At 70.1% G+C, this 55308-nt stretch carries 57 protein-coding genes (2 of these 57 running past the window's edge); 29 read left to right on the top strand and 28 right to left on the bottom strand.

Going from position 1 to position 55308, the window contains the following annotated elements:
* The 4 genes in view from BXU09_RS07530 to BXU09_RS07515 are tightly spaced (at most 32 nt apart) and all read left to right on the top strand, a layout consistent with a single transcriptional unit that may run on beyond the window.
* Positions 1-255 carry the final stretch of a hypothetical protein gene (locus BXU09_RS07530; RefSeq protein ID WP_078301609.1) on the top strand. 321 nt of this gene lie to the left of the window's left edge, so only the last 255 of its 576 coding nucleotides appear in the window; its start codon lies off the left edge, out of view; it ends in the stop codon at positions 253-255.
* Complete coding sequence (locus BXU09_RS07525) at positions 252-935, top strand: hypothetical protein (RefSeq protein ID WP_078301606.1); 684 nt, start codon at positions 252-254, stop codon at positions 933-935. Before BXU09_RS07530 ends, BXU09_RS07525 begins: the two co-directional genes overlap by 4 nt.
* The gene (locus tag BXU09_RS07520; protein WP_078301600.1) at positions 917-1513 is read left to right on the top strand and encodes a hypothetical protein; all 597 of its coding nucleotides are present in this window, start codon (positions 917-919) and stop codon (positions 1511-1513) included. The genes BXU09_RS07525 and BXU09_RS07520 overlap by 19 nt, the downstream gene beginning before the upstream one ends.
* Positions 1514-1545: 32 nt before the next feature.
* Entirely contained in the window at positions 1546-2151 is a 606-nt protein-coding gene (locus BXU09_RS07515) for a nitroreductase (RefSeq protein ID WP_078301595.1), read from the top strand.
* A 15-nt stretch (positions 2152-2166) separates the two neighbouring features.
* On the opposite strand, the gene BXU09_RS07510 is transcribed toward BXU09_RS07515, so the two are convergent.
* The 3 genes from BXU09_RS07510 to BXU09_RS07500 all read right to left on the bottom strand — a co-directional run bounded on the left by BXU09_RS07510 (position 2167) and on the right by BXU09_RS07500 (position 4868).
* Entirely contained in the window at positions 2167-3213 is a 1047-nt protein-coding gene (locus BXU09_RS07510) for an alpha/beta fold hydrolase (RefSeq protein WP_078301593.1), read from the bottom strand.
* Between the two features lie 4 nt (positions 3214-3217).
* Entirely contained in the window at positions 3218-4225 is a 1008-nt protein-coding gene (locus tag BXU09_RS07505) for an alpha/beta fold hydrolase (protein WP_078301591.1), read from the bottom strand.
* A gap of 97 nt (positions 4226-4322) precedes the next feature.
* Positions 4323-4868 carry a hypothetical protein gene (locus tag BXU09_RS07500; protein ID WP_078301589.1) on the bottom strand — a complete coding sequence of 182 codons (546 nt, stop codon included), beginning with the start codon at positions 4866-4868 and terminating at the stop codon, positions 4323-4325.
* A gap of 256 nt (positions 4869-5124) precedes the next feature.
* Between BXU09_RS07500 and BXU09_RS07495 the strand changes: the two genes are divergently transcribed.
* Both BXU09_RS07495 and BXU09_RS21880 read left to right on the top strand, forming a co-directional pair.
* Complete coding sequence (locus BXU09_RS07495) at positions 5125-5868, top strand: Ig-like domain-containing protein (protein WP_078301587.1); 744 nt, start codon at positions 5125-5127, stop codon at positions 5866-5868.
* Between the two features lie 16 nt (positions 5869-5884).
* Positions 5885-8503, top strand: a complete 2619-nt coding sequence (locus tag BXU09_RS21880; RefSeq protein ID WP_078301585.1) for a S8 family serine peptidase — start codon at positions 5885-5887, stop codon at positions 8501-8503.
* A 65-nt stretch (positions 8504-8568) separates the two neighbouring features.
* Here the strand turns inward: BXU09_RS21880 and cmk are convergent, their stop codons facing one another.
* Positions 8569-9186, bottom strand: a complete 618-nt coding sequence (gene cmk / locus BXU09_RS07485; protein ID WP_078304845.1) for a (d)CMP kinase — start codon at positions 9184-9186, stop codon at positions 8569-8571.
* Between the two features lie 96 nt (positions 9187-9282).
* Between cmk and BXU09_RS07480 the strand changes: the two genes are divergently transcribed.
* Positions 9283-10065, top strand: a complete 783-nt coding sequence (locus BXU09_RS07480) for a peptidylprolyl isomerase (protein ID WP_078301583.1) — start codon at positions 9283-9285, stop codon at positions 10063-10065.
* Between the two features lie 71 nt (positions 10066-10136).
* Here BXU09_RS07480 and BXU09_RS07475 read toward each other — a convergent pair whose 3' ends face one another.
* The 4 genes from BXU09_RS07475 to BXU09_RS07460 all read right to left on the bottom strand — a co-directional run bounded on the left by BXU09_RS07475 (position 10137) and on the right by BXU09_RS07460 (position 13301).
* A complete protein-coding gene (locus tag BXU09_RS07475; RefSeq protein ID WP_144012017.1) occupies positions 10137-10532 on the bottom strand; it encodes a hypothetical protein in 396 nt (131 codons plus the stop codon).
* Positions 10533-10644: 112 nt separating this feature from the next.
* Complete coding sequence (locus BXU09_RS07470) at positions 10645-11529, bottom strand: methyltransferase domain-containing protein (RefSeq protein WP_078301579.1); 885 nt, start codon at positions 11527-11529, stop codon at positions 10645-10647.
* Positions 11530-11562: 33 nt separating this feature from the next.
* Positions 11563-12558 carry a tRNA (guanine-N7)-methyltransferase gene (locus BXU09_RS07465; protein ID WP_078301577.1) on the bottom strand — a complete coding sequence of 332 codons (996 nt, stop codon included), beginning with the start codon at positions 12556-12558 and terminating at the stop codon, positions 11563-11565.
* Entirely contained in the window at positions 12555-13301 is a 747-nt protein-coding gene (locus tag BXU09_RS07460; protein ID WP_078301575.1) for an FAD-dependent oxidoreductase, read from the bottom strand. Before BXU09_RS07460 ends, BXU09_RS07465 begins: the two co-directional genes overlap by 4 nt.
* 90 nt (positions 13302-13391) lie before the next feature.
* Here BXU09_RS07460 and BXU09_RS07455 point away from each other — a divergent pair, with 90 nt between their 5' ends.
* Positions 13392-14288 (top strand): RluA family pseudouridine synthase, encoded by an 897-nt coding sequence (locus BXU09_RS07455; protein ID WP_078301573.1) that lies wholly within the window; start codon positions 13392-13394, stop codon positions 14286-14288.
* Positions 14289-14297: 9 nt separating this feature from the next.
* On the opposite strand, the gene BXU09_RS21875 is transcribed toward BXU09_RS07455, so the two are convergent.
* From BXU09_RS21875 to BXU09_RS07440, 3 genes are all read right to left on the bottom strand, one after another.
* Positions 14298-15461: an MBL fold metallo-hydrolase gene (locus BXU09_RS21875; RefSeq protein WP_144012016.1), complete on the bottom strand. Its 1164-nt coding sequence runs from the start codon at positions 15459-15461 to the stop codon at positions 14298-14300.
* A complete protein-coding gene (locus BXU09_RS07445) occupies positions 15458-15841 on the bottom strand; it encodes a DUF3006 domain-containing protein (RefSeq protein WP_240501095.1) in 384 nt (127 codons plus the stop codon). The genes BXU09_RS21875 and BXU09_RS07445 overlap by 4 nt, the downstream gene beginning before the upstream one ends.
* 108 nt (positions 15842-15949) lie before the next feature.
* Positions 15950-16963: a sensor domain-containing diguanylate cyclase gene (locus BXU09_RS07440; protein ID WP_168174569.1), complete on the bottom strand. Its 1014-nt coding sequence runs from the start codon at positions 16961-16963 to the stop codon at positions 15950-15952.
* A gap of 134 nt (positions 16964-17097) precedes the next feature.
* On the opposite strand from BXU09_RS07440, the gene mqnE reads away from it, so the two are divergent.
* The 3 genes from mqnE (at position 17098) to BXU09_RS07425 (ending at position 19556) form a co-directional block, all read left to right on the top strand.
* On the top strand, positions 17098-18246 hold the full coding sequence (gene mqnE, locus BXU09_RS07435; protein ID WP_078301567.1) for an aminofutalosine synthase MqnE: 1149 nt from the start codon (positions 17098-17100) through the stop codon (positions 18244-18246).
* A gap of 21 nt (positions 18247-18267) precedes the next feature.
* Entirely contained in the window at positions 18268-18615 is a 348-nt protein-coding gene (locus BXU09_RS07430; protein WP_230274977.1) for a nuclear transport factor 2 family protein, read from the top strand.
* A 65-nt stretch (positions 18616-18680) separates the two neighbouring features.
* Entirely contained in the window at positions 18681-19556 is an 876-nt protein-coding gene (locus BXU09_RS07425; RefSeq protein WP_078304840.1) for a menaquinone biosynthesis protein, read from the top strand.
* A gap of 179 nt (positions 19557-19735) precedes the next feature.
* On the opposite strand, the gene BXU09_RS07420 is transcribed toward BXU09_RS07425, so the two are convergent.
* Entirely contained in the window at positions 19736-20962 is a 1227-nt protein-coding gene (locus BXU09_RS07420; protein ID WP_078301564.1) for a pitrilysin family protein, read from the bottom strand.
* A 21-nt stretch (positions 20963-20983) separates the two neighbouring features.
* Positions 20984-22363, bottom strand: coding sequence for a pitrilysin family protein (locus tag BXU09_RS07415; RefSeq protein WP_078301562.1), 1380 nt, complete (start codon positions 22361-22363; stop codon positions 20984-20986).
* 172 nt (positions 22364-22535) lie between these two features.
* Between BXU09_RS07415 and BXU09_RS07410 the strand changes: the two genes are divergently transcribed.
* A complete protein-coding gene (locus tag BXU09_RS07410) occupies positions 22536-23051 on the top strand; it encodes a M23 family metallopeptidase (protein WP_078301560.1) in 516 nt (171 codons plus the stop codon).
* A gap of 6 nt (positions 23052-23057) precedes the next feature.
* Here the strand turns inward: BXU09_RS07410 and BXU09_RS07405 are convergent, their stop codons facing one another.
* The 5 genes from BXU09_RS07405 to BXU09_RS07390 are packed head-to-tail and all read right to left on the bottom strand — an operon-like array spanning position 23058 to position 26429.
* The gene (locus BXU09_RS07405; RefSeq protein ID WP_078301558.1) at positions 23058-23609 is read right to left on the bottom strand and encodes a GNAT family protein; all 552 of its coding nucleotides are present in this window, start codon (positions 23607-23609) and stop codon (positions 23058-23060) included.
* Positions 23610-23630: 21 nt separating this feature from the next.
* Positions 23631-24239, bottom strand: a complete 609-nt coding sequence (locus tag BXU09_RS07400; protein ID WP_240501092.1) for a histidine phosphatase family protein — start codon at positions 24237-24239, stop codon at positions 23631-23633.
* Positions 24236-25192, bottom strand: a complete 957-nt coding sequence (locus BXU09_RS21385) for a class I SAM-dependent methyltransferase (RefSeq protein WP_240501090.1) — start codon at positions 25190-25192, stop codon at positions 24236-24238. The genes BXU09_RS07400 and BXU09_RS21385 overlap by 4 nt, the downstream gene beginning before the upstream one ends.
* Positions 25189-25806: a nucleoside deaminase gene (locus tag BXU09_RS21380; protein WP_240501083.1), complete on the bottom strand. Its 618-nt coding sequence runs from the start codon at positions 25804-25806 to the stop codon at positions 25189-25191. Before BXU09_RS21380 ends, BXU09_RS21385 begins: the two co-directional genes overlap by 4 nt.
* 14 nt (positions 25807-25820) lie before the next feature.
* The gene (locus tag BXU09_RS07390; RefSeq protein WP_078301557.1) at positions 25821-26429 is read right to left on the bottom strand and encodes a GGDEF domain-containing protein; all 609 of its coding nucleotides are present in this window, start codon (positions 26427-26429) and stop codon (positions 25821-25823) included.
* A 276-nt stretch (positions 26430-26705) separates the two neighbouring features.
* Here BXU09_RS07390 and groES point away from each other — a divergent pair, with 276 nt between their 5' ends.
* The 5 genes from groES (at position 26706) to BXU09_RS07365 (ending at position 31271) form a co-directional block, all read left to right on the top strand.
* A complete protein-coding gene (gene groES, locus BXU09_RS07385) occupies positions 26706-26993 on the top strand; it encodes a co-chaperone GroES (protein ID WP_055362141.1) in 288 nt (95 codons plus the stop codon).
* Between the two features lie 148 nt (positions 26994-27141).
* Entirely contained in the window at positions 27142-28776 is a 1635-nt protein-coding gene (groL, locus tag BXU09_RS07380; protein WP_078301555.1) for a chaperonin GroEL, read from the top strand.
* Positions 28777-28923: 147 nt separating this feature from the next.
* Complete coding sequence (locus BXU09_RS07375; RefSeq protein ID WP_078301553.1) at positions 28924-29595, top strand: hypothetical protein; 672 nt, start codon at positions 28924-28926, stop codon at positions 29593-29595.
* 67 nt (positions 29596-29662) lie between these two features.
* Entirely contained in the window at positions 29663-30679 is a 1017-nt protein-coding gene (locus BXU09_RS07370) for an LLM class flavin-dependent oxidoreductase (RefSeq protein WP_078301552.1), read from the top strand.
* A 52-nt stretch (positions 30680-30731) separates the two neighbouring features.
* Positions 30732-31271, top strand: coding sequence for an AAA family ATPase (locus BXU09_RS07365; RefSeq protein ID WP_078301550.1), 540 nt, complete (start codon positions 30732-30734; stop codon positions 31269-31271).
* Between the two features lie 222 nt (positions 31272-31493).
* Here BXU09_RS07365 and BXU09_RS07360 read toward each other — a convergent pair whose 3' ends face one another.
* Positions 31494-32705 carry a benzoate/H(+) symporter BenE family transporter gene (locus tag BXU09_RS07360; RefSeq protein ID WP_078301549.1) on the bottom strand — a complete coding sequence of 404 codons (1212 nt, stop codon included), beginning with the start codon at positions 32703-32705 and terminating at the stop codon, positions 31494-31496.
* A 97-nt stretch (positions 32706-32802) separates the two neighbouring features.
* On the opposite strand from BXU09_RS07360, the gene BXU09_RS07355 reads away from it, so the two are divergent.
* Positions 32803-34230: a PLP-dependent aminotransferase family protein gene (locus tag BXU09_RS07355; RefSeq protein ID WP_078301548.1), complete on the top strand. Its 1428-nt coding sequence runs from the start codon at positions 32803-32805 to the stop codon at positions 34228-34230.
* 310 nt (positions 34231-34540) lie between these two features.
* On the opposite strand, the gene BXU09_RS21870 is transcribed toward BXU09_RS07355, so the two are convergent.
* The 6 genes from BXU09_RS21870 to BXU09_RS07330 all read right to left on the bottom strand — a co-directional run bounded on the left by BXU09_RS21870 (position 34541) and on the right by BXU09_RS07330 (position 40005).
* A complete protein-coding gene (locus BXU09_RS21870) occupies positions 34541-34669 on the bottom strand; it encodes a hypothetical protein (RefSeq protein WP_255674620.1) in 129 nt (42 codons plus the stop codon).
* A 189-nt stretch (positions 34670-34858) separates the two neighbouring features.
* A complete protein-coding gene (locus BXU09_RS07350; RefSeq protein ID WP_078301546.1) occupies positions 34859-36091 on the bottom strand; it encodes a 2,3-bisphosphoglycerate-independent phosphoglycerate mutase in 1233 nt (410 codons plus the stop codon).
* An 89-nt stretch (positions 36092-36180) separates the two neighbouring features.
* Positions 36181-36846: a tRNA (guanosine(18)-2'-O)-methyltransferase TrmH gene (trmH, locus tag BXU09_RS07345; RefSeq protein WP_078301545.1), complete on the bottom strand. Its 666-nt coding sequence runs from the start codon at positions 36844-36846 to the stop codon at positions 36181-36183.
* A gap of 31 nt (positions 36847-36877) precedes the next feature.
* Complete coding sequence (locus BXU09_RS07340) at positions 36878-37894, bottom strand: MBL fold metallo-hydrolase (RefSeq protein ID WP_078301543.1); 1017 nt, start codon at positions 37892-37894, stop codon at positions 36878-36880.
* Between the two features lie 37 nt (positions 37895-37931).
* A complete protein-coding gene (locus BXU09_RS07335; RefSeq protein ID WP_168174568.1) occupies positions 37932-39269 on the bottom strand; it encodes a deoxyribodipyrimidine photo-lyase in 1338 nt (445 codons plus the stop codon).
* Between the two features lie 85 nt (positions 39270-39354).
* The gene (locus BXU09_RS07330; protein ID WP_078301540.1) at positions 39355-40005 is read right to left on the bottom strand and encodes a trimeric intracellular cation channel family protein; all 651 of its coding nucleotides are present in this window, start codon (positions 40003-40005) and stop codon (positions 39355-39357) included.
* A 279-nt stretch (positions 40006-40284) separates the two neighbouring features.
* Between BXU09_RS07330 and rpmF the strand changes: the two genes are divergently transcribed.
* Together rpmF and BXU09_RS07320 are read left to right on the top strand one after the other, a co-directional pair.
* Complete coding sequence (rpmF, locus tag BXU09_RS07325) at positions 40285-40467, top strand: 50S ribosomal protein L32 (protein ID WP_055363851.1); 183 nt, start codon at positions 40285-40287, stop codon at positions 40465-40467.
* A gap of 312 nt (positions 40468-40779) precedes the next feature.
* Positions 40780-41700, top strand: a complete 921-nt coding sequence (locus tag BXU09_RS07320) for an AEC family transporter (RefSeq protein ID WP_240501081.1) — start codon at positions 40780-40782, stop codon at positions 41698-41700.
* 521 nt (positions 41701-42221) lie between these two features.
* Here BXU09_RS07320 and BXU09_RS07315 read toward each other — a convergent pair.
* A complete protein-coding gene (locus BXU09_RS07315; protein WP_078301537.1) occupies positions 42222-44633 on the bottom strand; it encodes a DUF87 domain-containing protein in 2412 nt (803 codons plus the stop codon).
* 353 nt (positions 44634-44986) lie between these two features.
* Here BXU09_RS07315 and BXU09_RS07310 point away from each other — a divergent pair, with 353 nt between their 5' ends.
* On the top strand, positions 44987-45475 hold the full coding sequence (locus BXU09_RS07310) for a hypothetical protein (protein ID WP_078304837.1): 489 nt from the start codon (positions 44987-44989) through the stop codon (positions 45473-45475).
* Positions 45476-45492: 17 nt separating this feature from the next.
* Here the strand turns inward: BXU09_RS07310 and BXU09_RS07305 are convergent, their stop codons facing one another.
* Positions 45493-46005 carry a PaaI family thioesterase gene (locus tag BXU09_RS07305; protein ID WP_078301536.1) on the bottom strand — a complete coding sequence of 171 codons (513 nt, stop codon included), beginning with the start codon at positions 46003-46005 and terminating at the stop codon, positions 45493-45495.
* A 29-nt stretch (positions 46006-46034) separates the two neighbouring features.
* Here BXU09_RS07305 and hemW point away from each other — a divergent pair, with 29 nt between their 5' ends.
* The 8 genes from hemW (at position 46035) to BXU09_RS07265 (ending at position 53861) form a co-directional block, all read left to right on the top strand.
* Positions 46035-47216, top strand: coding sequence for a radical SAM family heme chaperone HemW (gene hemW / locus BXU09_RS07300; RefSeq protein ID WP_240501079.1), 1182 nt, complete (start codon positions 46035-46037; stop codon positions 47214-47216).
* A gap of 123 nt (positions 47217-47339) precedes the next feature.
* A complete protein-coding gene (gene lpdA, locus BXU09_RS07295) occupies positions 47340-48743 on the top strand; it encodes a dihydrolipoyl dehydrogenase (protein WP_078301534.1) in 1404 nt (467 codons plus the stop codon).
* A gap of 184 nt (positions 48744-48927) precedes the next feature.
* Positions 48928-49638, top strand: coding sequence for a hypothetical protein (locus BXU09_RS07290; RefSeq protein ID WP_144012015.1), 711 nt, complete (start codon positions 48928-48930; stop codon positions 49636-49638).
* Positions 49635-50255: a hypothetical protein gene (locus BXU09_RS07285; RefSeq protein ID WP_078301530.1), complete on the top strand. Its 621-nt coding sequence runs from the start codon at positions 49635-49637 to the stop codon at positions 50253-50255. The genes BXU09_RS07290 and BXU09_RS07285 overlap by 4 nt, the downstream gene beginning before the upstream one ends.
* Positions 50256-50369: 114 nt before the next feature.
* The gene (locus tag BXU09_RS07280; protein WP_078301528.1) at positions 50370-51398 is read left to right on the top strand and encodes an Atu2307/SP_0267 family LLM class monooxygenase; all 1029 of its coding nucleotides are present in this window, start codon (positions 50370-50372) and stop codon (positions 51396-51398) included.
* Between the two features lie 63 nt (positions 51399-51461).
* Complete coding sequence (locus BXU09_RS07275) at positions 51462-52649, top strand: BioF/Kbl family PLP-dependent acyltransferase (protein WP_078301526.1); 1188 nt, start codon at positions 51462-51464, stop codon at positions 52647-52649.
* A gap of 70 nt (positions 52650-52719) precedes the next feature.
* Positions 52720-53442, top strand: a complete 723-nt coding sequence (gene ubiE / locus BXU09_RS07270; RefSeq protein ID WP_078301524.1) for a bifunctional demethylmenaquinone methyltransferase/2-methoxy-6-polyprenyl-1,4-benzoquinol methylase UbiE — start codon at positions 52720-52722, stop codon at positions 53440-53442.
* A 47-nt stretch (positions 53443-53489) separates the two neighbouring features.
* Positions 53490-53861, top strand: coding sequence for a hypothetical protein (locus BXU09_RS07265; protein WP_144012014.1), 372 nt, complete (start codon positions 53490-53492; stop codon positions 53859-53861).
* Positions 53862-53869: 8 nt separating this feature from the next.
* On the opposite strand, the gene BXU09_RS07260 is transcribed toward BXU09_RS07265, so the two are convergent.
* Positions 53870-55308: the 3' portion of an ABC transporter ATP-binding protein gene (locus BXU09_RS07260; RefSeq protein WP_078301520.1), read on the bottom strand. It continues 376 nt past the right edge of the window; only the last 1439 of its 1815 coding nucleotides appear in the window; its start codon lies off the right edge, out of view — the gene reads right to left on this strand; the stop codon is at positions 53870-53872.

The raw sequence follows: 55308 nt of genomic DNA, 5'->3' as shown, positions 1-55308 counted from the left end.
CTGGCCTGCCTGGCGTGGGTCATCGTACGAAGCGAACCACGGCCAGTCAGGAACCTCCTGCTGGCCACGGCCGGACCGTGGGTCTTCAACTTCACCTTGTGGCTGGGCTGGAGCGTGCAGGCGTGGCTGGGTGATCCGCCCTCCTTAGGGGCCATCCTGTGGCTCCTGCCAGTCCTATGGGTGGTATGGCTGGTCGGCACCATGCAACAGGCCCGCCGGATGCGCCGCACCCTGACCCTCGGGGGCCGGGCGTGACTCCAGCTGATCTGAACGCGGAGCTCGCCGCCTACCTGGATGAGGTGACGGCGCCGTTCCCGGAGGATTCGGCGGCGCGTATCCGGGCGGACCTGACCGGGCATGTGCTGGAGGCCGTGGGGGCGCGTGATGGCCTGGAGCTTCGGGAGGCGCTGGCGGCGCTGGGTCCGGCGGCCGAGGTGCGGGCGGCGCTGAAGGCGCAGTTCTTCACGCGGGCGGACGTGGCGTGGCTGGAGCGGGACGGGCAGTTGCGTCGCCTGCTGGCCGGGGGAGCCACGGTACCCGCGCCGCTCTGGCAGAGTGCGCTGGGCTGCGTGGTGGTGGTGGGCCTGCTGACGTGGCTGGTCTGCGGCTGGCCGGGCCTGCCCGCGCTGATCGGTTCGCGGGAATTCACGTGGGCCGTGCCGATCCTGCTGACGCTGGAACTGGCGCTGCTGGAGTTCGCGCAGCGGGTGATCCTGCGTCGGCCCGTGCGGTCGGCGGCAGTACTGCGCCGCGTGTACGGCACGCTGATCGCGCCGCTGGGATTCGCGCTGAGTCTGCCGGTGTTCGCGCCGAGTGTGGTGACGGAACCGGGCCTGCTGGCGGCAGCACTGGGCAGTGCGCTCGTGGCGGCCTACCTGACGCGCCCGCGTGAGGCGCTGACTCTGGCCGGGAAGGCGTGGCGCGGCGCATGGTGACGTCGGTGCAGGCATGGCTGACCGTGGCTTTGTCGGGGCTGGCACCGGAGGTTGCGGCGCGGCTGCGGGCCGAGTACCTGGGGCACGCGCAGGACATGCTGGAGGCGGGTGAGCCGGTGGGGGCGGTGCTGGGGGCGCTGGGTGATCCGGCGCGCCTGAACGCGGAGTTGCGGGAGCGGTACCTGACGGAGTTCGAGGCAAAGGTGCTGGCGGCGCGTTCGCGGGCGTGGTCGGCGCGGGCCGTGTGGGTTCCGCTGCTGATGGGCGTGCTGGGGGCGCTGGCGGTGTCGGTGCTGAATCCGGCGGTGGGGGCGTGGGCGCTGTTGCTGCCGCTGCTGGGCCTGGGTGGTAGCGGGTGGTTGTGGTGGTTGGCGCGGCGGTTGCCGCCGGAGAGGCTGGCGCTCAGGGGATCGTCGGCGCTGGTGTTTGTGAATGCCGTGATGCTGGCGGCAGTTCAGGGTGTGAACTCGTCGCGGCCGGAGCTGGTCCTGCCGCTGTTCGTGGGCACGGCAGCCCTGGTGTTCGCGTGGTGGGAGTACGGTCTGAACGGTCGGCTGCACGCCAAACTGGGACGGTAGGCGTGCGGTGCGGGGTGCGGCATCATGCGGGCATGAACGCCGTGACTGCTGACCCTGCCCCCTTCCCTGCTGCTGCCCTGACCGTGCTGGATGTGATCCGTGCGCGCCGGACGGTGGATATTGGTCTGCTGAGGCCCGACGCGGTGCCGCGTGAGGTGACCGAGGCCATTCTGGAGGCGGGCATCTGGGCGCCGAATCATGGGCGCACCGAGCCGTGGCGGTTCACGGTGTTCACGGGTGAGGGCCGCGCGAGGCTGGCGGAGGTGTTCGCGCAGGCGTACGCGGCGGGCAGCGCGCCGGACCGGGAGGAGGGGGCGGCGCTGGAGGCGCAGCGGGCGCGGGCTTGGCGGGCGCCACTGTGGATCAGCCTGGAACTGCACATGCCCGAGAAACCGAAGATGCCCGAGTGGGAGGAGCAGGCGGCCCTGGCGTGCGCGGCGCAGAACATGTGGCTGGCAGCGACGGCGTTCGGGCTGGTCGGGAAGTGGGTGAGCGGTCCGGTGATGGTCAGTCCGGTGGCGGCGCAGGCGCTGGGCGCCCCGAAGCTGATGGGCCTGCTGGTGCTGGGCTACCCGGCCGCCGAGTTGCCGACTGCGACCCGTGCCCCGCTGGCGGACAAGGTGACCTGGGTGGAGTGACGGGCGGCGTCCGGATTACAGGTTCTCCTTGAAGAACTGCACGCTGCGGTTCAGCGCGGTGCGGAGGTTGCGGGACAGGTTGTGGTCGTCGCCCTCGTAGCGGTACGCCTCGACGCCCTGCCCGGCGTTTCTCAGGTCGTCCGCGAGGTTCTTCTGGAACGAGTACGGCACGTCGGCGTCGTTCGTGCCGTGGTGCAGCTGGATGGGCCGGCCGTTCAGTTCCCGCAGGTACGCGTTGGGGCTCAGGAGGCGCAGGTAGCGGCGGTTCAGGGCGTCCAGGGTGCGCGGCTCGCCGGGGGGCGGGTTCCAGTCGGTGGACAGCACGTCGTAACTGGCGATCACGCCCGCCCACAGGGACGCGGCTTTCAGGCTGGGATCGACGATCATGGCTTTCAGGCTCAGCTGCCCGCCCATGGAGTGGCCCCACAGGCCCAGTCGGTCGGGGTTCACGCGCGGGTCGCGTTTCAGGCTGGCGGCGGCGTTCAGGACGTCCACGGTGTAGCCGGGGTCGTTGTAGCCGCCGCGCGCCTCTCCCTCGCTGCTGCCGTGCCCCCGGTAGTCGCTTTTCAGGGTGACGAAGCCCGCGCGGGCAAACGCGTCCTGGTACGCGACGTAGCGTTCGGTGGTGCGGTACTCGGCGGGCGGGATGTACCCGTGGTTGAACACGATGACCGGCCAGCCGCCCTGCGGGGGCGTGCCGCGTGGGACGGTCAGCAGCGCATTGATCCGCAGTCCCTCGGACTGGTAACTGACGACCTGCCGGGTGTAGTTGCTGCCTGCCGCCAGGGTCTGCCGCACGGTCAGGGCGCTGCCGGGGTACTCGCGGGCCTTGAGGGCCTGGATGCTGATGGGGTTGCGGGCCACGGCAGTTTTCAGGGCCGTGTCGCTCAGGTCCTGCAGGGGGCGGTCACTGTCTGGGGCCGCCTCGCCGGGCGCGGCGGGCGTGACCGTGACCGGCGGGTTCCAGGGCAGGCGGAACGGCAGAGATTCCGGCTGCGTGACCGCCACGAACGCCGCCCCCAGGATCAGCGCGAACAGCACGAGGTTGATCAGGCGGCGCATGGCGTTACAGCCGCTCCCGGAAGAACTGCACGCTGCGGTTCAGCGCCGTGCGCAGGTTGAGGGACAGGTTGTGGTTGTCACCGGGGTACACGTAGTTGCCGCCCAGTTTCCCCAGCGGGCGCAGTTGCCCGGCCAGGGTCGTGTGGAACGCGACGGGCACGTCCTCGTCGTTCGTGCCGATGTGCAGCTGCACCGGGCCGCCCAGGTCGCGCAGGTACGTGTTCGCGCTGAGTTTGTTCCAGAAGGTGGGGTTCTCGCGGGGCGCGCCGTACTTCTCGACGGCCCGCTTGCGCAGGTTCAGCACGGCGCTGGGAATGCTGGCCGGGACGGGCGCGCGGCGCGTCCAGCTGTTCATGAGCTGATCGTAGTCGCCCACCACCCCGGCCCAGATCACGCCCGCTTTCACGCTGGGGTCGATGGCCATGGCCCGCAGGCTCAGGAACCCGCCCATGGAGTGGCCCCACATACCGATCCGGGCGGCGTTCACGCGCGGGTCACGCTTGAGGCTGCCCAGGGCGTTCATCACGTCCGTGGTGTAGCCCGGTGCGTAGTACCCGCCGAGCGCCTCGCCCTGCGAGCTGCCGTGCCCCCGGTAATCGCTTTTCAGGGTGACGAACCCGGCTCGTGCGAAGGCGTCCTGGTAAGCCACGTACCGTTCAGTCGTGCGGTACACCTTCGGGGGCACGTACCCGTGGTTGAACACGATGGCGGGCCAGCCACCCTTCGGAGGCGTGCCGCGCGGGACGGTCAGCAACGCGTTGATGCGCAGTCCCTCGGACTGGTAACTCACGACCTGCCGGGTGTAGTTACTGCCCGCCGCCAGGGTCTGCCGCACGGTCAGCGCGCTGCCCGGATACCCGCCCTTCTGGAAAGTCTGCCGGGCCGCCGGGATGCTCATCTGCGCGGCGTCCACGCGGGCCAGCGCCGCAGCGGACTGCGCGGAGGCCAGGGTCAGGGCGGGCAGCAGCAACGCGGGCAGCAGGGTCAGCGGGAAGCGGCGCGGCAGGTTCATACCCCTGAACGTAGAACCATCGGACAGCGCAGACTGCGGCTGAGCCGACCTTGTCCCCTTCAGGTTTTCCCCAGTCGCCCCTCATGGGCGCCCGGCTTCAGCGGCTCAGATCGTAGGAACTCAGGGTGGTGAACGGCGCGGGGTTCGCGTTCCCCAGCGGCCGTGACTGGTCGTACACGTTCCAGCCGCTACGGACCCTCATGGCGGGCAGGACCTCGCCTCCACCCAGCAGCTCGGGGAGGGTCACTTCCGGAATGTTAGCATCGGCCGGACTGACCACCAGCCACTTGCGGTTGCGGGCGACCGTCTCACCCAGGTCGTACCGGGCGTTGTTGTTCGCGTCGTCGAACGCCACAACCTGATACACGCCCGCCACGTTGAACACGCCGGGGGCCGGCAGGTCGAAGCCGAACTCCCAGCTGTTCAGGCCACTGCTCACGAGGTTCTGCCCGATCGCACTGTCGTTCTTGACCGCACCCGGAATGCCCGTCCCGACCAGCGCCAGCCGCAGGCGCGGGCTGTCGCCCCAGCGGCCAGACACGGCCCCGGCCAGCGGGTAGGCGTCCGGCGCGCGGACCTCCTGCGGGCGGCAGGCGACCAGGACGACACTCAGAAGCAGCAGGGCAGGCAGGACGGAACGCATGACCTTCAGGGTACCCGAAAGCCCGGCACGCCGGGTGCGACCATGCCGCAACAGACAGCCGCAACTGACCTTAGTTTCAACTGAGAAACGTCTGAAATGGCCTTGTGATACCGGTCCATGAGCGTTATATTTGTTTTCCATAGCAACACAAACCCTGATTTCAAATCAGGTGCCTCTGCGGTCATGTTCGCCGGACCCGCTCCGCTGTTCGCCTTCTTTCAGGCGCGCGTGCCCACACAGGTATCAAGGAGTTCACATGAAGCGAATCGGTGCCTTTTCACTCCTCGCTCTGACCGGCACGCTGATGTCCTGCGGCGTCGGCCCCATCGACATGACCGCCCCCACCGCCACCCTGACCGTGACACCCACGACGCTGGTCGCGGCCGGCACCGTGAACATGACTGCCACTGCCAGCGACGCCAACGGCATCAGCAAGGTCGAGTTCTACGACAACGGCGCCCTGGTCTCCACCGATACCACCTCGCCCTACACCGCCAGCAAGACCTACACCTTCGCGGACAACGGCGCCCACACCCTCAGCGTCAAGGCCTACGACTACAGCGCCAACGTGGGGCAGGCCAGCGCCGCCGTGACCGTCGCCATCGCCGACCGCAACGAACCCAACGACAGCATGGCGGCCGCCACGGCCCTCACGGTCGGTACGCCCGTCAAGGGCGCGGTCGCGGCGCAGGGTCGGGATTACGACTACTTCAAGTTCACGGCCAAGACTGGCGACCCGCTGAAACTGACGGTCAAGACCGGCAGCGTGGATGCCAACAGCACCCTGGACCCCTACGTGATGATCCTGATGCCCGACGGCAAGACGGTGCTGGAGAAGGATGACGACGGCGGCAGCGCCATGGAGTCCGAGATCCGCTTCAACGTGCCGGCCGACGGCACCTACACGGTCGTGCTGACCAGCTTCAAGATCCACAACGATTCCGCTGCCACCGACGATCTGGCCACCAACACCTACGAGCTGCTGCTCAGCCGCCGCTGAACCCGAGGAGAACACTGTGAAGAACACTGTCAAATCCCTGTCCCTACTCAGCCTGGCCCTGGTGCTGGGTGCGTGCGGCAACAGCAGCACCGTCTCTACCCCTGCCACCTCTGGCGTGAAAGCGCCGCAGTTCACGGCCATGCCCGGCAAGTGGTTCGTGGAACTCGAGGGCGACCCCACGGCCCTGAGCGTTCAGAGCGTCGGAGCGCAGCAGGCCGTGTTCCGCGCCCAGGCGGCCGCCAGCGGTATCCGCTACCAGGAAGTCATGAGCTTCGACACGCTGTTCAACGGCTTCTCGGTGCAGGCCGACGAGGCGGAAGTGAACCGCCTGTCGCTGCTGCCCGGCGTGCGCGCCGTCTACCCGGTCGAGCAGGTGGAGCGTCCGGTCGTGCAGCGCGACCTGCTCTCCAGCCTGAACCCCGACATGATGACCGCGATCAGCATGACCGGCGCCGACATCGCCCAGAACGAACTGGGCCTGACCGGCAAGGGCGTGAAGGTCGCCGTGATGGACACCGGCATCGACCTCGAGCACCCCGCCTTCAAGAACCGCGTGGTGGCCGGGTACGACTTCGTGGGTGACGAATTCGGCACGGGCGGCAACTTCACGCCCAAACCCGACCCCATCGCGGACGACTGCGGCGGTCACGGCACGCACGTCGCCGGGATCGTGGGTGGCGCCGACGCGGCCGCGAAGTTCAAGGGCGTGGCCCCCGACGTGACCTTCGGGGCGTACAAGGTGTTCGGCTGCGACGGCTCGACCAGCAGCGACATCATGATCGCCGCCATGGAACGCGCCTACAAGGACGGCATGCACATCCTGAACATGAGCATCGGCGCCTCATACCAGTGGCCCGAGTACCCCAGCGCCAAGGTCGCCAGCCGACTCGTGAAGCAGGGCATGGTCGTGACCGTCTCGGCCGGTAACAGCGGCACCAACGGCCAGTGGGCCACCGGCGCGCCCAGCCTGGGTGAGAACGTGATCGCCACCGCCTCGGTGGACAACACCCGCATCGACCTGAGCAGCTTCACGCTCAGCGACGGCTCGAAGGTCGGTTTCTACGCCGCCACCGGCTCGCCCGCGCCCACCAAGGGCACGACCTTCCAGGTCGCCAAGAAGCCCGGCAGCACGACCACCACGACCAACGACGGCTGCACGGCCAGTGGCGGCTTCGCGGCCGGCAGCCTGACCGGCAAGGCCGCCCTGATCCGCCGCGGCAGCTGCACCTTCTACGAGAAGGCCAAGAACGCCCAGGATGCCGGGGCCACCGCCGTGATCCTGTACAACAACGCGGCCGGGTACATCAGCCCCACGGTGACCGGCTCGCCCGCCATCACCATTCCGGTCGTGTCCATCAGTGCCGCCGACGGCGCGAAGATCGACGGGCTGATCGCCACGGGCGCCAGCTTCACCTTCGACGGTGGCACCCTGAGCATCGAGAACCCGACCTCCAGCACCCTGAGCAGCTTCACCAGCTACGGCATGTCGCCCGACCTGGAGCTGAAACCCGACCTCGCCGCACCCGGCGGCGCGATCAAGAGCGCCTACCCGCTCACGGTGGAAGCCGGCGGATACGCGGTCCTGAGCGGCACCTCCATGGCCGCCCCGCACGCGGCGGGCGTCGCCGCGCTGATGCTGCAGGCCTACCCCAACCTGAAAGCCAAGGACATGCGCGCCCGCCTGATGAACACCGCCAGCCTGCGCAAGTTCCGCGGCGCCAGCGGCGTGACGAGCTTCAACGATTACGTGCAGCGCCAGGGCGCCGGCATGATCGACGTGATCGCCGCGCACAACGCCACGGTCAGCGCCACCCCCAGCAAACTCAGCCTGGGTGAGAGCGACACCTTCGCCACCCGCAGCAAGGTGGTCGTCCTGAAGAACAGCGGCGCGACCCGCGAAGTCTTTGCCGTGAAGCACGCGCCGGCCCTGACCGTGGCCGGCACCACGCTGGCCCCGTCCGCCAGCACCGCCGCCGCCAAGATGACCGTGAACGGCACCGACGTGGACGCCGGTACCCTGATGATCGAGGTCGCTCCCTTCAGCGAAGTCGAGCTGAACGTGACCATCACCCCGCCCGCCACCGCCCCCGACAAGGCGCAGTACGGCGGCTACCTGAGCCTGCAGAGCAAGACGGCCAGCAGTCTGGTCGTGCCCTACAGCGGCTTCAAGGGCGACTACCAGAGCATCGAGGTACTCGGGCGCGCCAGCATCGGCGGCACGAGCTACGACTTCCCCGTGCTGTACGACGCCAAGGAAGACGTGTTCTTCGAGGAGAACGAGGCCGTGACCACCCTGCCCGACTTCACCATGGCCGCAGACGACCAGCCCAGCGTGCTGGCCCAGCTCTCGCACCAGGCCCAGCGCATCACGCTGGAACTGCTCGACGGCAACGGCAACGTGATCGAGCAGCTCGGCAACTACCCCTACGTGGGCCGCAACGCCACCAACGTGTACGTGGACAGCACCAGCGACGCCTGGGACACCTTCGGGTGGGACGGCAAGCTCAAGAACGGCGCGGCCCCCAACGGCACGTACCAGCTGCGCCTGAAGGTCCTCAAGGCCCTGGGCGACGAGAGCAACCCCAAGCACACCGAGACGTACACCAGCCAGAAATTCACCGTCAAGCGCCCCTGAGCGCCTGACCACCTGAGCGCAGCGAAACGCCGCCCCAATCTGCGGGGCGGCGTTTTCCATTCGGGTCAGCGCAGGCGGGTCAGGATGGTGTCGATCACGCCCTGCAGGTCCAGCGGGCCGGTATCGATCACCAGCGCGTCGGGGGCGGGGGCGCTCTGCACGGTGTCGAGTTCGTCGCGGCGTTGCAGGGCCGCCTCGATGGCCGGCACGTCCTCCGGGCGTTCGCGGGCGCGGCGCTCGGCGCGGATGCGGGCGCTGGCCGTCAGGTAGAACTTGTGGCTGGCGTGCGGGAACACGTTGGTGCCCATGTCGCGGCCCTCGGCCACGAAGGGTTCGGGCAGGGCGCGCAGCTGGGCGTCCACCCACTCGCGCACCTCCGGCAGGGCCGCCACGACACTGACCCCCCGGTCCACACGGGTCGAGTGCAGGTCGTCGGTGAGTTCACGGTCGCCCTGCCACACGCGGTTCCCGCCGGCCAGGGGTTCCAGGCGGACCGGGTGCGCGCCCAGCAGGGTCAGCAGCCGGGGGGCGGCGTGCAGATCCAGGCCCGCCTCCAGGCCCAGCAGGGTCGCGGCGCGGTACAGCAGGCCGCTGCTCACGTAGGGCACCCCGAGCGCCTGCGCGACCCCCGAGGACACGCTGGATTTTCCGCTGGCCGCCACGCCGTCAATGGTCACGATCATCAAGAGGGCAGTGTAGCGCGGCCGCGCCATCCGCGACCCGACCTCATCCTTCTGCGTGACGCGCGGCGCGTCCGGGCCGCTACACTGGAGGGAACGATGAAACACGCTGCCCTGATCCTGACCGCGCTTCTCGCACTGACCGCCTGCCAGCAGAAGGACGACGCGACCACGACCGACACGAAGACGGACACGGCCGCGACGGACACCCCCACCGACACCCCGGCGACCGAGACGCCGGCCACGGACACGAAGGCGGACGCCGCCCCGGCCGTCACCGAGCCCGGCCGGGTTCCCGCCGGGTTCACGGTCGTCCCGGCCCTGGCGAAGGAACCCGTGCGGACATTCGACGCCGAGCCGGACATGGCCCTCACCGAGGGTAAGGACTACTACGCGCTGCTCGACACCAGCAAGGGCCAGATCCTGGTGGACCTGTACGAGCAGGAGACGCCGGTCACCGTGAACAACTTCGTGTTCCTGGCCCGCAACCTGTACTTCGACGGTATCCGCTTCCACCGCGTGATCGACGGGTTCATGGCGCAGACCGGCGACCCCAAGAGCGTGGACGACAGCAAGAAGGCCGAGTGGGGCACCGGCGACCCCGGTTACAAGTTCGCGGACGAGTTCCGGCAGAAACTCACCTTCGACAGCGGCGGCATTCTCGCCATGGCGAACAGCGGCCCCGCCACGAACGGCAGCCAGTTCTTCATCACCTTCGAACCGACCGAGTTCCTGAACGGCAAACACACCATCTTCGGGAAGGTCGTGACCGGCGACGACACCCTGCCGAAACTGACGCGCACCATGGACCAGAGCAACGCCGAGATCGAGGGCGCCACTGCCGACGAGATCCTCAGCGTGCGGATTCTGACCAAGGGCTGAGCAGCCAAGACAGCCAAGAAACGAAGGCGGCGGCTCCCATCGGTACGGAGCCGCCGCTTTGATCTTGCCGCTTACTGACGCGTGACGGTGCAGTCACCGCCGGTCAGGCGGGTGCCACTGCCGCTCAGCTTGGCAAAGACGGCGTTGATGTCGGCCATGGAACCGGCCAGGCTGATCCCGGGGAAGGTGTTCTGCTGCGAGGCGTAGCGGTAGGGGGCGCGCACGATGCAGATGACCAGGCGGGAGGGGTCGCGGGTGTCCCAGACCTGGAATTCGTTGGTGCCTTCCGTGAAGTAGATGCGGGCGGCAGCAGTGCGGTAGTACCATTCCCGGTCGGTCGCATCGTAGCTCGGGTTGGCGGGCACCACGACGTTGCCCTCCAGTCTGTTGTTGTTCTGATCCAGCCCGGTGATCGTCCACCGTTCTCCCTCGACCATAGGGCCTTTCGGTGGTTCAGTCGAGATCATGCCAGGAGCGCAGGAAGCGAGAAGGGCCGTCAGTGTCAGCAGGGGCAGAAGACGCATACGGGTCCCACTTTACTGCAGTCCTGAATATCCCGTGAGAAACATTGACCTTTCTTTACAGTTCCAGGCCGGTGGGCGTGGCGGCGCGGGCGGGAATGGCGGTCAGCAGCACCTCGTACTTGCCGGTCACGAACACCTTGAAGTCGTGTTTCTGGAGGCCGCGCCGGGCGTTGGTCAAGTCGGCGGTCAGCAGGCTGAGGTCCGGGCGGGCGTAGTTGCGCATGCGGGCGCCGTACGAGAGCGTGCCGTCGCGGTAGCGGGCGTTCGGGTAGCCGAGGATCAGGCCGCCGCCGGGCGTCAGGTGGTGGCGGCGCAGGGTGGCCAGCAGCACGTCCTGCGTGACGCCGGGGCTCTGCAGCAGGCTCAGGGCCAGGATCAGGTCGAAGCGGCCCAGTTCGGGCGGCAGGGCGTTCACGTCCGCCGCGTGGATGGTCGCCTGGGGCCAGCGCTCGCGGGCGGCCTGCGCGGCGGCCGGGTCGATTTCCACGCCCACCACCGTCAGCGCGCGGTCCGGGAAGGCCAGCGGCAGGCCGGCCAGTTCGTGCCCGGCGTTCAGGCCCAGCGCCAGCACCCGCCCGCCGGGTGGGGGGTTCACGCGGCGCAGCGCCTCGATGAACGTCGAGAGGAACACCGGGTCTTCCAGCTTGTTCACGCGCGCCCAGTCGCCGTCCGGGCCGTACCCGGCGTGGTCGGGGTCGCGGGCCGGGGCGTGGGCGCGCAGGGTCAGGCGCACGCGGCCCTCCCCTGCCCGGTCCGGGGTCAGCAGGTGCGCGCCGAGCAGGTCCGCGAGGTCCGTCCAGGTGTGCCAGGGGCGGTGCGTGCCGTGCGCGGTGGCCTCGCCCGCGTATCGGCCCAGGCCCGCGTCGGGGTCGGGAATCTCGAAGGTCACCTCACCCGCTGCGCGCAGCCGGTCACGCACGGCGGGCAGGATGACGCTCATGGGTTCGGTCGTGAAGTGGTGCGCCGTCAGGGGTCAGTACCCGTGGTGCTTGACGACCGCGCCCTGGCCTTCGAGCCAGCGGGTGACGACGCCCACGGCCGCCTTCACGCCGGTCGTGATGATGGGGCCGCCGAACTTGGCAAGGCGCACGAGGTGCGTGCCGTCCTCGCGGGCGGTGATGCCGATCAGGACTTCCTGGGTCAGTTCGCCCTCGACGACGTGGGCCAGGACGACCCAGCCGTCGCGGCGCAGTCCGGCGTACAGGTCGAGCAGCACGACGGTCCACGCGCCGCCCTCCTCGGCGTTGCGGCTGCCGGGGTTGCGTTCCGTGAGTTTCTCGAAGGTCTGGGGGTTAAAGGTGTCGGGCAGGGTCAGGACGGCGTGGGGCACAGCGGTGGGTTCCTCCGGGTAGGGCGCGGTCTGCCCGTGCGGGACGGGCGCGTGCGCGGTGGGAATGAAACGGGCGTGGTGGGCGCCGAGGCCCAGGTCGCGCCACTTGAGGGCGTACTTGGTTTCCAGCGCGGCGGCGGGCGGGTCGGTGATCTCGACCTGCATGACGCCGCTGGCCCGGGCCTGTTCGCACGCGAACTCGAAGTACTCGTCGTGGTCGGTGGTGAGCAGGATCATCCCGCCGGGTTTCAGGCGACTGGCCGCCAGCCGGAAGAACGGCGCGCGCAGCAGGCGGTGGTCGGTGTGCCCGGCCTTGGGCCAGGGGTCGGGGAAGTTCACGACGATCAGGTCCAGGCCCGCGTGCGGGATGACTTCACGGATCAGCACGTCGGCGGGCAGTTTGGTCAGGGCGGCGTTCTCCAGGCCCGCGTCCCGCAGGCGGCGGTGCGCCTTGAGCAGGGACACGCCGGACAGTTCGACGCCCAGGTAGTTGGGCGCCTCCGGGAAGGTGGCGGCGAAGTGCGGCCAGAAGCGCCCGTCCCCGAAGCCCACCTCCAGCACCCAGGGGCGTTCGGGGGTGTGCGGGTACAGGCGCGCGGCGCTGTCGGGGAACTGGAAGTCACCGAGGCGGGCGATCACGCGTCCACCTCCGTCAGAAGGTGCTGCGCGAGGCGGGCCGCGTCGCGCAGCACGCTGTCGTAGGTGTGCTCGCCGGGCGTGCACTGGCCCAGCATCCGCACGCGCTCCAGGCGGTTCACGCGGAAGCCGTCGAGTTCGGTGGGGGCGGGCGTCAGGAAGCGCACCTCGTACGGGGGTTCCACGCCCTCACCCTCGGCGCGGCGTTCGTTGCCGATCAGCCAGATGCCGCTGGCGGTCAGGTCGTCTGCCAGGAAGTCGTACGCGACCTCGCTGAGCCGCCCGGCCTCGTCCATGGTGTCCCCCACCAGCAGGCGGCCCTTCAGGAACGCACCGACGGCCAGCACGCACAGCCGGGCGTGCAGTTTCGGCCCTTCCCAGGTCGAGAGCACGATCTGCGTCTCTTCCTCGTCCAGGGTGGTCACGGTGCTCTGGAGCAGGTGAATTCCGGCGGTTTCCTCCACACGGGCCTTCAGGTGCCGGTGGAAGGTCCAGCCGTCCGTGTCGGGGTGCAGCGCGGCGCGCACCTCCTCGAACAGGCTGCCCGGTGGGAAGATCACGCCCTGCGTGGTCGGCTGGTACAGGTTGCCCAGGTGATCGAGTGCCTGCGAGACCAGCAGCACGTCCCGGCCCGCGCGGGCCAGCCGCCACGCCAGTTCCGTTCCGGCCAGCCCGGCGCCGACCACGGCCACGTCGTACAGGTGCCCCGGTTGCGGGCGACTTCTGGGGGAAACAGGACCAAACATCACCGGCCAGTGTAGAGGTTGGGCGCAGGCAGCGGGAGGCGGGGGCGCGGGAAGGACCACCGGACCCGCGTTCCGCGTACCCTGTCCCCCATGTCCGACGACGCTCCGTCCAATGCCGGTTTCGCGTTCCGCTCGCAGGTCCGCGCGGGTGGGGAGAGCGTGCTGGCGTTCCTGACGCGTGAGTACCGGCACTCCGGCGCGGAGGCCTGGGCGGCGCGGCTCGCGGCGGGCGAGGTGGAGGTGCGTGGCGTGCGGGCGCGCGGGGACGAGGTACTGCGCGGCGGGGACGTGGTCGTGTGGCACCGCCCGCCGTGGCGCGAGGAGGCGGCCCCGCTGGACTACGCGGTGCTGCTGGAGGACGACGCGCTGGTCGCGGTCAGTAAACCGCCGGGCCTGCCCACCCTGCCGGGCGCGGGGTTCCTGACGCACACGCTGCTGACGCAGGTGCGCCTGCGCTATCCGGGGGCCAGTCCGCTGCACCGGCTGGGGCGCGGCACGAGCGGCGCGGTGCTGTTCGCCCGGACCGGCGAGGCGGGCGCGGCCCTGTCCCGCGCGTGGCGGGAACACGAGGTGAGCAAGGTGTACCGCGCGCTGGGGGCCGGCGTGCCGCAGTGGGACACGCTGGACATTCAGGCGCCCATCGGGCCGGTGCCGCACCCGCGCCTGGGCAGCGTGTTCGCGGCCAGCGCGGAGGGCAAGGCGTCGCGCAGCGTGGCGAGCGTCCGCGAACGTCGGGAGGACTGCACGCTGTTCGACGTGGAGATCCACACCGGGCGGCCCCACCAGATCCGTATCCACCTGGCCGCCGCCGGGCACCCGCTGGTCGGCGACCCGCTGTACGGCGTGGGTGGCCTTCCCTTGCCGGACCTGCCGGGCCTGCCGGGCGACCTGGGGTACCTCCTGCACGCCTGGACGCTGCACTTCCGGCACCCGGTGACGGGCCGCGAGGTCCGCGTGGAGGCCCCGCCGCCCCCCGACCTGCACTGAGGGCGGCGTTCAGCGTTCGGTGTCGGCGGTGTACGTGCCGTCCGCGCGGCCCTCGAAGGTGACGGTGCCGTGACGGTCCGTGCGGTACACGCGCGCGCCGGTCTGCCGGTACAGCCGCAGTGTCTGCGCGGTCGGGTGGCCGTAACTGTTCTGCCCGACGCTGATCACCACGTTCTCGGGCCGGACGTTCGCCAGCCACGCGGCGTTGTCGCCGTTACTGGCTCCGTGGTGAATGCTCTTGTACACCTGGAAGGGGCCGCGCAGGTCCGCGCGTTCCTGCGCGAGCCAGCCCTCGGTTTCCTCGGTTTCGCTGTCGCCGGTCAGCAGGGCGCGGAACTCCCCGAACTGCACGGCCAGTCCGACGCTGTTCAGGTTCTGGTCGTCCGGCATGCCGGGGGGCGGCGCGATGACGCGCAGTTTCACGCTGCCCAGGTTCACGGTCTGGTTGCTGGCCTTCGTGAAGGTGGCGTCCACGCCCTGCAGCGCCCGGACGAGCCGCTCCCAGGTCTGGGTGGTGCCGCCCAGGCCGTTGTTGATGAACACGCGGGGCTTCAGCGCGGCGGCCGGCACGAGGCCCGCGATGTGGTCGGCGTCCGCGTGCGAGGCGATCATCAGGTCCAGGCGGGTCACGCCGTACTTCTCCAGCTGGTCGCTCAGGCGCTCGGCGCTGCGGCCCCCGTCGATCAGGGCGGTCTTGCCCTCGGGGCTGCGGATCAGGATGGCGTCCCCCTGCCCCACGTCCAGGAAGCGGATGGTGACGGTCCCGCCGGCCGTCCCCGGCGCCGCGCCTGTGCCGGGGCCGCTGCCGGCGGGGGCGGCGTCCTGCTGGCGGATCCAGCCGCACGCGGCGAGGCTGCCGGTCACGACCAGGATCAGCAGGCCCAGCAGGTCCGAGGCGCCCGGTCCGCTGCGGGCCTTCGCACGGCCCCGGCGGCCAGTGGGGGTCCGGCCGGGGGTAGCGCGACCCGTTGCCGTGCGGCTGGCACCCGTGCGGGACGCGCCGGCCTCCCCGGCGGTTTTCGCGCTTCCGGGGGTGGCCCGGCCGGTGGCCTGACCGGTGGCGGCGTTCCGGCTGGCAGCGGGGGTCTTGCGGGCCGGGCTGGCCTTGCCCGTGGCGGCCTTGCCGGTCGCGGCTGGTTTGCGGGAGGTGGGGTCGGGTTTCTTGGGGCTCACAGGGTGATGTCTCCGTCGTCGTTCAGGGGCAGGGTGGCGCGGCCCGCCGCGTTCAGGGTGTCCAGGGTCGCCTGGGCGGCGCGGCGGCGCGCGGCGGTCTCTTCCGGCAGAAGCCGCAGGGTCACGCCGTCCGGGCCGTCCGTGACGGCCAGCAGGTCGCCGCCGCGCACGCCGGGCGGCAGGTCGCTCACGGGCCGGACGATGGTGCGGCCGTCCGGGAGTTCCAGGCGGGCGACCGGGCCGCGCGGGGTGTCTTCCAGGCCGTCGACCGTCCAGTGTTCGGTCGGTGCGCCCGGCGTGGCGGCGCTTGCGGCGGGCGGGGTGGCCCCTGACCCCTCCTCCACCGATTCTGTTTCGGAACGAACAGGTTCAGGCTTCACGCCCACAGCGTAGCGCACCCGGCACGCCGTGTACCGCCCGGAACTTCACGCCCGCTGGGCGCGCGGCGGGGTGCCGGCTCAGCCAGTCTCGATTCAGCTGGTCTCGATTCAGCCAGTCTCGATCAGGTGCAGCCGGCGGCGTTTGGCCTCGTACATCTGCGAGTCCGCCTCGCGCATCCAGTCGCTCATGGAGTAACTGGGGTGCGCCTGCGCCAGCCCGATGTTCAGGTGCGGCGGCGCGGCGGTCGTCCAGGGGTGGGCGCGCACGTCCTCCAGCCAGCCTTCCAGCGTGAGGCGCGCCCCGCCGCGGTCGCCCGGCAGCAGCACCGCGAACTCGTCGCCGCCCAGCCGGAACACGTGCGCCCCGCGAGTGGTCAGGCGGCGCAGCAGCGTGCCCACCCCGGTCAGGACCTCGTCCCCGACCGCGTGCCCGAACCGGTCGTTGATCGCCTTGAAGTCCTGCAGGTCCATGATCGCCAGCGTGAAGCGCTCGCCGCCACTCTGCGCGGCATTCAGGGCTGCCTCGCCCCGCTGCGTGAACCGGCGGCGGTTCCACAGGCCCGTCAACGGGTCCGTGTGCGCCTCCTGATCCACCCGTTCGTGCAGCGCGGCGTTCTCCAGGGCGATGCTCAGGTGCACCGCCAGCAACTCCAGGAATTCCAGGTCCTCGGGCGTGAAGGCGTGCAGGGCGTAACTCTGCACCGACAGCACGCCCCTGACCTCCCCGGCGTGCAGCGGCACGCCCATCCACGACAGGGTGTGCGGCAGGTCCGACCGGTAGTGCAGGCGAATGACGCCCAGCCGCTCGCGTTCCAGGTAGGCCGGCAGGTCGTTCTCCAGCCGGAGCGTGCCGAGCAGCACCCGCTCCAGCAGCCCGTCCGGGCGGGGCGGGATGTGCTGCTCGGAAACGTTGTCGCCCTCCAGGGTCAGACAGTGCCAGCCTCCGCCGGGCGTGCAGCGGGCCAGCAGGGTGATCGGCGTGTCGAACATCAGGCGCACCTGCTCATGCATGGCGCGCAGCAGGTCGTCGGTCCGCACCAGCCGCGCCAGGGCCGCCGTCACCTGCACCAGGGACCGGTACCGGGCGATCTGCCGCTGCGCGTCGGAGGCATGGAAGGTCAACGTACCTGCCATTGTTTCACGTCAAGCTGTCGAAAATCTGACACCCACCCCCGGTGGGTACCGGAAGCCCCCCGCCGGGCGGGATTCCGTTCATGGGGACATTCACGGTCCCCGCGCGGGCGTATCCTGCGTGCATGAAGTGGCTCTCCGACCCGGCACTCGCGCCCATCGTGGAAAAGGTCGAGGCGGGCGAGCGCCTGACCTTCGCCGAGGGTATGCAGCTGTACGACACCCGCGACCTGAACACCCTGATGAGACTGGCGAACCTGCGCAAGCAGCAGCTGCACGGCGACCGGGTGTACTTCGTGCACTCCATGCGGCTGGAGTTCACGAACATCTGCTACGTGGGCTGCACCTTCTGCGCGTTCGCCGCCCACAAGAACGAGGAACGCGCCTGGGACTACAGCCCCGAACAGGTGGCCGAACAGGTCCGCCGCCGCTACCTGCCCGGCATCACCGAACTGCACATGAGCAGCGGCCACCACCCCAACCACAGGTGGGAGTACTACCCCGAGATGGTGCGCGGCCTGCGCGAGGCCTTCCCGGACCTGCAGGTCAAGGCGTTCACCGCCGCCGAGATCGAGCACCTGAGCCGCATCAGCAAGAAACCCACCCTGGACGTGCTGCGTGAACTGCAGGCCGCCGGGCTGGCCGCCATGCCCGGCGGCGGCGCCGAGATCTTCGCCGACCGCGTGCGCCGGCAGGTCGCCAAGAACAAGGTCAAGGCCGAGAAATGGCTGCAGATTCACAGCGAGGCGCACTCCCTGGGCATGCGCACCAACGCCACCATGCTGTACGGCCACATCGAAACCCTGGAGGAACGCCTGGACCACATGGACCGCCTGCGAACGTTGCAGGACGACTCCGTGGCCCGCTTCGGCGGCGGGTTCCACGCGTTCATTCCGCTGGCGTTCCAGCCGCTCGGGAACACCCTGGCGCAGAACCTCGGCAAGACCGACTTCACCACCGGCCTGGACGACCTGCGTAACCTCGCCGTGGCCCGCATCTACCTCGATAACTTCCCGCACATCAAGGGTTACTGGGTCATGATCGGCAGCGAACTCACGCAGGTCAGCCTCGACTGGGGCGTGTCCGACATCGACGGCACCATCCAGGAAGAACACATCGCGCACGCCGCCGGAGCGACCAGCCCCATGAAACTCAGCGAGCAGGGCATGATCCGCATGATCCAGCACGCCGGCCGCACCCCCGTCCTGCGCGACGCGTACTACAACGAACTCCAGACCTTCCCCCGCACCCCGGCCACCGAAGCCGCCGACTGACCGCCGGTGTCCAGTCAGCCTGTGCCCGGGCCGCCCGGCGACCTCGACCTGATCCTCGCCCTGGACGACCGCTGGAACGCCGCCTACCACCACCGCGACCCGGGGCGGCTGGACACCGTCCTGGCCGACGACTGGCTGGGCTTCTACCACGACGGCACCCCCGTCACGAAACAGGAACTCCTGACCGGCATGCAGACCAACCCCACCACCCCACTGATCTTCGAACGGCACGCCGCCCGAGTGCACGGCGACACCGCCATCACGCGCGGCACCCTCTACGCCACAGGCACCCGCGTGCAGAGCTTCCTGCGCGTCTACGCCCGCCGGGACGGACACTGGCAGGCCGTCAGCGTGCAGGTAATCCCGTGAGCGGGCCCGTGGCGGATGGCCCATGGCAGATGGCGCAGCGCGAGGCTGATTCCTCTCCATCACCCATCACCCATCACCCGTCACCGCGCCCCCCCGGCGCGCCGTACCGCGCGGGTTGGATTCATTTCACGAATGTGGCGCCGATTCTGGATTCGCTGGTGCTGCCGGAGGGTGTCTCGGCGATCACGGGCGTGCCGACGCAGATGAATGCGGCGCTGCTGTCGGGTGAGGTGGACATCGCGAATATCAGCGCCGTTGAGTTCATCCGGAATGCGGATGTGTTGGAGGCCCTGCCGGATTTCAGTGTGGCGGTGCTGGGGCCGGTGTACTCGGTGAATCTGTTTCACACGCGGCCGCTGGAGGACCTGCGGCGGGTGGCGTTGACGGCGCAGTCGGCGATGAGTGTGGCGTTGCTGGAGGTGCTGCTGCGCGAGCGGGGCCTGAGCCCGGTGCTGGAGCGCGCCGAGGGTGAGGCGGAATCGCTGCTGGCGCAGGGCTTCGATGGGGTGCTGCGGATCGGGGACAGCGCGCTGCGGGAGTGGTACGGGGTGGTGGGGCCGCTGACGCCGGAGACGACCATGACCAGCCTGCCGCACGCGGCGCGGGGGATCGGCGTGACGGACCTGGCGGAGGAGTGGTTCCGTCTGACGGGGCATCCGTTCACGTTCGCGGTGTGGGCGTACCGAAAGGACAACCCGCCGCCGGCCGCGCTGGTGCAGGCCATGCGGGAGGCGCGTCGGGCGGGGATCGGGCATCTGGCGGACGTGTCGGCGCGGCACGCGCGGAAGCTGGGGTTGCCGGAGCGGGTGGTGCAGCATTACCTGTGGAACTTCCGGTACCACCTGGAAGCGCCGGACCGGCTGGGGCTGCACGAGTTCGCGGCGAAGGCCGTGCCGGGGCACGCGCCCCTGACGTTCGGCCCCCGCCCCGGCCCGCACTGATATGGACTCCGATTGAATGAGCTGCAAAGACCATTCAATCCGAGCGGACTCGGAGAGCTGCGAAGCAGAGCGATTAGGAGCAAAGCGGGTTCCGGACGTGGAGCCGGCAATCCGGTGAAGTTCCGGATTGTTGGCGAAACAAACGGAATCCGTATGAGCTGCCGGGCCGGGCGGCCGGATCAGAGTCGGTCGATGGGGCCGAGAGCAACGACGGTCAGGCGGTCGAGCGGGCACAGCCGCAGCACCTCGCGCACGTCGTCGGCGGTGACCTGCTCGTAACGGCGGACGCTCGCGGCGGTGTCGGGGGTGCGGCCGGTCGCCAGGAATTCCATGCCCAGCGTGAACAGGCGGCCCTGGGGCGTCTCGGCGCGCAGCAGGGTGCCCACCGCGAGTTTGCGGGCGGCGCGGCGCACGGCGACCGGGGTGATCCGGTCACCCGCGCCGGCCAGTACGCGGCGGTACGTGGCGAGCGCGGCGGCGGCGCGGTCCGGGTCGCAGGAGAACCCACCCTCGAAGGTGCCGGCATCCTGGTATTCCAGGTGGCCGAGGTCGGCGCTGTCGCAGGTGCCGTCGTCGATCAGGTGCCAGTACAGCGCGCCGTTCTCGCCGCCGATCAGGTCGGCCAGCACGTGCGCCGCCTCGCGCAGCGGGTGGGTGGCGTCCAGGCCGGGCGTGGCAGCCGTGACCTGCACGCGGCTCAGGGTGGGGTCGTTGAGGACGCGGACGGTGCCGGGGTGGCGGGGCGCGGCATGGTCCGGTCGCCGTGCGGGCAGGCGGGCGGGAGCGGGGCGGGTCGCGGCGGGCCAGTCCTGCAGGTGGGTGCGCGCCCAGTCCAGCACGGCGGGCGGGTCGAACTGGCCGGTGACGGTCAGGGTGACGCGGTCGGCGCCGTAGCGGTCGAGGTGGTTGCGGCGCAGTGCGTCCGGCGTGAGGGCCGTGACGGTGGCGGCGGTGCCCAGAATAGGCCAGCCGAGCGGGTGGTCGCCCCAGTAGTCGGCGCGCAGTTCGTCCGTGACGCGCACGGCGGGCTGTTCGGCGTACATGGCGATCTCCTCGAGAATCACGCCGCGTTCGGTGGCGATGTCGTCGGGGCGCAGGGCGGGACGCATCAGTTCGGTCAGGGTGCCGAGCAGTTCGGCCGTGCGTTCCGGCAGGGTCGCGGCGTGGTAGACGGTCGCCTCCTCGCTGGTGAAGGCGTTGGCGTGCCCGCCGAGATCGTCGAGGCGTTCGTTCAGTTGCGCGGCGCTCAGGGTGTCGCTGCCCTTGAACAGCAGGTGCTCGATGAAGTGGCTGGCGCCCATCTCGGCGGCGCTTTCCTCGCGGCTGCCGGTGTTCACGAAGTACCCGGCGGCGACGGTCTGCGCGTCCGGGTCGGGTTCCAGCAGCAGGGTCAGGCCGCCGGGCAGGCGGTGGTGTTGGGGGCAGGGTCAGGCATGCAGGGTCTCGCTGGGGTGATCGGAAGGCTGTGGGTGGGCGGACGGGTCGGCGCTGTTCGCGCCGGGAGGGGGTTCGCCAGGACCGTGCGTGTCTGGACCGTGCGTGTCTGGACCGTGCGTGTCCGGGCCGATGGTGACGGTCGTGGCGTCCGGCGCGGGGTGGTAGCGGGCCAGGAAGGCGTTCACGTCGTCCAGGGTCAGCTTGCTGAGGGACTCGCGGAGTTCCGGGACGCTGCGGATGCGGCCGAACACGGCGGCGTCGCGGGTCAGGGCGTGTGCGCGGGCGCGCATGCTCTCGGCGCCGAAGACCACACTGGCGTCCAGCCCGGCGCGGGCGCGGCCGAACTCGGCGGGCGTCAGGCCCTGCGGGAGCCTCTCCAGTTCCGCCAGGATGACCTGCAACGTCTCGGGCGCGCGGGCGGGCGTGCTGCCGGCGTACGCGCCCAGGAACCCCTGCCCGCCCAGGATGACGGGGTTGGCGCTCACGGCGTACGCCAGCCCGCGTTCCTCCCGCACGGCGTGGAACAGGCGGCTGGCGCTGCCGCCGCTCAGGGCGGTCAGGGCGACCTGCCACGCCATCCAGTCCGGGTGGCCGGGCGGCACGCCGGGCATGGTGAGGCTCAGGTGGGTCTGTTCGGCATCCGGGTCGGTGGTGTGCGCGCGGGCGCGGGTGCGCAGCACGGCGGGGATGGGGTCGTGCACGCCGGGGCGCAGACCGCCCAGCGCGGCGGCCGTCAGGTCGCGCGCCTGTTCGGGGTCCAGGTCCGCCACGAGGCCCAGGACGCTGCCCGCCTGCCCGTACCGTTCCAGGTGGGCGCGCAGCGAGGCGGGTGTCAGGGCTTCCAGTCCCTGCGGGGTGCCGCTGGCCGGGTGGCCGTACCCGCTCAGGGGCGCGCCGGGCGGGGTGGGGAACGCCGTCTGCCGCGCCAGCGTGGCCAGCAGGTCGGCGGGACTGTCCAGCAGACCCTCCAGGTCCTGGCGGGCCAGGTCGGTCAGGATGGGCAGTTCGTCTTCCGGCAGGTCCGGACTGTTCAGGACGCTGGCGGTCAGGGTCAGCGCGGCGCGCAGGTCGGCCAGCAGGCCACTGACGGAAAAGCGGGTCGCCTCCGGGCCGACCCCGCCGCCCCGGCGCACGCCGAGGTCGTCGAAGGCGTCCTGCAGGGCGCGGGCGTCCAGGCCGGCGGCCCCCTTGAACAGCCATTCTTCCAGCACGCCGCTGGCGCCTTCCTGCCCGGCAGGATCGTGGGCGCTGCCGACAGGGACGCGCAGGTCGAAGGCGAAACCGGGTCCGGACCGGCGTTCAAAGGCGACCGTCAGGCCGCCGGGCAGCGTCCAGAGGTGCGCGGGAATGGGGTGGGAACGCGCGGGCATCCGGTCAGTCTACCCCGCCCGGCCCTGCCGACGGGGGCCGCGCGCACGGTCCGGGCTGGCCCCGTTGAGGCAGGCTTCATGCGGGGCGCACTCTGCAACTTTTGTCCGGTTCCGGCGCGGCCCCCGCACGCCATCCTGGGGGCATGAAGCTGGGTCAGGATGGAGGGCGGGCGTGAGGCGGGTACTGGGCTGGCTGATCACGCTGGCAGTGCTGGGCGGCGCGGCGTTCCTGCTGTGGCCGCAGATAGAGGGGGCGCAGCGGTACGCGGCCCTGCTAGCCGAACCCGCCCCGGCGGCCGCCTCGCTGCCCAACCCGCTGCCGGGCCAGCGCTTCGTGGACACCTGGGGCGGGGCGCGGAGCCAGGGCCGCACGCACGAGGGCGTGGACATCTTCGCGCCGCGCGGCACGCCCATCCGCGCCACCACGCGCGGCGTGGTCGTGAACGTCGGCCCGAACAACCTGGGCGGCCGCACCGTCATGGTGCTCGGGCCTGGCGGACAGCGGCACTACTACGCGCACCTGGAACGCTACCCGGACCTGAACCGCGGCGACTGGGTCGAGCAGGGCGACGTGGTGGGCTACGTGGGCGACAGCGGGAACGCAAAGGGCACGCCCCCGCACCTGCACTACGGCATCTACACGACGGGCGGCGCCATCAACCCCTACCCACTGCTGATGAACGAGTAGGGGTGGTCAGGTAGCACCCAGCAGCCGCGCCCGCACCGCTGGCCATTCCTCCGCGATGATGGAGTACATGACCGTGTCGCGCTGCGTGCCGTCCGGGCGGGGCATGTGCTGACGCAGCACGCCCTCGCGGGTCGCCCCCAGGCGTTCGATGGCCTGCTGGCTGCGGGTGTTCAGGAGGTCCGTCTTGATCTCCACGCGCAGCACCCCCATCTGGCTGAAGGCGTGGTCCAGCAGCAGGCGTTTGAAGGTACGGTTCGCGGGGGTGCGCATGAACGCCGGGGCCAGCCACGTGCTGCCGATCTCCAGGCGACGGTGCGCGGGGCGCATCTCCATGAAACGGGTCGCGCCGGCCAGTTCGCTGCCGACCAGTTTCACGAACGGCCACTGATCCGGGGCGTCCAGCGCGCCCGTGTAGTAGCGCTCCTGGGTGGGAAAGGTGCCCATGCGGGCGTACTCGGCCTCGTGCGCCCGTGCCAGTGCCAGCAGCGGGGCGGTGTCGGCGTCGGTCATGGGGCGCAGGGTGTACGGGCCTTCGCTCAGGGTCAGGTCGTGGCGCATGGGGTCACTGTACGGGGCGGGTCAGGGCAGGTGTGGCGTGAGGTTCACGCCGGTCAGCAGGGCCGTGTGGCTGCCCCGGCTCAGGCGCAGCGTGGCGAAGGCCGTGTCGCCGAACGCGAACCAGCCGCGCTGCGTGCCGAGCAGTTCGCGTAGCAGGCTGTTCCCGAAGCCACCGTGCGTGACGAGCAGCACCCGCTGGCCGCCCCCATTCCACACGAGTTCCAGGGCGTGCAGGGCGCGGGCGCGGATCGCCGCCTGGGATTCACCGCCGTCCGCTGTGAAAGGGTCGAGGTCGTGCCGGAACGCGGGAATGGGGTACCGCTCCAGCGCCTCCTCGCGGCCCATTCCGGCCAGTGGGCCGTTGTCCCACTCGCGCAGGAGGTCCGTGGGGGTCAGGGGCACGCCCAGGGCGTCCGTGACGATGCGGGCCGTACCGTGCGCCCGCTGGAGCGTCGAGCAGTACGCCCGGTCGAAACCCGGCGGGTGCGCCGTCCAGTACGCGGCCAGAGCGGCGGCCTGCGCCTCACCTTCCGGGTTCAGGGGACTGTCGTAGCGGCCCTCATGGACGTTCTCGTCGTCGGCGCGGCTGCGGCCGTGGCGCAGGATGGTCAGATGCAGCTCGCCGGTCACGCGGTCCTCACGGCCAGCAGCACGCGTTCGCGGCGGCGGACTTCCAGTTCGGTGCAGGTCAGCTGCGGGTGCGTGAACAGCGCGTCCCGCAGCGGGTCGCCCGCGTGCCGGTCGGGCGGGATGAAGGCGGGCGGGCTGAAGTTGTCCATGAGCAGCATCCCGCCGGGCTTCAGGGCGCGGGCCAGGGCGTCCGGGTCGGCTTTCGCGGCGGCGCAGTCCGCGAAGATCAGGTCAAACGGCCCCTCGCGCAGCACGTCCCGCCAGTCGCCCCGTTGCACGCGGGCGCGCGGGTCGGCCTGCAACACCTCCCAGGCCGCCTCGGCCCGTGCAGGGTCGGTCTCCACGGTCAGGAGGCGGGCGGCGCGGTCCAGGCCCGAGAGCAGCCACGCCGCACCCACGCCGGTTCCCGTGCCGAGTTCCAGCACCCGCCCGCCGGGGCGCGTGGCCGCCAGGGTCCGCAGCAGTCGGCCTGTTTCGGGCAAGCAGGAATGCCGGAATTCCAGCGCCCCAGCGGCGGTCTGCGCGACCTGCACCAGCGTGGGCACCCGCAGGTGCTCCGGCGTCTGCCCGCGCGCGGCCAGCACCTCGCGGATCTGAAGGTCGTCCGCCCACGGCAGCGAGCGTGGGTTCACCCAGGTCACGGGGCGGCCCTCCGGGCTGGGTTCCAGGTGCTTCAGGCGCAGCGGGACGCACACACTCTCGCCGGGCAGCATCACGGCCTCGCCCGCCACCCCGCCTGCCGCCTCGGCGTGCGCTCCGGCTTCCTCCCACGCCTCCCGCACCGCCGCCTGCTGCGGCGTCTCGCCGGGGTGAATGCCGCCGCCCGGCAGGGTCCACCCGCCCCACTCCAGACCCGTCATCAGCACGAAGCCGTCCTCCCGCTCGATCCACGCGCAGGCGCGGCCCACGCGGTCCAGGCCCGGCGACAGGTTCAGGAACGCGGGGCGGCTCATGCCAGCACCGCCAGCGCCTCGGCCAGCGGGGCGCGGGGCGCACGCAGGGCCGCCAGGGTGCCGGATGCGTGCAGGGCGACCGCCGCGTGAACGTCGTCCGGGTATGACGCGAAGCTGCGCAGCATGGGGCTGTCCGGGTCCTGTCCGTTCTCCAGGTGGGCGACCAGCACCAGCCGCAGCGCCGCCCTCTGCACGGGCTCCGGGGCTCTGGATACCCTCACGCCCTTGCGGGACACGTACGGGTCGTGCGTCAGGAGGTTCGACTCGGCAATCCAGGCGTCCGGCGCGGCGTAGGATACGTGCCGCATGCCGCCCATCGCCGCGATGGCGGCGCACTGCGGGCACGGTTGCAGGGTGGTCAGGAGCGTCCAGCTGTAGCACTCGGGGCGGGGCGTGTCTTTCAAGTTCAGCAGCGCGTTCACTTCCGCGTGCGCCAGGTCGTGCCCGCTGATGACGCCCCCCTCCGCGCCGCGCGGCTCGCCCAGGCGGTTGCGGCCCCGCGCGATCACGGTTCCCTGGGCGTCGATCACACACGCCCCGATGGCGTACGACCCAGCGCAGTAGGCATCCCAGGCTTCCTGAAGCGCCGCGCTCCAGCCGGCGGAGAGGTTCACGCGCCCGGTGCCGTTCACAGTTCGCCCCGGTTCTTCTCGATCAGGTCGTCCACGGCTTCGCGCAGCAGGCTGGCCTCGGTGCGGCCCAGGGCGCCGCTCAGTTTGGCGAGGCGGTCGAGCTGGCTTTTGCTGTAGTAGTTGCTTTTCAGGACCATCTTGCTTTCCACGTAGATGCACACGCGGGCGCGGCCTTCGCGTTTGGCGCGCAGGAGGGCTTCCTCGGCGGCGCGGTACAGGTCGGCGTAGTGGGTGGCGTGGGCGGGGCGGGAGGCGAGGCCGACGCTGAGGCCCAGGCTCTTGGGCCAGTGGGGGTCGCGGTGGATATGAAAGTGCTTGATGACCTCGTCGAAGAGGATCAGGGCGGTCTCGGCGGCGGTTTCGGGGAGCAGGCAGGCGTACTCGTCGCCGCCGATGCGGCCGATGACGCTGCCCGACGGGAGACTGCCGGAGAGCAGGCGTTCCACGCCTCGTAGGACGCGGTCGCCTTCGCTGTGGCCCAGCGTGTCGTTCAGGGTCTTGAAGTGGTCAAGGTCCAGGACAGCGAGGGTGAGGGGGGCGGCGCCGAGGGCGGCGAAGGCGTCCTCGAAGGCGGTGCGGGCGAGGATGGCGGGGCGTGCGGCCATGCGGGTGGTCCTCCTGGGACGGGGGGTGGGGGATGCCGGAGCGCTGGGTCAGTGGCGTATGTTCCACATACATATATACGTTGCGGCTATGAGACTGCAAGCGCATATGCGCTTTGCGCGTGCTGGCGCACCTTGAGCGCACCAGACTCAAATTGTCAGATTCCCCAACTTGACATTTTTGTTATGTCAGGCCTAGGATTGCGTGCGGAACGGCAAAAACAGCCGGAGTGTCCGGCAGGCCGAAGCTCCACATCCCACTTCACAGGAGGACACAACATGCTGAAACCCTTAGGTGACCGCGTTCTGGTTGAAATCATCGAGGAAGCCGAGCAGAAGACCGCCGGCGGCCTGTACGTCCCCGACACCGCCAAAGAGAAAAGCCAGCGCGGCAAAGTCATCGCCGTGGGCAGCGGCAAGGTGCTCGACAACGGCACCCGCATCGCGCTGGACGTGAAAGAAGGCGACACCGTCTACTTCGCCAAGTACGGCGGCACGGAAGTCAGCCTCGAAGGCAAGAACTACTCCATCCTCGCCGAACGCGACATCCTCGCCATCGTCGAGTAAAGCGCCCGCCGACTGAGGCCTCACCCCTCAGTCAGCGGCGCTGACCGCTCCCCACAACAGGGAGCCACCCCGCAACCTCAATCCACTCAACAGGCGTGACCCCAGCAGCCCACCGCTCTGCGCTCACCGCCCCCAAAGGAGCCCCACCATGGCCAAGCAACTCGTGTTTGATGAAGCCGCCCGCCGTAGCCTCGAACGTGGCGTGAACGCCGTCGCCAACGCCGTCAAAGTGACCCTCGGGCCGCGCGGCCGCAACGTCGTCATCGAGAAGAAATTCGGCAGCCCCACCATCACCAAGGACGGCGTGACCGTCGCCAAGGAAATCGAGCTGGAAGACAAGCTCGAGAACATCGGCGCGCAGCTGCTGAAAGAAGTCGCCAGCAAGACCAACGACATCACCGGTGACGGCACCACCACCGCCACGGTCCTCGGCCAGGCCATCGTGAAAGAAGGCCTGCGCAACGTCGCCGCCGGCGCCAACCCGCTGGCCCTGAAACGCGGCATCGACAAGGCCGTCCTGGCCGCCATCGAGGAAATCAAGACCCTCGCCGTGCCCGTCGAAGACAGCGAAGCCATCAAGAAAGTCGCCGGCATCAGCGCCAACGACGAGCAGGTCGGCGAGGAAATCGCCAACGCGATGGACAAGGTCGGCAAGGAAGGCGTCATTACCATCGAAGAGAGCAAGGGCTTCGACACCGAAGTGGACGTCGTGGAAGGCATGCAGTTCGACAAGGGCTACATCAGCCCCTACTTCATCACCAGCCCCGACACGATGGAAGCCGTCCTCGAAGACGCCTACATCCTGATCTACGAGAAGAAAGTCAGCGCCCTGAAAGACCTGCTGCCCGTCCTGGAGAAAGTCGCGCAGACCGGCCGTCCCCTGCTGATCATCGCCGAGGACGTCGAAGGCGAAGCGCTGGCCACCCTGGTCGTCAACAAGCTGCGCGGCACCCTGAACATCGCCGCCGTCAAGGCCCCCGGCTTCGGCGACCGCCGCAAGGAAATGCTGCGCGACATCGCCGCCGTCACCGGCGGGGAAGTCGTCAGCGAAGACCTCGGCCACAAGCTCGAGAACACCAGCATGGACATGCTCGGCCGCGCCGCCCGCGTCCGCATCACCAAAGACGAAACCACCATCGTCGACGGTAAAGGCGAGCAGGCCCAGATCGACGCCCGCGTCAACGCCATCAAAGGCGAACTGGACAGCACCGACAGCGACTACGCCAAGGAAAAACTCCAGGAACGCCTCGCCAAACTCGCCGGCGGCGTCGCCGTCATCCGCGTCGGTGCCGCCACCGAAACGGAACTCAAAGAGAAGAAGCACCGCTACGAGGACGCCCTGAGCACCGCCCGCAGCGCAGTCGAAGAAGGCATCGTCTCCGGCGGCGGCACCACCCTGCTGCGCATCATCCCCGCCGTCCGCAAGGCCGCCGAAGCCCTCAGCGGTGACGAGGCCACCGGCGCCCGCATCCTGATCCGCGCGCTCGAAGAGCCCGCCCGTCAGATTGCCGCGAACGCCGGTGAAGAAGGCAGCGTCATCGTGAACGCCGTCATCAACAGCGACAAGCCCCGCTTCGGCTTCAACGCCGCCACCGGCGAGTACGTCGACGACATGATCGCCGCCGGCATCGTCGACCCCGCCAAGGTCACCCGCACCGCGCTGCAGAACGCCGCCAGCATCGGCGCGCTGATCCTCACCACCGAAGCCATCGTCAGCGACAAGCCCGAGAAGGCCGCCCCCGCACCCGCCGGCGGCCCCGACATGGGCGGCATGGACTTCTAAAGCAAGTCACAGTTGACCGTCGGTTAGTTGATGGTCAATCAGCGAAGCCGGAGCGTCATGCTCCGGCTTTCTTCTATGGGATGCGGCCAAAGAGCTCTTACCGTGCCTGGGGACGAAAGCCTGCGGATCGCTCTTTACGGTAGGTGCATGGGATTCATCGTGCTGCTCCCGGTACTCTTCCTGCTGGTCATCGGTGCTGGGGTGCTGGTGGCCCTGGCGACAGCGGCGCATGTCCGGAAACGAAATCCGGTGTATACGGGCGCGTGGGTGGGGGCCGGGGTGGTGTCCACTCTGGCGCTGGCGTTTTCGCTGATTATGTTTTTTTCCGGTGGGGCAGGCAGCGATGCTGACGGGGGAGCATTGGATTTCTACAAGACGCCTCTGGGCGGAGGTTTCTATCTGGCGAGCATCGATTCTGATCGGGAGTTACCGCTCGGACTTGAGCACCGGGATGGGGATGAGAGGTTGCCTCGGAACGGGAGCATGACCGTGACGGGGCTGGCTTGCGTTGAGGGTCGGACGTTTCTACAGTTCAAGGAAGGGGAGAGGTTCGGGCGTATTGATGTGCCGGGACGTCGGCTGGAAGTGCTGACGGCAGCGGCTCTGCCCGTCACGGCGGAGGGCCAGAGCTTCTGGCTGAACAAGGCCTCCTTCAGATCCACCTCGTGCGCTGATGTGAAGGCTTCTGCGGTTGATCAGGTGCGCAATGCGCTGCTGTTGCTCGCGGGGCCACTGGTCAGCCTGGGGTGCCTGATCTGGTTGTGGGTGTGGGGGCGGCGATTACCGAATGCTCGGGTGCAGAAGGAAGCCGACTGGTGAGAAGGCAAACCCAGATTTATCCGCCAAACTGATTTACTTTTTCAACCATTCGCGCTAGCCTGTGCCCATGAAGAAGATCGGGTTTCTCTCGTTCGGGCACTGGAATCCGTCCCCGCAGTCCGGCACGCGCTCGGCGGCGGACGTGCTGCACCAGACCATCGAGCTGGCCGTCGCCGCCGAGGAACTGGGCGCGGACGGCGCGTACGTGCGGGTCCATCACTTCGCTCAGCAGCTGGCCTCTCCGTTCCCGCTGCTGGCCGCGATGGGCGCGAAAACGAAAACCATCGAGCTGGGCACCGGCGTGATCGACATGCGCTACGAGAACCCGCTGTACATGGCCGAGGACGCCGGTTCCGCCGACCTGATCTCCGGCGGGAGGCTGCAGCTGGGCATCAGCCGGGGCTCGCCGGAGCAGGTGATCGACGGGTGGCGGCACTTCGGGTACGCGCCCGCCCCCGGCGAGACCGACGCGGACATGGCGCGGCGGCACGCCGAGGTGTTCCTCGACGTGCTCGAGGGCAAAGGCTTCGCGCAACCCAACCCCCGCCCGATGTTCCCGAACCCGCCGGGCCTGCTGCGACTGGAGCCGTACTCGGCGGGCCTGCGCGACCGCATCTGGTGGGGCGCCGCGTCGAACGCCACCGCTGAATGGGCCGCGAGGATGGGCATGAACCTCCAGAGTTCCACCCTGAAACAGAACGAGAACGGCCAACCCTTCCACGTGCAGCAGGCCGAGCAGATCCGCGCGTACCGCAACGCGTGGAAGGAAGCCGGGCACACCCGCGAGGGGCGCGTGTCCGTCAGCCGCAGCATCTTCGCAATCGTGAACGACCAGGACCGTACGTACTTCGGACGGCAGGGCGGGCAGGACCAGTTCGGGGTGATCGACCAGTACCGCGCCGTGTTCGGCCGCAGTTACGCCGACGAACCCGACCGCCTGATCGAGCAGCTGCGACAGGACGAGGCCATCGCCGAGGCCGACACCCTCCTGCTGACCATCCCGAACCAGCTGGGCGTGGACCACAACGCGCACCTGATCGAGAGCATCCTCACGCACGTCGCCCCCGGTCTCGGCTGGCGCTGAATCGTCCCACAACCGGATGCGGCGGCCCGGCGCACACGGTAGCGTGGCACGCATGACACTGCTCCTGATCGTGTCGGGCATGCCTGCTTCCGGAAAATCCATGCTGGGAGCGCAACTGGCCGGGGCGCTGAGTGTGCCGTTCGTGACGAAGGACGAGTACAAGGCGCTGCTGCTGGCCCGTCTGCCAGGGCTGGAGCGCGCCGTGTCGGGACCGCTGAGCTTCGACCTGATGTGGCACGTAGCGGGCGTGACGCTGGCGGCGGGGGCAGACACGCTGCTGGAAACGCATTTCTACCGGGGCGTGAGCGAGCAGCACATCCTGACCCTGGCAGCGGCCCACGGAGCGAGGGTCGCGCAGGTGTTCTGCCACGCGCCCGTGGACGTCCTCCAGGCGCGGCACGACGTGCGGGTGGCGTCGGGACGGCGGCCGGGCATCGATCTGCCGATGGAGTACGCGGCCCTGCCAGCGCACTGCTGCTGGACACCACTGGATCTCGGCGACGCGCCGTGCCTGACGGTGGAGACGACCAGGGGGGACGTACTGCCCGGCGTGCTGGCTTGGCGGGTGGGCCTGCCCCACAGGCTGGAATGAGGAAAGCCACCGCGTGGGTGGCTTTCTGGGGGATCAGGGGGGCCGGTATGACCGGCCTCTGCCGCTGTTCGCGCGCCCGTGTTTTTGTGACTCCTAGAGGTGGGCGCCTCCCTCAAGTGCATTCGTGTACAACGTGGACTGCACTGCACGATCCTTTCAGACCAGAAGGAGACTATACCGGTCTTTCAGCCTGCTGTCAAGTGGGCGGGGCGGGTTCTGTTTTCAGCGGAGCGCGGGAACGGCGCGGCGCCGCTCGATCACGTACACGGCCAGTCCGGCCAGAATGCCCCAGAAGGCCGCGCCGATGCCCAGCGGACTGATGCCGCTCAGGGCCACCAGCAACACCACGGGCGCCGCGAGACTCCCGGCCGCCGAACCCTGAAACGCCGCCTGGAGACTGCTGCCCATCGCGGCCAGCAACGCCAGCCCGGCCAGCGCCGCGATGGCCTGGGCGGGCAGGATGCCCATCAGGTGCAGCACCGTCCCCGCGAACAACGCCACGATGATGTTGAACACACCCGCCCACACGGCAGCGGTGTAGCGTTTGCGCGCGTCGGGGTGCGCCTCGGGGCCAGTCACGATGTTCGCCAGCAGGGCGCCCAGCGTCAGGTTGTGGCACCCTGCGAAGGCCGCCGCGACGCTGGCCGTCCCGCAGGCCCGCAGGATCGGCCCCGGCGCCGGCTCGTACCCGCTGGTCTTCAGGACCCCGAACCCCGGCACGAACTGCCCCGTGAACGCCAGCAGCGTCAGCGGCAGCGCGAGGTTCAGGGTGGCGTGCAGACTGAACTGCGGCACCACGAACTCCGGGCGGGTCAGGGCCAGCGCCACCGGCTGCGGGTCCCACAGGTTCAGTGCGCCGCTGGCCACCACCCCGGTCAGAAGCACGCCCGCCACCGCCCAGCGCGGCGCGACCGCCCGCAACGCGAAGTACGCGGCGATCATCGCCCCCACCAGCGCCGGAGCCGTCCCGAACGCCTGCAAGGCCCGGAACCCGAACGGCAGCAGAATCGCAGCGTTCAGCGCGGCCGCCAGCGGCGCGGGAATGCTCTGCAACGCCCGCGTGAGCGGCGGGAACAACCCCAGCCCCAGCACCAGCAACCCCGACGTGAGGAACGCCCCCACCGCCTCCGGGAACGGAATGCCCGGCAGGGCCGTCACCAGAAACGCGATCCCCGGCGTGCTCCAGGTCACCAGGACCGGCACCCGCGTCCGCAGGCTCAGGATGATGCCGGTCAGGCCCGCCAGCAGCGCGTGCGCCCACAACCACGACATCGCCTGACCATCACTGAGGCCCGCCGCCTGCGCCACCGCGTGGATCAGCACATTCGGTCCCGCCCACCCGATCACCATCGTTATCAACCCCGCCAGCACCGCGCTCGGATGCGAATCCCGCCAGAACGAAGGCGGAGTGCTGGCGGCAGGGAGCGTGGTCATGCTCCCGAGTGTGCGCCCGAATGGCCCCCCTGGGCAGAGGCAATGGCCCGCGCATTGGCCTGCTCATCCAGACAGATTGGCCCGTAAGCTTAGGCGCATGCCCACGCCGCCCAGCCCCACCGACGCGCCCCACTGGGCCGCCCTGCTGCGCGGCTGGCGCGACCTCCCCGGCCCCCTCCACACCCGCCTGCACACCCACCTCCAGCACGCCATCGAACGCGGGGAACTCACACCCGGACAGCGCCTCCCCGCCGAACGCACCCTCGCCACGCTCCTCGGCATCAGCCGCGCCACCGCCGTCACCGCCCTCGACGACCTCACCGCCAGCGGCCACCTCACCCGGCACGTCGGACGCGGCACCCACGTCGCCCCCACCGCCCCCCGCGCCCAACCCCTCCTGACGCTGCGCACCCCCATCGGCACCGCCCACCCCAGCGAGATCGACCTCACCATCGCCGTCCCCCTCCTCACCGACCAGCAGCGCGCCCGCCTGCGCGCCGCCGCGCAACACGCCCACTACGACAGCCCCTACCACCCCCACGGCCTCCCCGACCTGCGCGACCTCATCGCCCAGCAGTACACCCACGCCGGCCTCCCCACCACCCCCGAACAGATCCTCATCACCAGCGGCGCCCAGCAGGCCATCTCCCTGACCGCCACCACCCTCCTCCGCCGAGGCGACCACGCCCTCCTCGAAACCCCCACCTACTTCGGAGCCATCGACGTCTTCCGCGCCGCCGGCGCCACCCTCACCGGCGTACCCGTCACCCCACACGGCGTGAACCCCGACACCTTCACCACCCTCGCCCGCACCCACCACCCCCGCCTCGCCTTCCTCACCCCCACCCACCAGAACCCCACCAGCACCACCCTCCCCCCCCACGCCCGCGCCCAACTCGCCGCATTCATCCACGACACGCACCTCCCCACCATCGAAGACGACACCCTCACCGACCTCGGCTTCACCGACCAACCCCCACCCCCACGCCTCAGCACCCACGCCCCACACGCCCCCATCATCAACGTCGGCTCCCTCAGCAAGCTCTACTGGGCCGGCCTCCGCATCGGCTGGATGCGCCTCCCACCCACCCTCGCCGCACCCCTCACCCAGGCCAAAACCCTCACCGACTTCGGCAGCAGCCAACCCGCCCAGCACCTCGCCCAGCACCTCCTGCAAGACCTCCCCACCCTCATCAGTGAGCGCCGCGCCGCCATCACCCCCGCCCGCGACCACCTCGCCCACCTCCTGCGCACCCACCTCCCCGACTGGACCTTCACCACCCCACCCGGCGGACAATTCCTCTGGATCACCCTCCCCACCCCCACCGCCAGCGCCTACACCCACCACGCCGCCCGCCACGGCCTGCGCCTCTACCCCGGCGCCAGCATGGGCGTCACACCCCTCCCCGACCAGTACCTCCGCATCCCCTTCACCCTCCACCCCGACCACATCCCCGAAGCGGTCACGCGACTCGCACGGGCCTGGGCGGAGTTCACGAGCCGGGGGAGTGAGCGGCTGGCGTGAACTGGGCTCTGTCGGAAGGTGGGCGCCTGCGGCGGGCCTCCCGTGTGCTTCCCCACCCCCCAGCCCCCTACCCCAGGGGGGCAGGGGGAGCAACGTTGCACTGGGCAGGTATTTCGCTGAGGTGGTCAGCGGGCATGGAGCGGGGACGGCCACGGATGGGGTTGCATGCCTCCGGTGTCGCGGCGTTCGCCCCGCGCGCTGCGCGCACGACGGGCCGCGTTGCCACGACGCAGAGCTGGCCAGCCAACTTGGTGCGAGCGGGAAGGTTCTACTTTTCTTGCTTTGGCAAAAGCGTGGTTTTCAAAGTCGATCAGCGGCGCGAAGCGTTCCACCTAATCACCTGACCGCAGATCAGCACCGGCCGTCGTGCGCGCAGCGCGCGGGCCTTGCGCGGGGGCGGCAGGATGGCGTCGAAGCCGGACACGTCAGCGCCCAGCACGACCTAAGCACCATCAGTCGAATCTCTTGCCGAGCGCAGCGACTGCTCCCCCTGCCCCCCTGGGGTAGGGGGCTGGGGGGTGGGGAAGCGCACGGGAACCCCGCCGCCAAGCGCCCCCCTCCAGCAGAGCGGCCACACGACAGAAAAGCCCCTCCCAGAGCGGGAAGGGCTGCAAGGCGCGTCTGTGTGTTACGCGCCGTACTTGTTGAGTTTGAGGGCGTTGGCCATGAGGAGCGGCATGAGGTCGGTGCCTTTGCGCAGGCCGAGGCTGCCCCTTTGGGCTTCGTCTTCGGTGTAGCGCTGGGCGAGGTCCTTGCGGCCGTAGTTGCTGCGGATGAGGACGGGAACGGGGTGCCAGGAGTGCGTGGCGAGTCGGCTGGGGGTGCTGTGGTCGCCGACGATGGCGATGACGTCGGGATTCAGCGCGAGGAGCTGGGGGAGGAGGGCGTCGAAGAGTTCGATCTTCTTGACTTTGGCTTTGAAGTCGCCGTCTTCGCCGGTGCTGTCGGTTTTCTTGACGTGGAAGTAGAAGAAGTCGTACTTGTCCCAGTTGTCGCGCAGCGCCTGGACTTTGCCGTCGAGGGCGTCTTCTTCGCCCTGCACGGTGAGGACGTCCATGCCGACGAGGCTGGCGAGGCCTTTGTACATGGGGTAGCTGGCGATGCAGGCGGCTTTGAGCTGGTAGGCGGCGTCGAAGCTGGGGAAGTGGGGGACGTCGCTGTACCCGCGGAAGAGGACGCCGTTGACCTGCGTCTCGTCTTTGAGGGCGGCTTCGGCGCGCTGCACGAAGGCGTTGACGAGCCCTGCGGTTTTCTGGCTGGCGTCGTCGTGGGCCTGGGCGGTCATGGGGGGCACGCCGGTCGCCTGGGGGTCGACGTCGCTGAGGTTCGCGCCAAGGGGGGCGCCGCCGTTCGCGCGGAAGACGACCACGAAGCGGTGTTCGCTTTCGGTGTAGATCTCGACGGGGGTGCCGTCGATGTCGGGGATGGCGGCCTTGAGTTTGGTGACGATCTCGGCGTTCTTCTCGTCGCTGGGGCGGCCCGCGCGGCGGTCGAGGACGCTGCGGCCCTCGCCGAGGGTGGCGAAGTTGCCGCGCACGGCGACGTCACCGGCGCCGAGTTTCACGCCGATGCCGACGGCACTGAGGGCGCCGCGTCCGACGATGTACTTCAGGGGGTCGTACCCGAAGAGGCTGAGGTGGCCGGGGCCGCTGCCGGGCGTGATGCCCGCGCCGACGAGTTCGATCTGTCCGAGCTGGCTCTGCGCGGCCAGTGCGTCGAGGTTGGGGGTGCTGGCGGCGGCGAGTTCGGTGTCGCCGTTCGTTTCGAGGGGGAGGCCGCCGATGCCGTCGAGGACGACCATCAGGATCTTGCTGTCGGTGGGTTTGGCGAGGTCGCGGATGGTATCCAGAAGGTCGCTCATGGAGTTCAGTGTACGCCGGACACGAAGGGGGCCGGTCAGCCCATATGACCAGCCCCTCACCAACCCGCGCCGGGGCTCCGGGTGGCCGGTCAGGCGAGGATCTGCCCGTGCTCGTCCAGGGCGGGGTAGGCTTCGCCACGTTCGCGGTAGGCGGGGGCGAGGTCCGGGTACGCCCATTCGAAGGCGCGGTCCGCGAGGGCCTGGGGGGTCAGCTGGGGCGTGTCGTACATTCCGGCGGCGAGGCGCTGGCGCTGCGCTTCGAACAGGATGGTCGCGGCCGCCACAGAGACGTTCAGGCTCTGCACCATGCCGAACATGGGAATGATGATGTTCCCGTCGGCGGCGTCGGCGGCCTCGTCGCCCACGCCCCATTTCTCGGCGCCCAGCAGCACGCAGGTGGGGCGGGTGTAGTCGGCGTCGCGGTAGTCCACGCTGCGCTGCGAGAGGTGCGTGGCGAGCACCTGCACGCCCTGCGCCTGCAGGTCACGCACAGCCTGCGCGGCGTCCTGGTGGCGGTTGACGGTCACCCACTTGTGGGCGCTGCCGCTCGTGGCCTCGAAGGTGTGCCCCTCGAATTCCGCGAGTTTCCCGCCCTTCGGGGCGACGGCGTGCGCCTCGAGGACGCCGACGGCGTCGCAGGTGCGGATGATGGCGGACAGGTTGTGGGGTTTGTTCACCTGGTCCATCAGGACGGTCAGGGTCGGCTGGCGTCGGCTCAGCACCCGCATGATTTTCGCGTAACGCTCCGGGGTCATAACGCTCCAGAGTACCGCACGGCGCGCAGGTTCAGGTGCGGGTGAACAGGCCCGCGCCGTCCTCGCGGGTGGTTTCGCTCAGCGCGCCTGTCGCGGCCAGATATTCCGCCAGTGCGGCGGTCTGGTCGAGCAGCAGCACCGCCTGAATGGACCGCAGGCGCGGGTGCAGCGCGAGCAGCAGGTCGTGGATGGTCATGGGGTGCGTGCAGGCGGCCAGCAGGCCGTCCAGTTTCTCGTGCGTGCGCCCCCGCAGCGCGTGGATGCGGGCGCGGGGGTCGGACATGGGGCCGTCGTGGCCGCCCAGGGCGAGGGTCACGCCGTCCAGCCTCTCCACGCGGTCCAGTGAGTCCAGGTAGGCGGCCACGCCACTGCCGCGCAGGAAGCGGGCGGGCATCAGCGGCGGCGAGTTCAGCGGCAGCAGGTGATCGGCGCTGAGCAGCACCTCGTCCACGCGCAGGCAGATCTGGTTGCCCTCATGGCCCGGCGTGTGGATGACGTGCAGGAGGTCGTCTAGCACGTCCCCATCGTGCAGGGGCGTGGCGACCGGGAGGGCACGCGGCACGGTCAGGTTCGAGCCCCGGCGGCGGATACGCCCGTCCAGTTCGCTGCCGGGTGGGAGGCCGAGCCACACGGCCTGCGCGTCGGGTTGTGTCAGCCACGCCGAGCGGATCGCGCCGGGCTGCTCGATGAACGGCACGGCGCTGTGGAACGCCGCCACGGGCACGTCCGTGTACTCCCGCAGGGCGCTCAGGCCGCCCAGGTGATCCGGATGCGGATGCGTGATCACGATCCGGGTCAGGGTGTCCAGCGCAACCGCCTCGCCGTACCCGGCCCGCACCGCCGCCAGTCCGGCCTGAAGGTCCACCAGGTTGTCCGGGCCACTCCCGCCGGTATCCACCAGCGCCGCGTACGCCGGCGCGTGCGGGTCACCACGCACCAGCAGGTAGGCGTTCGCGCGGAAGTTCGGGAAGGCCCGCACGGGCAGCGTGTACACGCGCGCGCCGCCACTCGTCACGTACTGCGCGGGAAGGGGGGCCACGTCGGTCATAAGCGGACTCTAGCGGCTGCGCGGGCTGAGGTCTCCCCTACTCCGCCCACTGCCGGGCGTAGCGGTCGATATCGAATTTGCGTTTCAGGCCGCCGGCGTTCATGTAGCGGACGGTGCCGAAGATGGGGCGGCGCGTCCAGGGGCGGTCGTGCAGGCCCAGGACCCAGCCGATGCCGGCGTAACTGTTCGGGTCGCGGCCGTCCTGTTCGTGGCGGTTGTTCAGCCACAGCATCTCGGTGTACGCCTGCTGGGGGGTGGGGGTCCATTCGAGGATTTTCTTGCCCCAGTACATGCGCATGTAGTTGTGCATGCGGCCGGTGCGGGTCATCTGTCGTTGCGCGGCGTTCCAGTACGGGTCATGCGTCTGTGCCCCGTCCAGTTCGGCGCGGGTGTAGGTGTATTCGCGGCGGTCCCCGGCGTGTTCCGCCAGGGTGGCGCGTGCCCAGCTGGGCAGGCCCTCGTAGCGGTCGTAGTGGGGGTTGTAGGTGGTGTAGTTGAAGCTGAGTTCGCGCCGCACGATCAGTTCTTCCAGGAAGGCGTCCGCGCCGGGGCCGCCGTGTTCGCGGGCGGCGATGGCGGCGCTCAGGGGCGAGAGTTGCCCGTAGTGCAGGTGGGCGCTCAGGCGGCTGCTGCCGTCCACGGTGGGGTCGTTGCGGCGGGTGTCGTAGGTGTCGAGTTTGCGGGTGATGAAGTCCTCAAGCAGGTCGTGTGCGGCGTTCTCGCCGCCTTCCTCGTCGCCGGGGGGCACGCTGTGGTCGATGGGCAGGGTCTTCAGGAGGGCGGCAGGGTCGCTGACGTCCTCGCCCGCCTCCCAGTCGCGCGTCTGCTTTCTCAGGTCGTGGGCGTCCAGCGGGACGAGATAGTCGTGCCACAGCCGGTGGATCTTCGGGCGGATGGTGCGCGCCGCGTACTCCTGCTTGCCGCTGACCACGCCCACAGGAATGAGGGCCTCGGATTCCACCTGCATGAGCGGTACGTCCAGCCGGTCGGCCAGCCACCCGCGCCACTCGCGCTGGATGCGGGTGTAGCCCACGTCGGTCACGACGAGCGCCGCGCCCCCGGCCGCCGCCAGGACCGCAGCGGGCGGGTCGCCCAGCGTGACGCGCAGCGGAATGCCGCGCGCAGCGAGGTTCACGCGCAGGTCGCGCAGGCCCTCCAGCAGGTACGCGTAGTGGCGGGCGTTCGCCTCCGGGTAGCCGGGCGTCAGGCCGAACACGGCCACCAGGGGCAGGTTCAGGCGGTTGGCCTCGCGCACCCCGTACTCCAGGGCGTGGTTGTCGCGGGTGCGGACGGTGGCCTGCACCCACAGCAGCACGAACCCCTGGCGGCGGGGCGTGCCGGGCCGCAGGACCTGCACGCGGGAGTCATGGATCATGCCTTGAGGTTGTACCAGTCCCGGCGGGCGCCGGACGGTGGGAAGCCTTACCTGTGATAACCACTGGCCTGCCGTGCGGGTGGGTTCAGGCTCCGGGCAGGCGGCGCACCGGGAGTTTCACCCAGCCGCGCCGGGACAGCCAGCGCAGCGCGACGACCACGGCTGCGCCCGCGAACTGCGCCTGAAACGGCGTGACGTGCGCGTGCAGCAGCCACACGGTCAGCGCCCCGGCGGCGGCGGCGGTGGCGTACAGCTGGTCGCGGCGGTACATGACTTCCGGGACCTCGTTGGCGATCAGGTCGCGGATGATCCCGCCGCCCACCCCGGAGAGCATCCCGGCGAACACCACGCCCAGCGGCCCCAGCCCGATGTTGATCGCGCCGATCGCGCCGGACGCCGCGAACAGGGCCAGTCCGGCGGTGTCGAACACGCTGAGGGTCCGTTCGAACCGCGCCAGCCGCTCCCCGAACGCGAAGGCCAGCGCCGCGCCGGCCAGGGCCGCCCACAGGTACGTCTCGTCCCGCAGGAACAGCGGCGGGGTCTGCCCGGTCAGCGTGTCGCGGATCGCGCCTCCGCCCACGGCGGTCACGCAGCCCAGCACCAGCACCCCGAACAGGTCGAAGCGTTTGCGGACGCCCAGCAGCGCCCCGGACAGCGCGAAGGCCAGCACGCCGATCAGGTCCAGGGCGTGCAGGCCCGTGGCCAGCGTGATCGGAGTCCACTGCAGTTCATGCACCCGTCAACTGTACCGGAGGAGTCGGCGGCGCGGGCCGGTGCTGTCCGGGTCGCGCGCCGGGAGAAAGCGGGCCGGGCAGAGGGGGGCGGTGCGGGTGGCAGAGCAGACGACAGGCCGCTTCACACGCCGCGCAGGCTGCCGCCCGGCCGTGGGCGGTGGGGTGCATTGGCAGCGTGGGGAGGCGCTGTGCTATACTCCCCGCTGTTGTCTCGCCCGGGTTCGTTGTGGGCAGAGAATCGCGCCCCGGCGAGAAACGCCGTGCGGCCCAGGAGAAAAATCATGGCCAAGCACCCCGTCCCCAAGAAGAAGACCAGCAAGAGCAAGCGCGACATGCGCCGCAGCCACCACGCCCTCGTCGCGCCCAACCTGACCGAGTGCCCCCAGTGCCACGCGAAGAAGCTCAGCCACCACATCTGCCCCAGCTGCGGTTACTACGACGGCCGCCAGGTGCTGGCCGTCTGAGACGCGCCACACGGAACATGCGCCCTCCCCTGCGGAGGGCGTTGTTCTTTTCTACCCGGCGCGCGGTATGCACTCCCCGCAGGCCTGCCCGTCCGACCGCAATCCGGAAAACGCCATGCCAGCCGCGCTTTCTCCGGGCTGCTCGCAGTCTGCCTGCGGAGGCTTGACCGGGCGTGCATACCGGGGTATATTGAATGCATCACCGTCCGAGAAGGGCGGATTTTTTGTTTGACCCCACCCTGTGTTGCCCCGCCCTGACGGCCCACGCAGCTGCGCGGCACGGGCGGGCCGGGCCGTGCGAGGATGTCAGGCATGCTTCAGGCGCTGGGGAACGTGCTGCTGCCGGTCATGCTGGTGGCAGGCCTGGGCGCGCTGCTGTCGTGGCGGATGCCGGTGGATCAGGGCACGGTGGCGCGGCTGACCATGTACCTGCTGATTCCGGCGCTGGTGCTGGACGTGATCCTGCGCACCCCGGTCCGCGCCGCCGAGGCCGCGCAGCTGGGCGCGGCGTACCTGCTGGTCATGGCGGCGTCGCTGCTGCTGGGCTGGTTGTGCGGACTGGGCCGCCCAGGGAGCGAGCGGCGCGCCCTGAGCGCCAGCGTGGGCATCTGGAACAGCGGGAACATGGGGCTGCCGATGGCGCTGTTCGCGTTCGGGCAGGCGGGTTTCGAGCGGGCGACCGTGGTGTTTCTGGTGTCCATCGTGGCGATGTACGTGGTCGGCCCGGCCCTGTTCGGCAGCGGCACGCGGGGCGATGCCGGGGGCGGCGGGTGGCGGGGAGCGCTGGGCGCGGTGCTGCGCCTGCCGACCGTGTGGGTGGCGGCGGCGGCGCTGCTGCTGCGGGCGCTGGACGTGACGCTCCCGCAGGGCCTGTCGCGCGGCGTGTCGCTGCTGGCCCAGGCGACGCTGCCGCTGGTGCTGCTGTCGCTGGGCCTGCAACTCGGGGCGGGCGGCTGGCCGCACCTGCACGGGCGGCTGTGGCTGGCGGCGGCGGCGCGGCTGATCGGGGGGCCGCTGCTGGGGCTGGGTGTGGGTGCGCTGTGCGGCCTGCGGGGCGAGTCGCTGGCGGTGCTGATCCTGTCGGCCAGCATGCCGACCGCCGTGAACGCTCTGCTGATCGCCCGCGAGTACGACGGGGACACGGACACGGTGGCGGGCGTGGTGCTACTCAGCACGCTGGGCAGCGTCGTGACGATCGCGGGCGTGGTGGCCCTGCTGCCCCGCCTGGGCTGATACGGACTCCGATTGAATGGCTTGCAAAGCCGTGCAATCCGAGCGGAGCGAGTAGGGGCGAAGCGGGTTCCGGACGTGGAGTTGACAGATCGGTGGTGTTCCGATCTGTAAACGAAACAAACGGAATCCGTATGATACGGACTCCGATTGAATGGGCTGCAAAGACCGTTCAATCCGAGCGGATGCGAGTGGGAGAAAAACGGGTTCCGGACGTGGAGCTGGCAACCCGGCGATGTTCCGGGTTGTCGGCGAAACAAACGGAATCCGTATGATGCATACCCCGCCGCGCTCCCGCGCCAGGAATGCCGTCCAGCAGCGGATTTTTCCGGGCTGCCGGTTGAACTTGACCCGGGGTGCATACCGGGCTATATTGAACTTATCAATCGAGGAAATGCCTCGCAGTCAAGCAAGACCACCGAAACAGCCGCCTGGGAAGGCGGATTTTTTATGTCTGCCCCGGCGGGGCGGTCGCGGCCTCCCCCACCTGCCGGGAGGCCGCGACCCTACGGTTCAGGTGTCGCTCAGGTGGGCGCGTCCCACGCGGGGGTCAGCAGGCCGCTGGCCGCGCGGGTGTACGGCAGCCACGCCAGGGCCACCAGCGGCACAGTCACGTCGGTACTCTTCGCTTTCACATCCACCTGCACGAGGTCGCTGCTGGCGGTCAGGGTCAGGGCGTCCACCTCGGACTGCACCTGCGCCTGCAACTCCTGCAGTTGCGCCGCGACCTGCGCCAGTTCGGTCTGCGCGGCCTGCACGTCCTGCCCCTCGCGCATGGAGCGGCCCATGCCGGACACGCCGCTGCGCAGCGCGGTCGTCTTGCGCCCGCCGCCGAACAGCGCGCCCAGCACGCCCACACCGACGCTCATGGCGGCCTGCAACCCGGCCTGCTGCGCCTGCGCCTGCTGCTGCTGCACCTTCCCCTGCGCGCGCGCCAGGCGGTCCTGAAGGGCCGTGACTTTCGGAGCGTACTTCGCGCGGAGTTTCTGCACGGCGGCGTCCCTGGCTTCCCGCCCGGCCAGACTGGCCCGCGCCCGGAAGTCCCCCTCGGCCTCGCCCGGCGCGCTGATCAGGCCGCTGCCCGGCTCCTGCCACAGCGTCAGGGGTCGGCTGCCCGCCACGAACTTCGCAGCCTCCTTCGCCCAGCGCGCGTGGTTCTTCGCGTTCAGCAGCGCCGCCGGCACGTCCGAGAAGGTCGCGCCGTCCACGCCCGACTGCTCCAGCGTGTTCGGATCGATGGGCAGGTCGGTCGCTCCGTCCCAGGTGACGGGAATGGGGCCGTCCGTCACGTCCACCACCAGCGGCAGCACGCCCGCCACGTCCACGCGGTACTTCACCGAGGCGTACCGCACCTGCGCGACCGCCAGCAACCGCGCGTGGTACTGCACGTCCGGCGCGCCGGTAGGCACGAAGACCTCGGTGATGCCGGGCGGAACCACGGGTTTTGCCGGCGCGGATGGCGGAAGGCTGATGGCCGAAGACGAAACCCCAGCCGGGCCATCTGCCTTCTGCCTTCCGCCATCCGCCTTCCTCTCCCCCATCAGTCGCCGGATCTGCGTGCCGGTGATCGGCCCGGCGAGGTAACTCATGGTCCAGCGGGTGGTGAACAGTGTGGGGCGGGCCTCGTGGACGTTGTGCATCAGGAACACGCGCTTGCCCAGGCCGGACAGCAGGGCGTCCAGCTGCTCGCGGGTCAGGGCGTTCAGGCCGCTGGTCGCGCCCTGCAGCGCCTCCAGCACGCGGGCCTTGTCGTTGTCGGTCTGGAGGCGGCCGATCATCCAGGTGCCGGTGTTGCTCAGGCCCTTGTAATCGAGGTCCACGGGGTTCTGCGTGGACAGCACGACGCCCAGCCCGAAGGCCCGCGCCTGCTTCAGCAGGGTCAGCATGGGCGGCTTGCTGGGCGGGTTCCCGTTCGGCGGGAAGTACCCGGCGATCTCGTCCATGTACAGCACGGCCCGCAGGGAGCTCGTGCCGGACTGCGTGCGCATCCACGCGAGGGTGGCGTTCAGGAGCATCGACACGAAGAACATGCGTTCGGCGTCCCCCAGGTGCGCGATGCTCATGACCGACACGCGCGGTTTCCCTTCCGGCGTGAACAGGAACCGGCCCACGTCCAGCGGCTCGCCCTGCGTCCACGCGGCGAAGCCCGGCGAGGCCAGCAGGTTGTTCAGGCTCATGGCCAGCTCGAAGCGCTCCTTCGGCGGGTAGAAGGCGTCCACCGGCATCACGCCGATCTGCGCGAAGGGCGGCGCCTGAATCCCGGCGATCAGGCCGCCCATGTCCAGCGACTGCCCCTCGCCCCACGCGTGCCCCAGCAGGTTCGACAGCAGCACGTGCTCGCGCGAGCGCATGGGATCGGCACTCAGACCCAGCAGGCCCAGCAGGCCCGTCACGGTGCCCTGAATGCGCTCACGCAGGGCGTCCGCGTCGTCCATGATCTCGGGGGGCGGCGCGTCGAAGCCCTTCAGGACGCTGACCGGCAGGCCCGCGCTGCCGCCCGGCGTGTACACCGCGAAATCCGCCTTCTCCCGCAGCGTCCGGATCCGCTCTCCACTCTGGCCCCACTCGCCCAGCCCCTTGTGCCACAACGCCGACTTCTGCGCCGCCAGATCATCGGCCGACACACCCGCCCGCGCGGCCTCCGCCTCGTCCACCCACGGGCGGAAATCGCCCGGCGCGAGATCCGGGAAGGTCAGCAGCAGGTTCCCCAGATCCCCCTTCGGATCGACCGCCAGGACCGGCACGCCGTCCATCAGGGCCTCCTCGATCAGGCTCAGGCCCAGGCCCGTCTTGCCGCTGCCGGTCATGCCGATGATCACGGCGTGCGTGGTCAGGTCCGCGCTGTCGTACAGCAGCAGTTCATCCGTCGGTTGATTCGTGTTCGGGTCGACCGTCCTGCCCAGGTAGAACGCGCCCAGCTTCTCGTAATCCTGCATCTGACCTCCGGCCCAGCTGTGTGATGAACCCAGCATAAACACCCCGCCCGCCGGTCCGCACCAGCCCCCCCGGCGTGGGCCTGCGGGCCAGGGGGCGGGAACGGCATGCAAGCGGCGCATACCCCACTGCCGGAAATGCCCACCAGCACGCCATTTGCGCAACCCGCCCGCAGAAGTTGACACACCCTGCATACCGCGCTATTCTTTCCTTATCACCGTCCGCGCAGGACGGATTTTTTGTTTTCAGGGTCAGCCGTACCCGGAGCCCAACTCGCTTCTGCCCACCCTGCTCGAACCCAGCGGTGCTGCGGACCTTTCGTGAGGCCGGGCACCCGCCCGCTATGCTGGGCGTCATGCAACACACCCGCACCTGGTCTGACGTGTACGGCAGTGCCCTCGCCCTGTTCGAGGGTCGCGCGGGGGGGCACGCGTGGCTGGTCGCCGCGCCGCCCTCGCTGGCGGGTGGGCTGGCCGGGGAACTGGCGGGCGTGGACGGCAAGGGCCGCGTGACGCTGGTCGTGCATGACGGCCTGACGCCGCTGCTGGCGGCGCTGCGCGAGGCGGACCCGCGCGGCGTGATCGTGGTGGCCCCGTCGGCCCTGTCAGGCGGCCCGGCGATCAGCGTGCCGGAGCGCGTGGTGAACGACGCAGGCGGCGTGGAGTACCGCGAGGGCGGCGAGTTCCCCGCCTGGACGGGCGCGGACAGCGCGGGCGGCCCGGCGGGCGAGTGCGCGGCCGCGTCGGCAGCGGCCCAGGCAGGCGCGGCGGTGGTCGTCGTCGGCCCGGAGAACGTGGGGGAAGCCCTGAGCGCCTGGATGGACCGCACGCCGCACGGCCGCTGACGTTCACTGGCGGGGCTTTACCGCAGGATCAGGCAGGTGGTCGTGGCGTGCGCGTACAGTTTTCCGGTGTCGTCCACGATGCGGCCCTCGGCGATGGCGGTCTGGCGGGTGCCAGCGACGACCTGCCCGACGGCCTGCACTTCGGGGCCGCCGGCGATCAGGGGGCGGACGCAGTTGAATTTCAGTTCCAGGGTGGTGTACCCCACCCCGGCGGGTAGCGTGGTGTGGATGGCGCAGGCCAGCGCGGAGTCGAGCAGAGTGGCGAACACGCCGCCGTGCACGCTGCCGATGGGGTTGTAGTGGAATTCCTGTGGTTTCAGGCGGAACACGGCGCGGCCTTCGGTGAAGTCCTCCTCGCGCAGGGGTTCCATGCCGAGCGTCATGCCGACCGGCGAGGGGGGCAGGTCGCCGCGGGCGATGGCGCGCAGGAATTCCAGGCCGCTGAGGGTGCGCAGGGCGGCCAGGGCGGGGGCGGTGTCGGCCCAGGTGTAGGTGCGCTGGCGGTCGTTCGTGAGGGGCGCGTCGGTCATCCGGCGAGGATACGCGTAGACTGCCGCGCGTGAGTGCCGACCCTGCCGCCCAGCCCAGCCCTGCCCCGGACGTGGTGCGGCACCTGTACGTGCACGTGCCGTTCTGCCCGACCATCTGCCCGTACTGTGATTTTCATGTGCTGACGCGCCGCGCCGGGCTGGTGGAGCGCTACCTGGAGCGGCTGGAGGTCGAGGCGGCGGCGCTGGCCGCCACGTACCGTGTGGATCTGGACACGGTGTACCTGGGGGGCGGGACGCCCAGTTTCCTGCGGGACGCGGAGATAGAGGCGCTGGTGGGCAGCGTGCGCCGTCACCTGGGCTGGGGCCGCCTGGAGAACACGCTGGAAGTGAATCCGGGGACGGTCACGCCGGAGCGCTCAGCGCACTGGCGGGCGCTGGGCTTCGACCGGGCCAGCGTGGGCGTGCAGAGCCTGGACGACGCGACCCTGAAGTTCCTGGGCCGCCAGCATGACGCGCAGCAGGCGCGCGAGGCGGTCACCACCCTGATCGGGACGGGCTTCCGGGTGAGTGGGGACCTGATCACGGCCGTGCCGGGGCAACCGCTGGAGAGTGACATTCAGGGCCTGCTGGACCTGGGCGTGGGGCACGTCAGTGCGTACACGCTGACCATCGAGCCCGGCACGGAATTCGCGCGCCGGGGCGTGACGGTCGAGGAGGAGGACGAGCGGCGCGGCTTCGAGCAGACCGAGGCCCTACTGACCGCGCGCGGCCTGACCCGTTACGAGATCAGCAACTACGCCCGGCCCGGTCAGGAATCCCGGCATAACCTCGCGTACTGGCAGGGCCGCACGTACCTGGGGCTGGGGCCGGGGGCTGCGGGACATTACCCGGCAGATGGCGGATGGCAGATGGCGGATGGGGCCGGACCGCGCGCGGCGGACGTGTTGACGGTGCGGCGCACGAATCCGCACCTGCACGAGTGGCTGACCGGCGAGGCGGGTGCGCCGGAGGCCATCGACGCGCCCGAGTTCGTCACGGACGCGCTGTTCATGGGCCTGCGCCTGCGCGCGGGCGTGAACCTGGGTGACCTGTCGCGCCGCAGCGGCCTGGACGTGCCGCAGGTGTACGCGGCGCCCATCGCGGCGAACGTGGCGCGCGGCCTGCTGACCCTGGACGGTGAGCAGTTGCGGGCCACGCCCGAGGGCTGGTGGGTGCTGAACCGCGTGATCACGGACTTTCTGGAGGTGTAAACCCATCCTCCGTCGACCATCCCCCGCCCCCCTCTGTTTGACCAGTGGGAGTTGTGAATGGGCTGCGTCCAGCTATGCGGGCAGGTCAGTGACGGCTCACGGGGGCCGCGTTAGACTGACCGCATGACGAAATCCTATGACTACGACGTGCTCGTGATCGGTGCGGGTCCCGGCGGGTACCACGCCGCCATCCGCGCCGCGCAGCTGGGCCTGAAGGTCGCCTGCGCCGAACGCGACACGGTGGGCGGCGTATGCCTGAACGTGGGCTGCATTCCCACCAAGGCGCTGCTGCACGCCGGTGAGCAGATCGCCGCCGCGCGGCACGCCGCCGACTTCGGCCTGACCTTCGGTGAGCAGAAGCTGGACATCGCCAAACTGAACGGCTGGAAGGACGGCATCGTCAAGAAACTCACGGGCGGCGTGGGCAGCCTGTTCAAGGCGAACAAGGTCACGCACCTGATCGGGCAGGCCAGCTTCATCGACGAGCACACCGTGCAGGTCGGCGACAAGACGTACACGGCCGCGAACTTCATCATCGCGACCGGCTCAGAGCCCGCCAAGCTGCCGGGCCTGGACGTGGATCAGGAGAGAATCGTGGATTCCACGGGCGCGCTGGTCATGCCGGACCCGGTGCCCGCACGGATGCTGTGCATCGGGGGCGGCGTGATCGGCTTCGAGTTCGCGCACGTGTACAACAACATGGGCAGCAAAGTGAAGGTCATCGAGTTCATGCCGAACGTGATTCCGGGCGCGGACGCCGACGCCGTCAAGGAATTCACGAAGATCATGAAGAAGCAGGGCATCGAGATCGCCGTGCAGACCAAGGCCAACCGCGCCGAGAAGAAAGCCGACGGCATTCACGTGGAACTGGAAGACGTGAAGACCGGCACGAAAACCACCGAGGTCTTCGACCGGGTGCTGGTCGCCGTGGGCCGCCGACCCCGCACGGACGGCCTGAACGCCCAGGCGGCCGGCGTGAACGTCACGGAGCGCGGGTTCATTCCCGCCGACACCCGCCAGCGCAGCAACGTGCCGCACATCTACGTGGTGGGTGACGTGGCCAGCAACCCCATGCTGGCGCACAAGGCCATGAAGGAGGGTCTGGTGGCCGCCGAGGTGATCGCCGGGAAGCCCGCCGAGCAGGACGCCGTCGCCATTCCCGGCGTGGTGTACACCAGCCCGGAACTCGCCTGGGTGGGCCTGACCGAGGCCGAGGCGAAAGAGAAGGGCTACGACGTGAAGACCGGCGTGTTCCCCCTGAGCGCCTCTGGGCGCGCCATGACGCTGCAGGCCACGGACGGCTTCGTAAAGATGGTCGTCGAGAAGGACACGGACCTGCTGCTGGGCGTGCACATCGTCGGCCCGCACGCCAGCGACCTGCTCGGCGAGGCCAGCCTGGCCCTGGAAATGGCCGCCACCGCCAGCGATATCGCCCTGACCATCCACGCGCACCCCACCCTGGGCGAGAGCGTGCTGGAGGCCGCCGAGGCCGTCCACAAGCAGGCCATTCACATCATGAACCGCTGAGGACAGTGCCTCGGGGCAGGTGACGACAGCGCAGGTGACGACAGGGCAGGTGGCTTCCGGACGGACCGGGGGCCACCTGCCTTCTGTGCCCGTCGTCTGTGCCCGTCGTCTGTTCTTGGCGTGCCGGCTCCCTGCGTCAAATGTGCGTGCAGGGTCCGGGGGCGTCCGCTACTGTGAACGTCGTATGAAGAAGATGAACATGATCCGGTTGGGTGGGGTCGGGGCGCTGTGTGCGCTCCTGACCGCCTGCCCCAGTCCCCCGCCACCCGCCCCCATGGGTCTGACCTTCACCTTCCCGGACACCCCGGCTGTGGACACGCTGCGGCTGAGTGGAGTGGCCTTCGGCGCGAACGGGCAGTACCTGCGGACCATCGGGGACGGTGGGTATCTGTGGGGCGCTCCGGGCAGCGTGGTGAACCGCACGACCATCTACCTGGACGGCTACTCGCTTCAGAACATTCAGAAGAGTGCCTGCCTGTCGCCGTTCAAGGGCGGCGAGACCGACGGGATGCGGGACGTGGTGGTGTCGCCGGAGAACGTGCAGACCTGCAACGTGTACTTCGTGATCTACAACGACCTGAACCGCAACGGGCGGCCGGAAAGCACCGAGGAGCTGTACCAGACGCACTCGATCTACAGTTACGCCAGCGAGGCGTTCACGTACTCGTTCACCAGTGCGGACGGGCGCACGACCGAGAGCGGCGCGCGCCGCAAGGGCTGGTCGCTGGTGGCGCACGAGGTCCGGCAGCCGTCGGCCACGCCCGGCCGGTACGTGGTGACCATGAACAGCGTGCCCGAGGCCGACGAACGCCTGAGCGTCCGCCTGCACGAACCGACGAACCGCCTGATCAGTCAGGGCGCCCCGCTGGGCGGCAGCCTGGGCGGTGCGAAATGAAGCGCGCCATGTGGATTCCGGCAGTGGTCCTGCTGGGCGCAGCCCTGACCGCGTGCGGCGCTTCGTCATCCCCGACGGGCGGGCGCCCTCCCCTGCCGAGCGGGGTGGAGGTGCGCTTCCCGGCCGCGCCCGCCGGCGCCTACCTGTCCCTGGTGACGGACGGCGGCGAGAGCGTGTACCAGCTGGCCGTGCCCGCCGGGAAGACGGCCGTGGACGTGGACCCGCTGAAGTGGATCAACCAGACGGACCGCGCCGTGGACGCCGCGACGCTGATCCCGGCGGGCGCGTCGGTGACGGTCGCCCCGGCCGCCGCGAAGGTGCTGCTGCTGGAATGGACGATGTGGCAGGACCGCAACGCGAACGGCACGCTGGACGTGGGCGAGACGCTGCCGCTGATGACGCATGACCGCGTGGCGTACGCCAGTGCGGCCGTGACGGCGGACTTCAGGACGCTCGTGCCGGACATGCGGCAGCGCTGGAATCTGGCGCAGGGCTGGACGCGCGCCGAGCACTACGTGTACCTGCCGGACGGGAGCCGCACGTACCAGCGCAGCCTGGGGACGGCGGGCCTGCAACGCTACACGCTGCACGAGCCGACGCCCGTGACCAGCCAGTAGCGCGCCTTCTGCCCAGTGGCCCCCGGACCTGCCGGGGGTCTTTTCTGTGCTCTTTGCCTCCCGCTCTCAGGTGTCTCCGTGTTTCTCTTTCCAAATCGCTTTATAATATGAAGCATGAAACTCGGCATTGATAGCTTCGCGGCGGTGGTATCCGACCCGGTCACGGGCGTGACCCTCTCACCGGCCGACCGCCTCGCGAACCTGCTGGAGGAGATCGAGGTCGCCGACCGCAGCGGCGTGCACTCCTTCGGGGTGGGCGAGCACCACCGGCCCGAGTACCTGGATTCCGCGCCGTCCCTGATCCTGGCGGCCGCTGCCGCCCGCACGGAGAGCATCCGCCTGAACAGCGCCGTGACGGTCCTGAGTGCCGATGATCCCGTGCGGGTGTTCCAGCAGTACGCCACGCTGGACCTGCTGTCGCGCGGGCGGGCGGAACTGGTCGTGGGGCGCGGGTCGTTCATCGAGGCGTACCCGCTGTTTGGCCTGAACACGCAGGACTACGACTCGCTGTTCAGCGAGAAACTGGAGTTGCTGCTGCGCCTGCGCGGGGACACGCACGTGCACTGGTCGGGCCGGCACCGTGCGCCGCTGCGCGGTCAGGGCGTGTACCCGCGCCCGCAGCAGCCGCAGTTGCCGGTGTGGGTGGGGGTGGGCGGCACGCCGGAGTCGTTCGTGCGGGCCGGGCGGCTGGGGCTGCCGCTGATGGTGGCGATCATCGGCGGGGACTTCCGGGCGTTCCGGCCGCTGGTGGACCTGTACCGCGAGGCGGGCGCGCAGGCCGGGCACGCCCCGGAGACCCTGCGGGTGGGTGTGCACGCCTTCGGCTTCGTGGGCGACAGCGACGAGGGCGCACGGGACGACTTCTGGCCAGGGTACGCGCGGATGCTGGACACGCTGGGCCGCGAGCGGGGCTGGGCGCCGCCGAGGCGCGCGCAGTTCGACGCGGCGTGCGGACCGACCGGCCCGTACCTGATCGGCACGCCGGACACCGTGGCCGCCAAGCTGCGGTTCGTGCACGGGGCGCTGGGCGGCGTGGACCGCCTGAGTTTCCAGATGACGAACGTGCTGATGCCGCACGCGCGGATGCTGCGCTCGGTCGAGCTGCTGGGCCGGGAGGTCGCCCCGCAGGTCGCGGACCTGTAGCGGGGGCCGCATGCGTCCCCGGCTCACGGACAGCAGGGGCGGCGCACGCCTAGACTCGGGGGTATGGCCACTTCCCTGTCCGACCGTCTGACTGCCGAGCTGTCCGGCCTGCGCGAGAGCGGGCTGTTGATTCACCCGCGCGTGCTGGACAGCGCCAGCCGCGCCCGCACCCGCGTGGACGGGCGCGAGGTCGTGAACCTCGCCAGCAACAACTACCTGGGCTTCGCGGACCACCCGGCCCTGAAGGCGCGGGCCGCCGAGTACCTGGAACGCTGGGGCGCGGGGGCGGGCGCGGTCCGCACGATTGCCGGAACGCTGCGCATTCACGAGGACTTCGAGTCGCAGCTGGCGGCGTTCAAGCACACGGGCAGCGCGCTGGTGCTGCACAGCGGCTTCACGACCAACCAGGGCGTGCTGGGCGCGCTGCTGCGCGAGGGTGACCTGGTCATCAGCGACGAACTGAACCACGCCAGCATCATCGACGGGCTGCGCCTGACCAAGGCCACCAAGAAGGTGTACAGACACGCCGACCCGGACGACCTGGAACGCCTGCTGAAAGAGCACGACACGGACGGTCTGAAACTGGTCGTGACGGACGGCGTGTTCTCCATGGACGGCGATGTGGCCCCCCTCGACCGACTCGTGGCGGTCGCCCGCCGGTACGGCGCGGTCACGTACGTGGACGACGCGCACGGCAGCGGCGTGATGGGCGAGGCCGGGCGCGGCACCGTGCATCACTTCGGGTTCGAGTACGCCGACGACGTGATCCAGGTCGGGACGCTCAGCAAGGCCTGGGGCGGCGTGGGCGGGTACGCCGCCGGGCACGGCGACCTGCGCCAGCTGCTGATCAACCGCGCCCGCCCGTACCTCTTCAGCACCGCGCAGGCCCCCGCCACGGTGGGCGCGCTGGCCGCCGCGCTCGACGAGGTGCAGCGCGACCCCACCCTGATGGCGCGCCTGTGGGACAACACCCGCTACTTCAAGGCGGAGTTGCAGGGGCTGGGCTTCGATATCTTCGGCAGTACCACGCCCATCACGCCCGTCATCTTCGGCGAGGCGACGGCCGCGTTCGAGGCGAGCCGCCTGCTGTTCGACCGGGGCGTGTTCGCCGTCGGGCTGGGCTTCCCGACCGTGCCGCGCGGACTGGCGCGCATCCGCAACATCGTGACCGCCGAGCACACCCGTGACGACCTCGACCACGCCCTCCAGGCTTACGCCGAGGTGGGCCGCACGCTGGGCATCATCTCCTGATCCCCACGGCGGGCGGGACTGGCGGAACGCTTCCCGTCTGTCCCGCCCGTGCGCCGCTATGATCGCGGGTATGACGAACCGGCCGCCGGTGGGCGACAAGCAGGACAAGGGCAAGGACGTGCAGGCCATGTTCGCCAGCATCGCGCCCCGTTACGACCTTCTGAACCGCGTGCTGAGCCTCGGCGTGGACCGGGGCTGGCGCCGGGCGGCGGCGCAGGAAGCCCTGGCCCTGAATCCGGCGCGGGTGCTGGACGTGGCGACCGGCACGGCGGATTTCGCGCTGGAACTCAAGACCCGCGCCCCACAGGCCGAGGTGATCGGCAGTGACTTCGTGCCGCAGATGCTCGCCATCGGCCGCCAGAAGGCCGCCGCGCGGCACATCGACATCCGCCTGGAGGAAGGGGACGCGCTGAACCTGCCGTACCCGGACGGGAGTTTCGACTCGATCACCTGCGCGTTCGGATTCCGGAACTTCGCGGATTACGCGCGCGGCCTCGCGGAGTTCCACCGGGTGCTGGCGCCGGGCGGGCGGGCCGTGATCCTGGAGTTCCCGCCGCCCCGTCCCGGCCTGCTGGGCAGCCTGTTCCGGGTGTACTTCCAGCATGTGCTGCCGCGCATCGGCGGGCTGATCAGCGGGAACGCGGGCGCGTACACGTACCTGCCCGAGAGCGTGCTGGCCTTCCCGGAACCCGAGCGGCTGGCGGGATTGATGCGCGCCACGGGCTTCCGCACCCGCTACCGCCTGCTGACGTTCGGCATCGCCGCCATCCACGTCGGGGACAGGCTGCCGTAAGGCACATCTGCTCGACTTGCGCGGGCGCATGCGGGCAGCATGGGCCCATGCGAGGACGGATGCGTGCGGCGGCGCTGATGGTGGGCCTGTGGGTGGGCGGGGCGCAGGCCCAGGCGGCCCTGTTCACGGTGGGTGTGGAGCGCGTCCCGGAGGGCCTGCGGATCTTCTGGCCGTCCGGGGGTGAGGTGGGCGTGCTGTCCTGCCGGGGCGCGACCCTGACCCTGCGCGGGGCAGGGGCCAGCACGACCAGTCCGGCCCCGCTGCGGGCGTTGTTGTCGGGTTCGCGGCTGGTGTTCGGGACGGTCAAGACGACCCCGACAACTGCCCTGGCCCCGGACGAGGTGCGGTTCACCTGCACGCCCGCCTCCCCGCTGCCGGACGTGCAGGTGGGCGCGGACGTGAGCCTGCGCTGGCGCTGACCTTCAGTTCACGCCAGGACGGGCTCGCCGGGCTGGTCCTCGTACTGGCGGGCCTGGAGTGCCCACAGATCGGCGTACTCGCCGCCGCGCGCGAGCAGTGCGGCGTGGGTGCCGTCCTCGATGATCTGTCCGGCCTTCATGACGATGACCCGGTCGGCCATCAGGACGCTGCCGAGGCGGTGCGTGACGAGCAGGGTGGTGCGGCCGCGCGCCAGGGCGGCGAAGGTGCCGAACACCTCGGCCTCGCTGCGGGGGTCGAGGGCGGCGGTGGGTTCGTCGAGAATCAGGATGCGGGCATCCCGGTACAGGGCGCGGGCGGTGGCGAGTTTCTGCCACTGGCCGCCGGAGAGGTCTGCGCCGCCGAACGCCTGCCCGAGGCGGGTGTCGAGCGTGCGGGTGCCCGTCAGGACGGTGTTCAGGCCGCTGCCCTGCACGGCGGCGTTCAGGCGGGCGTCGTCCTGCGTCTGCCCCAGGAGGATGTTCTCGCGCAGCGTCCATTCGAAGCGCGCGAAGTCCTGGAAGACGGCGGCGACGCCCGCCCGCCAGTCGTTGAGGTCGAGGTCGCGCAGGTCGGTCTGCGCCGCGCCCGTGCCGATCAGGATGCGTCCGGCGGTGGGGTCGTAGTAGCGCAGGAGCAGCTTGATCAGGGTGCTCTTGCCCGCGCCGTTCTCGCCGACGATGGCGACGGTCTGCCCGGCGGGGATGGTCAGCGTCACGTCCCGCAGCGCGGGGGGCTGGTCGCGGTACGCGAAGCTCACGTTCTCCAGGGTGATGGCGCCGTCCGTGGGTAGCGGGCGCGGCTGGGCCGGGTTCTGCACGCCGCCGGGGGCGTTCAGGAAGGCGTGCAGTTTGGCGAACCAGTTCAGGTGCTGCGTGCCGTTGCTGCTCAGTTCGGTCAGGCGGCTCAGTTCCTGCCGCAGGGCGGCCAGCGCCGTGATCACCAGCGCCACGCTGCCCGCTCCGACCCGCCCGGCCTGCGCCTGCGCGACCACGAACGCGAACAGGCCCCCGGTGACCAGCAGGGACAGCGCCTCGAAGGGCAGCAGGGCCAGCAGGCCGCGGGTGCGCTGGGCGCGCAGGGTGTCCTGGTACGCGCGGGCGCGGGTGAGCGCCTCGCGTTGCAGGTGCGGCGCGAGGCCGTACAGGCGGACCTCCTTGGCGTACTCGTGACGCAGCGCCACGCGGGACAGGTAGTTCACCTCGCGCGCCTCGGGGGTGTTCTGGATGAACAGGGTCCAGCCCAGTCGGTAGAACTGCATCTGCCGGGACAGCAGCGGCAGCAGGCCCGCCACGACGACCAGCGGCACCCACCACCCGATGATCAGGAGGGTGGCCGCCACGCTGACGGCCGCCACCACGCCGCGCAGCGCGTACACCAGCGTGGACAGCAGGTTCAGCGGCCGGTGGTGGGCGCCGCCCTGAAGCACCTCGATGTCGTCGTGGAACT

It is taken from the genome of Deinococcus sp. LM3 (assembly GCF_002017875.1).
Lineage (GTDB): Bacteria > Deinococcota > Deinococci > Deinococcales > Deinococcaceae > Deinococcus.
The sequence above is the reverse complement of the archived record's forward strand: the minus strand, read 5'-3'. Positions and strand labels throughout refer to the sequence as shown.

Bases quoted from the DNA above. Each gene is read 5' to 3' on its own strand.
- BXU09_RS07515 (WP_078301595.1), top strand. From the start codon at position 1,546: ATGAACGCCGTGACTGCTGACCCTGCCCCCTTCCCTGCTGCTGCCCTG.
- BXU09_RS07510 (WP_078301593.1), bottom strand. From the start codon at position 3,213: ATGCGCCGCCTGATCAACCTCGTGCTGTTCGCGCTGATCCTGGGGGCG.
- BXU09_RS07505 (WP_078301591.1), bottom strand. From the start codon at position 4,225: ATGAACCTGCCGCGCCGCTTCCCGCTGACCCTGCTGCCCGCGTTGCTG.
- BXU09_RS07500 (WP_078301589.1), bottom strand. From the start codon at position 4,868: ATGCGTTCCGTCCTGCCTGCCCTGCTGCTTCTGAGTGTCGTCCTGGTC.
- BXU09_RS07495 (WP_078301587.1), top strand. From the start codon at position 5,125: ATGAAGCGAATCGGTGCCTTTTCACTCCTCGCTCTGACCGGCACGCTG.
- cmk (WP_078304845.1), bottom strand. From the start codon at position 9,186: ATGATCGTGACCATTGACGGCGTGGCGGCCAGCGGAAAATCCAGCGTG.
- BXU09_RS07480 (WP_078301583.1), top strand. From the start codon at position 9,283: ATGAAACACGCTGCCCTGATCCTGACCGCGCTTCTCGCACTGACCGCC.
- BXU09_RS07475 (WP_144012017.1), bottom strand. From the start codon at position 10,532: ATGATCTCGACTGAACCACCGAAAGGCCCTATGGTCGAGGGAGAACGG.
- BXU09_RS07470 (WP_078301579.1), bottom strand. From the start codon at position 11,529: ATGAGCGTCATCCTGCCCGCCGTGCGTGACCGGCTGCGCGCAGCGGGT.
- BXU09_RS07460 (WP_078301575.1), bottom strand. From the start codon at position 13,301: ATGTTTGGTCCTGTTTCCCCCAGAAGTCGCCCGCAACCGGGGCACCTG.
- BXU09_RS07455 (WP_078301573.1), top strand. From the start codon at position 13,392: ATGTCCGACGACGCTCCGTCCAATGCCGGTTTCGCGTTCCGCTCGCAG.
- mqnE (WP_078301567.1), top strand. From the start codon at position 17,098: ATGAAGTGGCTCTCCGACCCGGCACTCGCGCCCATCGTGGAAAAGGTC.
- BXU09_RS07415 (WP_078301562.1), bottom strand. From the start codon at position 22,363: ATGCCCGCGCGTTCCCACCCCATTCCCGCGCACCTCTGGACGCTGCCC.
- BXU09_RS07405 (WP_078301558.1), bottom strand. From the start codon at position 23,609: ATGCGCCACGACCTGACCCTGAGCGAAGGCCCGTACACCCTGCGCCCC.
- BXU09_RS21385 (WP_240501090.1), bottom strand. From the start codon at position 25,192: ATGAGCCGCCCCGCGTTCCTGAACCTGTCGCCGGGCCTGGACCGCGTG.
- BXU09_RS07390 (WP_078301557.1), bottom strand. From the start codon at position 26,429: ATGGCCGCACGCCCCGCCATCCTCGCCCGCACCGCCTTCGAGGACGCC.
- groES (WP_055362141.1), top strand. From the start codon at position 26,706: ATGCTGAAACCCTTAGGTGACCGCGTTCTGGTTGAAATCATCGAGGAA.
- groL (WP_078301555.1), top strand. From the start codon at position 27,142: ATGGCCAAGCAACTCGTGTTTGATGAAGCCGCCCGCCGTAGCCTCGAA.
- BXU09_RS07375 (WP_078301553.1), top strand. From the start codon at position 28,924: ATGGGATTCATCGTGCTGCTCCCGGTACTCTTCCTGCTGGTCATCGGT.
- BXU09_RS07370 (WP_078301552.1), top strand. From the start codon at position 29,663: ATGAAGAAGATCGGGTTTCTCTCGTTCGGGCACTGGAATCCGTCCCCG.
- BXU09_RS07365 (WP_078301550.1), top strand. From the start codon at position 30,732: ATGACACTGCTCCTGATCGTGTCGGGCATGCCTGCTTCCGGAAAATCC.
- BXU09_RS07360 (WP_078301549.1), bottom strand. From the start codon at position 32,705: ATGACCACGCTCCCTGCCGCCAGCACTCCGCCTTCGTTCTGGCGGGAT.
- BXU09_RS07355 (WP_078301548.1), top strand. From the start codon at position 32,803: ATGCCCACGCCGCCCAGCCCCACCGACGCGCCCCACTGGGCCGCCCTG.
- BXU09_RS07350 (WP_078301546.1), bottom strand. From the start codon at position 36,091: ATGAGCGACCTTCTGGATACCATCCGCGACCTCGCCAAACCCACCGAC.
- trmH (WP_078301545.1), bottom strand. From the start codon at position 36,846: ATGACCCCGGAGCGTTACGCGAAAATCATGCGGGTGCTGAGCCGACGC.
- BXU09_RS07340 (WP_078301543.1), bottom strand. From the start codon at position 37,894: ATGACCGACGTGGCCCCCCTTCCCGCGCAGTACGTGACGAGTGGCGGC.
- BXU09_RS07335 (WP_168174568.1), bottom strand. From the start codon at position 39,269: ATGATCCATGACTCCCGCGTGCAGGTCCTGCGGCCCGGCACGCCCCGC.
- rpmF (WP_055363851.1), top strand. From the start codon at position 40,285: ATGGCCAAGCACCCCGTCCCCAAGAAGAAGACCAGCAAGAGCAAGCGC.
- BXU09_RS07320 (WP_240501081.1), top strand. From the start codon at position 40,780: ATGCTTCAGGCGCTGGGGAACGTGCTGCTGCCGGTCATGCTGGTGGCA.
- BXU09_RS07315 (WP_078301537.1), bottom strand. From the start codon at position 44,633: ATGCAGGATTACGAGAAGCTGGGCGCGTTCTACCTGGGCAGGACGGTC.
- BXU09_RS07310 (WP_078304837.1), top strand. From the start codon at position 44,987: ATGCAACACACCCGCACCTGGTCTGACGTGTACGGCAGTGCCCTCGCC.
- BXU09_RS07305 (WP_078301536.1), bottom strand. From the start codon at position 46,005: ATGACCGACGCGCCCCTCACGAACGACCGCCAGCGCACCTACACCTGG.
- lpdA (WP_078301534.1), top strand. From the start codon at position 47,340: ATGACGAAATCCTATGACTACGACGTGCTCGTGATCGGTGCGGGTCCC.
- BXU09_RS07290 (WP_144012015.1), top strand. From the start codon at position 48,928: ATGAAGAAGATGAACATGATCCGGTTGGGTGGGGTCGGGGCGCTGTGT.
- BXU09_RS07285 (WP_078301530.1), top strand. From the start codon at position 49,635: ATGAAGCGCGCCATGTGGATTCCGGCAGTGGTCCTGCTGGGCGCAGCC.
- BXU09_RS07280 (WP_078301528.1), top strand. From the start codon at position 50,370: ATGAAACTCGGCATTGATAGCTTCGCGGCGGTGGTATCCGACCCGGTC.
- BXU09_RS07275 (WP_078301526.1), top strand. From the start codon at position 51,462: ATGGCCACTTCCCTGTCCGACCGTCTGACTGCCGAGCTGTCCGGCCTG.
- ubiE (WP_078301524.1), top strand. From the start codon at position 52,720: ATGACGAACCGGCCGCCGGTGGGCGACAAGCAGGACAAGGGCAAGGAC.
- BXU09_RS07265 (WP_144012014.1), top strand. From the start codon at position 53,490: ATGCGAGGACGGATGCGTGCGGCGGCGCTGATGGTGGGCCTGTGGGTG.